Source organism: Allobosea sp. Leaf344, assembly GCF_001426225.1.
Classification (GTDB): domain Bacteria; phylum Pseudomonadota; class Alphaproteobacteria; order Rhizobiales; family Beijerinckiaceae; genus Allobosea.
The window spans coordinates 208,165-262,287 of the sequence record NZ_LMRT01000009.1 but is presented as its reverse complement, the minus strand read 5'-3'; the positions used below and the strand labels follow the sequence as shown (position 1 = coordinate 262,287).

55 protein-coding genes and 1 tRNA gene (1 of these 56 only partly in view) are annotated in these 54,123 nt (G+C 69.4%); 36 read left to right on the top strand and 20 right to left on the bottom strand.

All coding sequences use genetic code 11. The features are described from left to right. Together ASG72_RS07275 and ASG72_RS07270 are read right to left on the bottom strand one after the other, a co-directional pair. A protein-coding gene (locus ASG72_RS07275; RefSeq protein ID WP_156395845.1) for a CGNR zinc finger domain-containing protein crosses the window boundary here: on the bottom strand, positions 1-147 show its beginning. It extends 636 nt beyond the left edge of the window; the window shows 147 of its 783 coding nt (coding positions 1-147); it begins with the start codon at positions 145-147; its stop codon lies off the left edge, out of view. After that, positions 118-202 (bottom strand) — tRNA-Leu (locus ASG72_RS07270). Before ASG72_RS07270 ends, ASG72_RS07275 begins: the two co-directional genes overlap by 30 nt. 285 nt (positions 203-487) lie before the next feature. Here ASG72_RS07270 and rpmB point away from each other — a divergent pair. Then, entirely contained in the window at positions 488-775 is a 288-nt protein-coding gene (gene rpmB, locus ASG72_RS07265) for a 50S ribosomal protein L28 (protein WP_056710590.1), read from the top strand. A 118-nt stretch (positions 776-893) separates the two neighbouring features. Here the strand turns inward: rpmB and ASG72_RS07260 are convergent, their stop codons facing one another. After that, positions 894-2,186: a DUF3422 domain-containing protein gene (locus ASG72_RS07260; protein ID WP_056710588.1), complete on the bottom strand. Its 1,293-nt coding sequence runs from the start codon at positions 2,184-2,186 to the stop codon at positions 894-896. Positions 2,187-2,361: 175 nt separating this feature from the next. Between ASG72_RS07260 and ASG72_RS07255 the strand changes: the two genes are divergently transcribed. The 5 genes from ASG72_RS07255 (at position 2,362) to ASG72_RS07235 (ending at position 7,563) form a co-directional block, all read left to right on the top strand. Beyond that, on the top strand, positions 2,362-3,018 hold the full coding sequence (locus tag ASG72_RS07255) for a hypothetical protein (protein WP_056710586.1): 657 nt from the start codon (positions 2,362-2,364) through the stop codon (positions 3,016-3,018). 299 nt (positions 3,019-3,317) lie between these two features. Beyond that, positions 3,318-4,244, top strand: a complete 927-nt coding sequence (locus ASG72_RS07250; protein WP_056711029.1) for an ABC transporter ATP-binding protein — start codon at positions 3,318-3,320, stop codon at positions 4,242-4,244. An 11-nt stretch (positions 4,245-4,255) separates the two neighbouring features. After that, positions 4,256-5,017 (top strand): ABC transporter permease, encoded by a 762-nt coding sequence (locus ASG72_RS07245; protein WP_056711026.1) that lies wholly within the window; start codon positions 4,256-4,258, stop codon positions 5,015-5,017. A gap of 75 nt (positions 5,018-5,092) precedes the next feature. Next, positions 5,093-6,706, top strand: coding sequence for a peptide chain release factor 3 (locus tag ASG72_RS07240; protein WP_056710584.1), 1,614 nt, complete (start codon positions 5,093-5,095; stop codon positions 6,704-6,706). A gap of 167 nt (positions 6,707-6,873) precedes the next feature. Beyond that, positions 6,874-7,563: an OmpW family protein gene (locus tag ASG72_RS07235; protein ID WP_056710582.1), complete on the top strand. Its 690-nt coding sequence runs from the start codon at positions 6,874-6,876 to the stop codon at positions 7,561-7,563. Positions 7,564-7,618: 55 nt separating this feature from the next. Here the strand turns inward: ASG72_RS07235 and ASG72_RS07230 are convergent, their stop codons facing one another. After that, positions 7,619-8,773 (bottom strand): aminotransferase class V-fold PLP-dependent enzyme, encoded by a 1,155-nt coding sequence (locus ASG72_RS07230; protein ID WP_056710578.1) that lies wholly within the window; start codon positions 8,771-8,773, stop codon positions 7,619-7,621. 128 nt (positions 8,774-8,901) lie between these two features. Here ASG72_RS07230 and ASG72_RS07225 point away from each other — a divergent pair, with 128 nt between their 5' ends. Next, positions 8,902-9,423, top strand: coding sequence for a TspO/MBR family protein (locus ASG72_RS07225; RefSeq protein WP_082540162.1), 522 nt, complete (start codon positions 8,902-8,904; stop codon positions 9,421-9,423). On the opposite strand, the gene ASG72_RS07220 is transcribed toward ASG72_RS07225, so the two are convergent. The 3 genes from ASG72_RS07220 to ASG72_RS07210 all read right to left on the bottom strand — a co-directional run bounded on the left by ASG72_RS07220 (position 9,420) and on the right by ASG72_RS07210 (position 11,246). After that, positions 9,420-9,794 carry a response regulator gene (locus tag ASG72_RS07220; protein ID WP_056710577.1) on the bottom strand — a complete coding sequence of 125 codons (375 nt, stop codon included), beginning with the start codon at positions 9,792-9,794 and terminating at the stop codon, positions 9,420-9,422. The genes ASG72_RS07225 and ASG72_RS07220 overlap by 4 nt on opposite strands. A 3-nt stretch (positions 9,795-9,797) precedes the next feature. Continuing rightward, positions 9,798-10,358 carry a hypoxanthine phosphoribosyltransferase gene (hpt, locus tag ASG72_RS07215; protein WP_056710574.1) on the bottom strand — a complete coding sequence of 187 codons (561 nt, stop codon included), beginning with the start codon at positions 10,356-10,358 and terminating at the stop codon, positions 9,798-9,800. 81 nt (positions 10,359-10,439) lie between these two features. Then, entirely contained in the window at positions 10,440-11,246 is an 807-nt protein-coding gene (locus tag ASG72_RS07210; protein WP_056710572.1) for a zinc-ribbon domain-containing protein, read from the bottom strand. Between the two features lie 239 nt (positions 11,247-11,485). Here ASG72_RS07210 and ftsE point away from each other — a divergent pair, with 239 nt between their 5' ends. The 5 genes from ftsE (at position 11,486) to ASG72_RS07185 (ending at position 15,307) form a co-directional block, all read left to right on the top strand. Continuing rightward, the gene (ftsE, locus tag ASG72_RS07205; RefSeq protein WP_200939908.1) at positions 11,486-12,145 is read left to right on the top strand and encodes a cell division ATP-binding protein FtsE; all 660 of its coding nucleotides are present in this window, start codon (positions 11,486-11,488) and stop codon (positions 12,143-12,145) included. Next, positions 12,132-13,154 carry an ABC transporter permease gene (locus ASG72_RS07200; protein ID WP_162246203.1) on the top strand — a complete coding sequence of 341 codons (1,023 nt, stop codon included), beginning with the start codon at positions 12,132-12,134 and terminating at the stop codon, positions 13,152-13,154. Before ftsE ends, ASG72_RS07200 begins: the two co-directional genes overlap by 14 nt. 73 nt (positions 13,155-13,227) lie before the next feature. After that, positions 13,228-13,998 carry a YdcF family protein gene (locus tag ASG72_RS07195; RefSeq protein ID WP_082540200.1) on the top strand — a complete coding sequence of 257 codons (771 nt, stop codon included), beginning with the start codon at positions 13,228-13,230 and terminating at the stop codon, positions 13,996-13,998. A 31-nt stretch (positions 13,999-14,029) separates the two neighbouring features. Beyond that, positions 14,030-14,812: a lysophospholipid acyltransferase family protein gene (locus ASG72_RS07190; RefSeq protein WP_056710568.1), complete on the top strand. Its 783-nt coding sequence runs from the start codon at positions 14,030-14,032 to the stop codon at positions 14,810-14,812. A gap of 96 nt (positions 14,813-14,908) precedes the next feature. Further along, positions 14,909-15,307 carry a hypothetical protein gene (locus ASG72_RS07185; protein WP_056710565.1) on the top strand — a complete coding sequence of 133 codons (399 nt, stop codon included), beginning with the start codon at positions 14,909-14,911 and terminating at the stop codon, positions 15,305-15,307. A 6-nt stretch (positions 15,308-15,313) separates the two neighbouring features. Here ASG72_RS07185 and ASG72_RS07180 read toward each other — a convergent pair whose 3' ends face one another. Beyond that, on the bottom strand, positions 15,314-15,889 hold the full coding sequence (locus ASG72_RS07180) for a gamma-glutamylcyclotransferase (protein ID WP_056710564.1): 576 nt from the start codon (positions 15,887-15,889) through the stop codon (positions 15,314-15,316). A 112-nt stretch (positions 15,890-16,001) separates the two neighbouring features. Here ASG72_RS07180 and ASG72_RS07175 point away from each other — a divergent pair, with 112 nt between their 5' ends. Then, complete coding sequence (locus ASG72_RS07175) at positions 16,002-17,051, top strand: DUF2125 domain-containing protein (RefSeq protein WP_056710562.1); 1,050 nt, start codon at positions 16,002-16,004, stop codon at positions 17,049-17,051. A 57-nt stretch (positions 17,052-17,108) separates the two neighbouring features. Here the strand turns inward: ASG72_RS07175 and rpoH are convergent, their stop codons facing one another. The 5 genes from rpoH to hemC all read right to left on the bottom strand — a co-directional run bounded on the left by rpoH (position 17,109) and on the right by hemC (position 24,188). Beyond that, positions 17,109-18,005: an RNA polymerase sigma factor RpoH gene (gene rpoH, locus ASG72_RS07170; RefSeq protein WP_056710560.1), complete on the bottom strand. Its 897-nt coding sequence runs from the start codon at positions 18,003-18,005 to the stop codon at positions 17,109-17,111. 207 nt (positions 18,006-18,212) lie between these two features. After that, entirely contained in the window at positions 18,213-19,256 is a 1,044-nt protein-coding gene (locus tag ASG72_RS07165; RefSeq protein WP_056710542.1) for an RluA family pseudouridine synthase, read from the bottom strand. Between the two features lie 57 nt (positions 19,257-19,313). Beyond that, positions 19,314-21,143 carry a heme biosynthesis HemY N-terminal domain-containing protein gene (locus ASG72_RS07160; protein ID WP_082540159.1) on the bottom strand — a complete coding sequence of 610 codons (1,830 nt, stop codon included), beginning with the start codon at positions 21,141-21,143 and terminating at the stop codon, positions 19,314-19,316. A 16-nt stretch (positions 21,144-21,159) separates the two neighbouring features. Continuing rightward, positions 21,160-23,208, bottom strand: coding sequence for a uroporphyrinogen-III synthase (locus tag ASG72_RS07155; RefSeq protein ID WP_082540158.1), 2,049 nt, complete (start codon positions 23,206-23,208; stop codon positions 21,160-21,162). Positions 23,209-23,234: 26 nt separating this feature from the next. Then, positions 23,235-24,188: a hydroxymethylbilane synthase gene (gene hemC / locus ASG72_RS07150; protein ID WP_056710537.1), complete on the bottom strand. Its 954-nt coding sequence runs from the start codon at positions 24,186-24,188 to the stop codon at positions 23,235-23,237. A gap of 205 nt (positions 24,189-24,393) precedes the next feature. On the opposite strand from hemC, the gene tsaD reads away from it, so the two are divergent. The 5 genes from tsaD to acs all read left to right on the top strand — a co-directional run bounded on the left by tsaD (position 24,394) and on the right by acs (position 29,406). Next, the gene (tsaD, locus tag ASG72_RS07145; protein ID WP_056710536.1) at positions 24,394-25,437 is read left to right on the top strand and encodes a tRNA (adenosine(37)-N6)-threonylcarbamoyltransferase complex transferase subunit TsaD; all 1,044 of its coding nucleotides are present in this window, start codon (positions 24,394-24,396) and stop codon (positions 25,435-25,437) included. Then, positions 25,434-26,432, top strand: coding sequence for an NAD(P)H-dependent glycerol-3-phosphate dehydrogenase (locus ASG72_RS07140; RefSeq protein ID WP_056710534.1), 999 nt, complete (start codon positions 25,434-25,436; stop codon positions 26,430-26,432). Before tsaD ends, ASG72_RS07140 begins: the two co-directional genes overlap by 4 nt. Positions 26,433-26,443: 11 nt before the next feature. Continuing rightward, entirely contained in the window at positions 26,444-26,782 is a 339-nt protein-coding gene (locus ASG72_RS07135) for a hypothetical protein (protein ID WP_056710532.1), read from the top strand. Positions 26,783-26,871: 89 nt separating this feature from the next. Then, positions 26,872-27,288 carry an EVE domain-containing protein gene (locus ASG72_RS07130; protein ID WP_056710531.1) on the top strand — a complete coding sequence of 139 codons (417 nt, stop codon included), beginning with the start codon at positions 26,872-26,874 and terminating at the stop codon, positions 27,286-27,288. Positions 27,289-27,462: 174 nt separating this feature from the next. Then, positions 27,463-29,406: an acetate--CoA ligase gene (gene acs, locus ASG72_RS07125; protein WP_056710529.1), complete on the top strand. Its 1,944-nt coding sequence runs from the start codon at positions 27,463-27,465 to the stop codon at positions 29,404-29,406. A gap of 166 nt (positions 29,407-29,572) precedes the next feature. Here acs and ASG72_RS07120 read toward each other — a convergent pair whose 3' ends face one another. After that, complete coding sequence (locus ASG72_RS07120; RefSeq protein WP_056710527.1) at positions 29,573-30,025, bottom strand: Fur family transcriptional regulator; 453 nt, start codon at positions 30,023-30,025, stop codon at positions 29,573-29,575. Between the two features lie 128 nt (positions 30,026-30,153). Here ASG72_RS07120 and ASG72_RS07115 point away from each other — a divergent pair, with 128 nt between their 5' ends. Genes ASG72_RS07115 through ASG72_RS07100 form a run of 4 tightly spaced genes read left to right on the top strand, consistent with a single transcriptional unit; the run spans position 30,154 to position 33,764 of the window. After that, positions 30,154-31,071: a metal ABC transporter substrate-binding protein gene (locus ASG72_RS07115; RefSeq protein ID WP_056710526.1), complete on the top strand. Its 918-nt coding sequence runs from the start codon at positions 30,154-30,156 to the stop codon at positions 31,069-31,071. A 43-nt stretch (positions 31,072-31,114) separates the two neighbouring features. Further along, complete coding sequence (locus ASG72_RS07110) at positions 31,115-32,050, top strand: manganese/iron ABC transporter ATP-binding protein (RefSeq protein ID WP_082540157.1); 936 nt, start codon at positions 31,115-31,117, stop codon at positions 32,048-32,050. Then, entirely contained in the window at positions 32,047-32,907 is an 861-nt protein-coding gene (locus ASG72_RS07105) for a metal ABC transporter permease (protein WP_056710525.1), read from the top strand. Before ASG72_RS07110 ends, ASG72_RS07105 begins: the two co-directional genes overlap by 4 nt. Beyond that, complete coding sequence (locus ASG72_RS07100) at positions 32,904-33,764, top strand: metal ABC transporter permease (RefSeq protein WP_056710523.1); 861 nt, start codon at positions 32,904-32,906, stop codon at positions 33,762-33,764. Before ASG72_RS07105 ends, ASG72_RS07100 begins: the two co-directional genes overlap by 4 nt. On the opposite strand, the gene ASG72_RS07095 is transcribed toward ASG72_RS07100, so the two are convergent. Both ASG72_RS07095 and ASG72_RS07090 read right to left on the bottom strand, forming a co-directional pair. Next, on the bottom strand, positions 33,765-34,568 hold the full coding sequence (locus ASG72_RS07095; RefSeq protein WP_056710521.1) for a transglutaminase family protein: 804 nt from the start codon (positions 34,566-34,568) through the stop codon (positions 33,765-33,767). It lies immediately after the preceding gene. Between the two features lie 55 nt (positions 34,569-34,623). Then, positions 34,624-35,631 carry an LLM class flavin-dependent oxidoreductase gene (locus tag ASG72_RS07090; RefSeq protein WP_056711018.1) on the bottom strand — a complete coding sequence of 336 codons (1,008 nt, stop codon included), beginning with the start codon at positions 35,629-35,631 and terminating at the stop codon, positions 34,624-34,626. 180 nt (positions 35,632-35,811) lie between these two features. Between ASG72_RS07090 and ASG72_RS07085 the strand changes: the two genes are divergently transcribed. Further along, complete coding sequence (locus ASG72_RS07085; protein ID WP_056710519.1) at positions 35,812-36,003, top strand: hypothetical protein; 192 nt, start codon at positions 35,812-35,814, stop codon at positions 36,001-36,003. 33 nt (positions 36,004-36,036) lie between these two features. Here the strand turns inward: ASG72_RS07085 and ASG72_RS07080 are convergent, their stop codons facing one another. The 3 genes from ASG72_RS07080 to ASG72_RS07070 are packed head-to-tail and all read right to left on the bottom strand — an operon-like array spanning position 36,037 to position 37,729. Next, entirely contained in the window at positions 36,037-36,642 is a 606-nt protein-coding gene (locus tag ASG72_RS07080; protein ID WP_056710517.1) for a HutD family protein, read from the bottom strand. A gap of 14 nt (positions 36,643-36,656) precedes the next feature. Further along, the gene (locus tag ASG72_RS07075; protein ID WP_056710515.1) at positions 36,657-37,586 is read right to left on the bottom strand and encodes a site-specific tyrosine recombinase XerD; all 930 of its coding nucleotides are present in this window, start codon (positions 37,584-37,586) and stop codon (positions 36,657-36,659) included. Next, the gene (locus tag ASG72_RS07070) at positions 37,583-37,729 is read right to left on the bottom strand and encodes a hypothetical protein (protein ID WP_056710512.1); all 147 of its coding nucleotides are present in this window, start codon (positions 37,727-37,729) and stop codon (positions 37,583-37,585) included. Before ASG72_RS07070 ends, ASG72_RS07075 begins: the two co-directional genes overlap by 4 nt. Before the next feature lie 233 nt (positions 37,730-37,962). Here ASG72_RS07070 and ASG72_RS07065 point away from each other — a divergent pair, with 233 nt between their 5' ends. The 6 genes from ASG72_RS07065 (at position 37,963) to murB (ending at position 44,478) form a co-directional block, all read left to right on the top strand. After that, complete coding sequence (locus ASG72_RS07065) at positions 37,963-38,562, top strand: shikimate kinase (protein ID WP_056710510.1); 600 nt, start codon at positions 37,963-37,965, stop codon at positions 38,560-38,562. Further along, positions 38,562-39,740 (top strand): 3-dehydroquinate synthase, encoded by a 1,179-nt coding sequence (gene aroB, locus ASG72_RS07060; protein ID WP_082540156.1) that lies wholly within the window; start codon positions 38,562-38,564, stop codon positions 39,738-39,740. Before ASG72_RS07065 ends, aroB begins: the two co-directional genes overlap by 1 nt. A gap of 99 nt (positions 39,741-39,839) precedes the next feature. Next, on the top strand, positions 39,840-40,973 hold the full coding sequence (locus ASG72_RS07055; RefSeq protein ID WP_056710507.1) for a putative peptidoglycan glycosyltransferase FtsW: 1,134 nt from the start codon (positions 39,840-39,842) through the stop codon (positions 40,971-40,973). A gap of 13 nt (positions 40,974-40,986) precedes the next feature. Next, a complete protein-coding gene (gene murG, locus ASG72_RS07050) occupies positions 40,987-42,081 on the top strand; it encodes an undecaprenyldiphospho-muramoylpentapeptide beta-N-acetylglucosaminyltransferase (protein ID WP_056710505.1) in 1,095 nt (364 codons plus the stop codon). A 22-nt stretch (positions 42,082-42,103) separates the two neighbouring features. Further along, a complete protein-coding gene (gene murC / locus ASG72_RS07045; protein WP_056710503.1) occupies positions 42,104-43,513 on the top strand; it encodes a UDP-N-acetylmuramate--L-alanine ligase in 1,410 nt (469 codons plus the stop codon). Positions 43,514-43,551: 38 nt separating this feature from the next. Next, complete coding sequence (gene murB / locus ASG72_RS07040) at positions 43,552-44,478, top strand: UDP-N-acetylmuramate dehydrogenase (RefSeq protein WP_056710500.1); 927 nt, start codon at positions 43,552-43,554, stop codon at positions 44,476-44,478. Between the two features lie 3 nt (positions 44,479-44,481). On the opposite strand, the gene ASG72_RS07035 is transcribed toward murB, so the two are convergent. Further along, positions 44,482-44,787: a BrnA antitoxin family protein gene (locus ASG72_RS07035; RefSeq protein WP_056710499.1), complete on the bottom strand. Its 306-nt coding sequence runs from the start codon at positions 44,785-44,787 to the stop codon at positions 44,482-44,484. Between the two features lie 221 nt (positions 44,788-45,008). Here ASG72_RS07035 and ASG72_RS07030 point away from each other — a divergent pair, with 221 nt between their 5' ends. From ASG72_RS07030 to recN, 7 genes are all read left to right on the top strand, one after another. After that, positions 45,009-45,923 (top strand): D-alanine--D-alanine ligase, encoded by a 915-nt coding sequence (locus tag ASG72_RS07030; RefSeq protein WP_056710497.1) that lies wholly within the window; start codon positions 45,009-45,011, stop codon positions 45,921-45,923. A 5-nt stretch (positions 45,924-45,928) separates the two neighbouring features. Further along, on the top strand, positions 45,929-46,855 hold the full coding sequence (locus ASG72_RS07025) for a cell division protein FtsQ/DivIB (RefSeq protein ID WP_244488730.1): 927 nt from the start codon (positions 45,929-45,931) through the stop codon (positions 46,853-46,855). A 29-nt stretch (positions 46,856-46,884) separates the two neighbouring features. Beyond that, on the top strand, positions 46,885-48,177 hold the full coding sequence (gene ftsA / locus ASG72_RS07020; protein WP_244488729.1) for a cell division protein FtsA: 1,293 nt from the start codon (positions 46,885-46,887) through the stop codon (positions 48,175-48,177). A 106-nt stretch (positions 48,178-48,283) separates the two neighbouring features. After that, the gene (gene ftsZ / locus ASG72_RS07015; protein WP_056710492.1) at positions 48,284-49,984 is read left to right on the top strand and encodes a cell division protein FtsZ; all 1,701 of its coding nucleotides are present in this window, start codon (positions 48,284-48,286) and stop codon (positions 49,982-49,984) included. 308 nt (positions 49,985-50,292) lie between these two features. Next, entirely contained in the window at positions 50,293-51,243 is a 951-nt protein-coding gene (gene lpxC, locus ASG72_RS07010; RefSeq protein ID WP_056710490.1) for a UDP-3-O-acyl-N-acetylglucosamine deacetylase, read from the top strand. A gap of 227 nt (positions 51,244-51,470) precedes the next feature. Then, the gene (locus ASG72_RS07005) at positions 51,471-52,376 is read left to right on the top strand and encodes an outer membrane protein assembly factor BamD (RefSeq protein WP_056710486.1); all 906 of its coding nucleotides are present in this window, start codon (positions 51,471-51,473) and stop codon (positions 52,374-52,376) included. A gap of 60 nt (positions 52,377-52,436) precedes the next feature. Further along, a complete protein-coding gene (gene recN / locus ASG72_RS07000; RefSeq protein WP_056710485.1) occupies positions 52,437-54,122 on the top strand; it encodes a DNA repair protein RecN in 1,686 nt (561 codons plus the stop codon). The last annotated feature ends 1 nt before the right edge of the window (position 54,123 follow it).

Below are 54,123 nucleotides of genomic sequence, written 5' to 3'. Positions count from 1 at the left end.
CATGTAACCATCTATAGCCGGTTCGATGGTTCGTTCAAGCGGCGCGATGCCGCTGGCCGGGGCATGAGGGGCGAAGGGCCCATCTTGCCGGGAGATGCTGATATGGCTGAAATGTAGTGGTGCCCCTGGCCGGAATCGAACCAGCACTCCTTGCGGAACTCGATTTTGAGTCGAGCGCGTCTACCAATTCCGCCACAGGGGCCCCTTGCGGGCGCGGCGAACTATAGCGATCGGCCTTGCCCGGTCAACAGGATCGGCCCGGCGCGACGGCGGGGGGCCAGGCGGGGAGGGCGGCGGTCTCGGCCGGTGCCGGGGCCGGCGATCGCGAGCGGCGGGACAGGCGTCATCGGCGCGACATCTCCTTGACGCAGGCTTCCGCCTTGGCTATGGAACCGCGACTTCAATTTGACTTCCGGTGCTCATGTCCGGCACGTCGCGTGTCGGCATTTTTGTTTGAGCGAACCGGTTGGACGCAAGGAACGATACCATGGCCCGCCGTTGCGAACTGACTGGGAAAGCCACCCTGACCGGCCACCTCGTCAGCCACTCGAACCGCAAGACGAAGACCGTCTTCCGGCCGAACCTCGTCAATGTGACCCTGCAGTCCGATGCGCTCGGCCGCGCGGTGCGCCTGCGCATCTCGGCCAACGCCTTGCGCACGGTCGATCATCGCGGCGGCCTCGACGCCTTCCTGATCAAGGCTCCGGCCGCCGATCTGTCGACCGGCGCGCTGACGCTGAAGCGCGACATCGAGAAGAAGCTCGCCACCAACTGAGCGGCGACGCTGCCGCGGATGGCCTGCGCCATTCGCCTCCGAGAAGCGGCCCCAGGGCCGCTTTTTGTCGTTGGGCGGCCGGTCGCCGCCGGCCTTGATCTCCCGGCCCCGCGCGCGGCTAGCCCTCGCCATGGCCGCGGCGGATGCGCCTGACGGCCAGCCAGACCCCGAGCAGCGCGAGCGGCACGAACAGCGCCGTCGCCAGGCCGGGATCGATCGGCAACCATCCGGAATCCTTTGCGCCCTTGGCGAGATAGCCGAACAGGCTGACGACGTAATAGGCGATGGCGGCGACCGACAGCCCCTCCACCGTCTGCTGCAGCCGCAGCTGCAGCCGCGTGCGCTCGTTCATCGCGGCGAGCAGATCGCGGTTCTGCTGTTCCAGCGCGACGTCGACGCGCGTGCGCAGCAGATTGGCGGCGCGGGCCAGCTTGGTGGCGAGGTCGCCCTGGCGGTCCTGCAGCATCTGGCAGGTCCGCATCGCCGGCGCCATGCGTCGCGCCAGGAAGGCGGAGATCGTCGGCCAGCCATCATGCTGCTGTTCGCCGATCGCCAGCAGCCGCTGCTGGACGATGGTGTCATAGGCCCGGCTCGCCCCGAACCGGTAATTCGCCGAGGCCGCCTCCGATTCGAGCTTGGCCGCCAGCGCCGTCATCTCGTCGAGCAGAGCGTGATCGGCGGCGAGCCCGGCCTTGGTGGTCATCGTCCCGGCGATCTGCACCAGGGTCTCCTCGGTTTCGCGCACGGAGGGCGCGAGGCGCTGCGATTCCGGCAGGCCGAGAAGGGCCAGGAGACGATAGGTCTCGATCTCGAGCAGGCGTTGCGCCAGGGCCCCGGCGCGGGCCGGCGTCAGACCGCCATCCAGCACCAGGATGCGCACGAACCCATCGGCGCCGGCCCGGAAATCCGTGGCCGCGACGGCGCCGGCATTGTCGACCTGCGAGGCGGCGAGGCTCGCGGCATCGAACAGCGCCTCGAGATCGAGGCCGGGCTGCTGCGGCAGCAGATGCAGATCCGCGGAGACCAGATGCGGGCCGGGCTGGGGCAGGGCGCGCATGCCGTGCGGCAGCGCTCCGGTCGGCGGCAGGAAGGGCGTCGTGGTTCCGGGCAGCTCCCAGCTATAGGTGGTGAACTCGCTATGCTGCTCCCAGCGCAGGCTGGTCTCGCCGAAGCGGGCACGGTGATGCTTGGCGCCCTCCTGCGGGGGTGGCACGCCACGATCGGTGCAGAACCGGGCCAGAGCCGTGCGATCGGCCGCGGCCTGGCGCGAATCGGTGAGGAAGGCGAAGTGCAGGAGCCGCCGCGGCGTTTCCAGCGGCGCGAAGGGCCTGGCGTGGACCTCGCCGAGGACGGCGCCCCGTTCGGGATGCGCGACCAACCCGGCGCTCTCGCCCTGCCCAGTCAGATCCATGCCCGTCGCCCCCGCCGGCCGGGCCGCAAGCCGCCGGCCCCCGCGGCAGCTTGCTACAATCGCGGCGACGGGACCAGCGGCTGGATTGCCGCAATCGACGCATCGCGCAATGCTGTCGCCGCCTGGCGCGCGAGGGCGTAAGGCTGGTGGCCCGCACCGCGCGACGAGGCGCTCCATGCCGCTGCCCAACCGTGTCCGGCCCGACGCCACATTGATCGCCGATCCGGCGCGGGGACTGCTGTTCGGCAATCGCGGCGGGCGTTTCCATGATCCGGCCAGCCGCTCGCCGCCGACCCGCCTCTTCGCCAGCCGGCAATGGATCTGCTGCGTGCTGTCCTTCAAGGAGCGCAGACGGCAGGTCTGGGGCCGATTCTATACCGAGCTGTTCTTCTGCGACGAGGTGACGGCGCTGGCGGCCGGCCATCGCCCCTGCATGGAGTGCCGCCGCGGCGATGCGCTGGCCTATCGCGCGGCGCTGGTCCGCGGGCTCGGCCTGGCGGAGATGCCGCTGTTTCCCGAGATCGACCGCCTGCTGGACGGGCAGCGTCGCGAGGGGCGGCGCAAGCGGCTGCATCGGCTGGCGGCCGAGGCGCTGCCCGACGGCGCGATGATCGTCGAAGGCGAGATGAGCGAGGGGGCGCGCTTCCTGGCGCTGCGCGGCGAGCAGGCGTGGGTCTGGTCGCCCGCGGGCTACCGGGAGCGCGTGGCGCGGCCCGCCGGGACGGTGGCGGTGCTGACTCCGCCGGCCTCGCTGGCCGCGCTGGCGGAGGGCTACCGCCCGCTCTGGCATCCCAGCGCCGGCGGGCCCGTCGACGCGGTACCCGGTGCCTAGCCGCGGAGCCGGAACCTTTCGCGCCAGGCTTGCGTTTTCGCAGCATCAAACTGCTGAAACGGGGGTTGCACCATGCGTTCGATCGCTCTCTGGCTCCTTGGCGTGCCGATTCCGATCATCATTCTTCTCTGGTTCTTCATGCGCTGATCGCAGGATCCGCATGATGGCGGATGGCCGGGCTTCGTCCCGGCCATTTTGCGTTGCGGGCTCGCCGAGACTGCTGACAGAAGCCCGCGCGGCTCCATGCTTGTAACGGCGCGCGACTGGCGCCCCACGCGAATCTGCACCATATGGCCTCGATGCATCCGATCATCACCGTCTCCGACCTGTCGAAAACCTATGCCACCGGTTTCAGCGCGCTGAAGGGTGTCAACCTCACCATCCGGCGCGGCGAGATCTTCGCGCTGCTCGGCCCCAACGGGGCGGGCAAGACGACCTTGATCAGCATCATCTGCGGACTGGTGAATGCGAGCGCCGGCACCGTGCTGGCCGATGGCCATGACATCAGCCGCGACTATCGCGCCGCGCGCTCGAAGATCGGGCTGGTGCCGCAGGAGCTGACCACCGACGCCTTCGAGACGGTGTGGAGCACCGTCTCCTTCAGCCGCGGCCTGTTCGGCAAGCCCAGGAATCCGGCGCTGATCGAGCGGGTGCTGAAGGATCTCTCGCTTTGGGACAAGCGCGACACGCAGATCAGGCGGCTCTCGGGCGGGATGAAACGGCGCGTGCTGATCGCAAAGGCCCTGTCGCACGAGCCGGAGATCCTGTTCCTCGACGAGCCGACCGCCGGCGTCGATGTCGAGCTGCGCCAGGATATGTGGAAATTGGTGAGCCGGCTCAGGGACGACGGCGTTACCATCATCCTGACCACCCATTACATCGAGGAGGCCGAGGAGATGGCCGATCGCGTCGGGGTGATCAGCAAGGGCGAGATCATCCTGGTCGAGGACAAGGCGGAGCTGATGCGCAAGCTCGGCCGCAAGCAGCTGACCCTGTCGCTGCTGGCCCCGCTCGCCGCCGTGCCGCCGGAGCTCGCGGCCTACGACCTCGCGCTGGCGGGCGATGGGATGGAGCTCGTCTACAGCTACGACACCAAGGCCGAGCGGACCGGCATCACGCCGCTGCTGCAGGAACTCGCCGGCGCCGGCATCCGTTTCCGTGACCTCAGGACGAGCCAGAGTTCGCTCGAGGATATTTTCGTCAGCCTGGTGAGGACCGGTTCATGAGCGCGCTCGGCATCAACTGGCACGCCATCAGGGCGATCTATCTGTTCGAGATGGCGCGGACCTGGCGCACGCCGCTGCAGAGCATCGTCTCGCCGGTGCTCTCGACCTCGCTGTATTTCGTGGTGTTCGGCGCGGCGATCGGCCCGCGCATGCAGGCGATCGACGGCGTGCCCTATGGCGCCTTCATCGTGCCCGGGCTGATCATGCTGTCGCTGCTGACGCAGAGCATCGCCAACGCCTCCTTCGCGATCTATTTCCCGAAATTCACCGGCACGATCTACGAGCTGCTCTCGGCGCCCGTCGCCTGGTGGGAGGCGGTGATCGCCTATGTCGGGGCGGCGGCCTCGAAATCGATCCTGCTCGGGCTGATCATCCTGCTGACGGCGACGCTGTTCGTGCCGATGCAGATCGCGCATCCCGTCTGGATGGTGCTGTTCCTGGTGCTGACGGCGACGACCTTCAGCCTGTTCGGCTTCATCATCGGCATCTGGGCCGATGGGTTCGAGCGGCTGCAGGTGGTGCCCTTGCTGATCGTGACCCCGCTCGCCTTTCTCGGCGGCTCCTTCTACTCGATCGACATGCTCCCGCCCTTCTGGCGGACGGTGACCTTGTTCAACCCGGTCGTCTATCTCATCAGCGGCTTCCGCTGGAGCTTCTACGGCGTCGCCGATGTGTCGCTCGGCATCAGCCTGGGCATGACGCTGGTGTTCCTGGCCGCCTGCGTCGCGGCGATCGGCTGGATCTTCCGCACCGGCTACCGTCTGAAGAGCTGATCCGGATCAGGGGCGGGAGGGCCGGGGGCGAGGGTTCGATTGACTTCGGCGCCGCCATCCTGCTTCACACGCGCCATGACCGATCTCACCACCACCGACGCCATCGCGCAGCAGCATGCGCGCCGCCGCACCTTCGCGATCATCTCCCATCCGGACGCGGGCAAGACCACGCTGACCGAGAAGCTGCTGTATTTCGGCGGCGCGATCCAGCTCGCCGGCGAAGTCCGCGCCAAGGCCGGCCGGCGCCAGACCTCGTCCGATTGGATGAAGATCGAGCGCCAGCGCGGCATCTCGGTCGTCACCTCGGTGATGACCTTCGAATATGGCGGGCACGTCTTCAACCTGCTCGATACTCCGGGCCATGAGGACTTCTCGGAAGACACTTATCGGACGCTGACGGCGGTCGATTCGGCGGTGATGGTGATCGATGCCGCCAAGGGCATCGAGGCCCGGACCAAAAAGCTCTTCGAGGTCTGCCGGCTGCGCGACATCCCGATCGTCACCTTCATCAACAAGGTCGATCGCGAGACGCGCGACCCGTTCGACCTGATCAACGAAATCGAGACCACGCTGGCGCTCGATGTCGCGCCGATGACCTGGCCGGTCGGGCGCGGCCGCGAATTCGTCGGCACATACGATCTCAAGGCCAACACCTTCCGCCGCAACCAGAAGGGCGACGAGAGCGCGCAGGACGAGGCGGTGTCCGGCCCCGACGATCCGCTCTTCGACCAGCTGCTGCCGCATGGCGCCGCCGAGACCTGGCGCGAGGAGGTCTTCCTGGCGAGCGAGGGGCTGAAGCCCTTCGACCTCGAATCCTTCCGCGAGGGCCATCTGACGCCGCTCTATTTCGGCGCGGCGCTGCGCGATTATGGCGTGCGCGACCTGATCGACGCGCTCGGTGCGCTGGCGCCCAGCCCGCGGGCCCAGGTGGCCGACAAGCGCCCTGTCGCGGCCGACGAGCCGAAAATGACCGGCTTCGTCTTCAAGATCCAGGCGAATATGGACCCCAACCACCGGGACCGCATCGCCTTCATGCGGGTCTGTTCCGGCAAGCTGACCCGCGGCATGAAGGCGAAGCTGGTGCGGACCTCCAAGCCGATGCCGCTGAACGCGCCGCAATTTTTCTTCGCGCGCGACCGCTCGATCGCGGAGGAGGCCTTCGCCGGGGATATCGTCGGCCTGCCCAATCACGGCACGCTGCGCATCGGCGACACGCTGACCGAGGGCGAGGACATCGTCTTCAAGGGCGTGCCGAGCTTCGCGCCGGAAATCCTGCGCCGCGTCAAGCTGAAGGACGCGATGAAGGCGAAGAAGCTGCGCGAGGCGCTGCAGCAGATGGCCGAGGAGGGCGTCGTGCAGCTCTTCCTGCCGCATGATGGCGCGCCGGCGATCGTCGGCGTGGTCGGCGCGCTGCAGCTCGACGTGCTGAAGGAGCGGATGGAAGCGGAATATTCGCTGCCGGTGGATTTCGAGCCCTGCCAATTCGCGATCGCGCGCTGGGTCTCCTCGGATGACAAGGCCGCGCTTCAGAAATTCGTCGGGCTGAAGCCGTCGGCGATGGCGGATGATCTGGATGGTGATCCGGTCTTCATGGCGTCGTCGCAGTTCACGCTGAAATACGATGCGGAACGTGCGCCTGAAGTCGTTTTTTCAGATGTGAAGGATTACCAGAAGGTCGCGAAGGGCTGAGACCCTAGGTCATGTTGCGTTGCGGCAACAGTGGCTCGACTTCGATTTCCAGCGTCAGGAGAAATTGACCGAGATCAAATCCGGCCCGCGGCGAAAGGCGCTTTCTGTGCCCGGAGCGACGGCGCGCGCCGGAACAGGCGTCGCCGGCTCAGCAGCTGGGGACTTCCATGACACATCGTTTCGTTCGTGCGGGCTTGACCGCCGCCCTCCTGGCATCGACGGCGCTCGGGGCCGCCCAGGCCAGCGATCTTCCTGCCCGCAAGGGCGCGCCGCTGGCGCCCGTAATCACGCAGTTCAGCCCCTGGATGGTCCGCGGGCGCGCGCTCGTCGTGATGCCGCAGGAGAGCGCCAAGCTGAATATCGGCGGTGTGCGCGTGCCCGGCGCGGATGTCAGCATCTCGACCTCGGTCGTGCCGGAACTCGACATCAGCTATTTCTTCACGAAGAACATCGCCGTCGAGCTGATCCTCGGCGTCACCCCGCATAATGTGAAGGGTGCGGGCGCGCTGGCCGGGGCGCGCATCGGTTCGGCCTGGCTGCTGCCGCCGACACTGATGCTGCAATATCACTTCACCGAGCTCGGCGCCTTCAAGCCCTATGTCGGCGTCGGCGTGAACTACACCGTGTTCTTCAACGAGAAGGCCAAGGGCGGCTTCACCTCCTTCGATCTGAAGGACAGCTTCGGCTTCGCGCTGCAGGCCGGCTTCGATTACATGATCGACCAGCATTGGGGCATCAATTTCGACGTGAAGAAGATCTTCCTCGAGCCCAAGGTGAAGGTGAATGCCGGTCTGGTGACCGGCAAGGTCAAGATCGATCCCTGGCTGTTCGGCGCCGGCGTTACCTATAAATTCTGATCCTCTCCCGAGGCGAACTCGAAGGGCGGGGCCGCAGGTCCCGCCCCTTTTCGTCTCAGCGATGGCCGAAGGTCAGCGCCTGGTCGAGATCGGCGTAGAGATCCTCGACGTCCTCGATGCCGGTCGACAGGCGCAGCAGGTCGGTCGGGCAGGGCGAGCCCTCGCCCTCGATCGAGGCGCGATGCTCGATCAGGCTCTCGACGCCGCCGAGCGAGGTGGCGCGCTTGTAGAGCTCCACTTGGGCCGCGCTGGCGATGGCGGCCTTTTCGCCGCCGGTGACCTGGACCGAGAGCATGTAGCCGAAGCCGTTCTGCATCTGGCGGGCCGCGATGTCATGGCCCGGATGCTGCGGCAGGCCGGGATAGAGCACGCGGGCCACCAGCGGATGGGCCGAGAGCCGCTGCGCCAGCGCCATCGCCGAAGCCGCCTGGCGCTCCTGGCGCAGATGCAGCGTGCGCATGCCGCGCATCAGCAGATAGGCCTCGAAGGGGCCGAGAATGCCGCCCTGCATCTTGCGCACGGTCTTGATGCCGTTCCAGAAGGCGTCGTCCTCGCGGGCGCAGAGCGCGCCGGCGACGACATCGGAATGGCCGTTCAGGACCTTGGTGGCGGCATGCATGACGATGTCGGCACCCAGCGTCAGCGGGCGGGTATGCACCGGCGAGGCGCAGGTCGAATCGACAGCGAGCTTGGCCCCGGCCGCATGGGCGATCTCGGCTGCCGCGGCGATGTCGGTGATGGTCCAGAGCGGGTTGGAGGGCGTCTCGGCCCAGACCAGTCTGGTGACGCCGGGCTTCACCGCGGCGCGCAGCGCGTCGAGGTCGTCAGTCTCGACGAAATCGATCTTCAGCCCCCAGCGCGTGGCCTCGGTCAGCAGCCAGGCCCGCAGCGCCCAATACATCACCTTCGAGGCCACGACATGGTCTCCCGGCGACAGCGCCTGGAACACCGCGGTGGCGGCGGCCATGCCGGAGCCGAAGAGCAGAGCGCCGGCCGGGGCCTCCTCCAGCATGGCCAGCACGCTCTCGGCCTCGCGCACCGTCTCGTTGTCGGGGCGGCCATAGACGAAGCCCGAGGAATAGGCGTTGTCGGGATCGCGGATATAGGTGGTCGAGACATGGATCGGCGGCACGACGCCGCGGGTCAGCGGATCGATCTTGCCCATGGCCTGAGCGGCGAGCGAGCGGGGATGGAGCGGGCGCTGGGGCATCGGAGATCCAAATAAGTTCCAGTAGGGACGGATCGCGCCATGTGGCGCAGTCGGGCCGCTCGGCGCAAGGGGGGCGCCGCCGATGCCGCCACCTTGCCAGCCGGGCGGGACTGCCCCATCTGGCGGGGATGAGCGATCGAATCCCAGCTGCCGATGCCGCATCGAAGCGCCTGTCGCCCTGGCTCGCCGGGCTGATGGCGCTGGTCCCGGTGGTGGTGGTCTCGCTCCTCGGCAATGCCGCGACGATGCCGCAGATCCCGACCTGGTATCCGACGCTGGTCAAGCCGCCGTTCAACCCGCCCAACTGGGTGTTCGGCCCAGTCTGGACGACGCTCTTCCTGCTGATGGCGATCGGCGCCTACCGCATCCTGCGCCTGCCGGCGGCGACGCAAGGCCGCTTCCAGGCCCTGAGCGTCTATCATCTGCAGCTCGCGCTGAACCTCGCCTGGTCCTGCGTCTTCTTCGGCCTGCAGAGCCCGCTCGGCGGGCTCTTGGTGATCGTGCCCTTCCTGGCGACGATCCTGCTGACCATCGCGCTGTTCGCGCCGCTCGACCGGCTGGCGGCGCATCTGCAATGGCCCTATGTCGCCTGGGTCTCCTTCGCGACCGTGCTCAACGCCTCGATCTGGTGGCTGAACCGCGGCGCCTAGCCGATCGAGCGCTCGATCACGTCGAGCACCGTGCTGCGCAGCTCGGCGATGGTGAAGGGCTTGATCATCACCTCGGAGACGATCGCCTCGAGGCTCTTCGCCCTTTCGCGCTGCTCGGCGTAGCCGGTCATCAGCATGATGGTGAGATCGGGAAACTGCTGCTTGGCGGCGAGGGCCAGCGCGATCCCGTCCATCAGCGGCATACGGATATCGGTCAGCAGCAGATCGAAGCGGCCCTGTTCGGCGATCAGCACGTCCAGCGCCTCGGCGCCATCGGCCGCCGTCAGGCAATCATGCCCGTCCATGCCGAGGCCGCGCGCGACCAGCGAGCGCAGCGGTTCCTCGTCATCGACCACCAGGATGCGCGACATAAGTCAGATCCCCGGGAGATTGGCTTGATCGGCGGTCTCGATCACGCCGACGAAAGGCAATTGCCGATAGGCATGCGCGACATCCATGCCGTAGCCGACGACGAAGTAATCGGGGCAGGCGAAGCCGACATATTCCGCCGTGATGCTGACCGCGCGCTTGCCCGGCTTTTCCAGCAGGACGCAGCTCGAGACCTTGGCCGCGCCGCGCGCCGCCAGCAGATCCTTGGCGAAGGCCAGGGTGCGGCCGGATTCCAGGATGTCGTCGACCAGCAGCACCTCGCGGCCGCGGACATCGCTCTGGACATCGCGCAGGATCTCGACCTGGCCCGAGGAGACGGTGGCGTTGCGATAGCTCGACAGATGCACGAATTCCACCTGGGGGGCCATGCCGGCGCGGTGCATCGCGCGGATCAGATCCGCCACGAACATGAAGCTGCCCTTCAGCACCGCCACCACCAGCAGGTCGGCCGGCGCGTCGGCGGCGATGCTGCGCGCCATCTCCTCGTTGCGGCGGGCGATCTCGGCCTCGTCGTAAAGCACCCTGATGCGGGGTGTATCTGCCATCGTCTCATCGTCCCTTGTCGCGCCGAACCATGCGCGGCGGCGAGTCGTGCTATCGTATTGCAGTGCCGCGACGGGCGCGAGTCAGGGCTTGCTCCGGGCCGGTTTTGCATCGGCCTGCCGGATCGCCGCGGCGTCGCTGAAGCGGACGGCAACGACGCGGCCGGTCTCGGGCGGAGCGGCGAGGCGGGCGCGGAAGCGCATCTGCCCGGCCGGCTCCAGCGAGCCGCGCGGCGGCTCCGTCGTCCAGGTGTAGAGCGTCTGGCCATCGGCATCCTTGACCGAAACCTCGATCAGGGGGACCGGCTTCTCGCTGCGCGTGATGTTGGTGACGTCGCCCTCGACCACCAGGAAGCGGCCCTGCGCATCCTCGACCAGCCCGCCATCGACGGCGCTCAGCGCCAGGCCGCGAATATTCACGGGCTTCCCCAGAGCCTCGAACAGGCCGGCGAGCTGCGGCAGCAGCCGGACGCTCGCCTCGCGCTGCCAGACCATCAGCCCGAGCAGCGACAAGCCGCCGATCGCCAGCGCCGCCGGCAGGGCTATGGCTCGCGCGGGCAAGGTCCGCTTGCGCGGTTTGCGGCCCGCAGCCCGGTTGCGCCTTGGAGGGGGCGGTGCCGCGGCGACCGGCGCCGGCGGCTCCACGGTCTCGGGCGCGGGCGGCTCCTCCGGCTCGGCCGCGACGGGCTCGGGCACCTCCTCGGGAAGGCCGCGCTGCAATTCGGCGTCGAGCAGAGCCTGGGTCTCGTCCGGGCTCGGCGGCTCGGGGAAGACCGGGTCGACATGCCACAGCGTCTGGCATTTCGCGCAGCGCACCTTGCGCCCGGCCGGGCCGAGCTTGGCCGCGTCGAGTTCATAGGCGCTCGCGCAAGATGGACAGACGATCTGCATGGGCCGGTGTCGCGGTCTCCCTGCCGGATGAAAGGCGACATCACCACCTGGGGCGGTGCTTGCAAGGGCAGCGGGCGCTCTCGCGCCGTGCTGTCGTCCCATTGGCGCGGTTTATGGTTAACGCTTCGTGAAGAAACTCGCCCCATCATGCCGCAGCAGGGCGGCTTTCCGGCGGGCCCCGCTTGGGGTGTAGAGTCGCGGGGCCGGGATTCGGCGCAGACACGCAGGAGGAGCGAAGCTTGGTTCGGTTCGAGAATGTCGGTCTGCGATATGGAATGGGGCCGGAGGTGCTGAAGGACATCAGCTTCAGCATCGAACCACGCTCGTTCCAATATCTGACCGGCCCCTCCGGTGCCGGCAAGACCACGCTGATTCGCCTCGTGCTGATGGCGCTGAAGCCGACGCGCGGCCTCGTCAACCTGTTCGGGCAGGACGTCTCGCGGCTGGATGCGACGACGCTGACGGCGTTCCGTCGGCGGATGGGCGTGGTCTTCCAGGATTTCCGGCTGCTCGATCATCTGACCCTGTACGAGAACGTCGCGCTGCCCTTGCGCGTGCTCGGCAAGGAGGAAACCAGCTACCGGGCGGAGGTGGTCGAGCTGCTGCGCTGGGTGGGGCTCGGCGAGCGGATGCATGCCGTGCCACCGGTCCTGTCGGGCGGGGAGAAGCAGCGGGCCGCGATCGCGCGGGCGCTGATCAGCCGGCCGGAGCTGCTGCTCGCGGACGAGCCGACCGGCAATGTCGATCCCGGGCTCGGCCGCCGGCTGCTGCGCCTGTTCATGGAATTGCAGTCGTTGGGCACGGCGGTGGTGATCGCCACCCACGACCTCGCCTTGATGGAGCTTTACGACGCGCCACGGCTCGTCCTGGTCGATGGGCGGCTCCATGTCGACGCATGAGCCCGACGAGGACGACCTGCTGATGCAGGATGAAGGCGGCGCGCCGCCGCCTGCATCCCTGCCGGAGCGGCGCGAGCCCGAGCGCGAGGAGCCGGCGCTGCCGCTCAATCTCCGGCGCGACCGCCCGCTGGTCCCGGTCGATACGGTGGCCGGGCGGGCGCTGATGGCGGTGATCGCGATCCTGACCTTCCTGGCGGCGCTCAGCGCAGGTGCCGCGGTGCTGGCCGCGCGCGCCTCCGAGCAATGGCGCGGTGCCGTCGCCAACGAGATGACGATCCAGATGCGGCCCGATTCGCGCCGCGACATGGAGGCGGATCTGTCGCGCGCGCTGGCGCTGTCGGCGGGGGTGGCGAGCATCGAGAGCGTGCGCATCGTCCCCAAGGCGGAATCCGACCGGCTGCTCGAGCCCTGGCTGGGCGCCGGTCTCGACCTGGTGGAGCTGCCGGTGCCCCGGCTGATCGTGCTGAAGCTGAAGCCGAGCGTCGGCCCGGATCTCGCGGCCTTCTCGGAAACGCTGCGCCAGGATCTGCCGAACGCGATCCTGGACGATCACCGGCTCTGGGTGCGGCGGCTCTCGACCATGGCCAGCACGATCATCCTGTCCGGCGTGGCGATCGTCGTGCTGGTGCTCAGCGCGGCGGCGCTGGCGGTGGCCTTCGCGACGCGCGGGGCCATGGCCGGCAGCCGCGACAGCGTCGAGGTGCTGCATCTCGTCGGGGCGGACGACGCCTTCATCGCCCGCGAATTCCAGAGCCGCTTCATCCGCCTCGGGCTGAAGGGCGGGCTCGCGGGTGGCGGCGCCGCGATCCTGGTGATCGCCCTGCTGGGCTGGGTCGCCTCGCGCTGGCGGGCGGCGCCGGAGGGGGAGCAGTTGCAGGCGCTGTTCGGCGCCTTCGAGATCGGCTGGACCGGCTATGCGGCGGTGGTGCTGGTGGCGATGATCGTGGCGGCGATCGCCGGGCTGGTCTCGCGCTTCACGGTCCGGCACTACCTGCGCGTGCTGTCATGACGGGTCCTCATCGATTTGGACGCGGCTGCCGTCCTTATGCCAGATTGCGGCTCTATGCCCGTGGGCAATGGTGATGACCAGCACAGGAAGCCAGCCCTTCGACAAGGCCGGCCCGCGGGAGGCGCGGTCGCCGATGCGCCGCCTCGGCCAGCTTTGCCTGGTGCTGCTCGCGGCCGGGTTGGCGGCGCTGATCTTCGGCTATGTCGCCTTCGCCTCGCGGATCGCCCTGCGCGAGCCCGCCGCTGTGCCGCGCACCGATGCGATCGTGGTGGTCACGGGCGGATCGCAGCGTGTCGGGGATGCGATGGGCCTGCTCGGTGCGGCGCGCGGCGCGCGGCTCCTGATCAGCGGCGTCAACGAGAAGACCGGCCGGGAGGAGCTGGCGCGGCTCAACCCCGCGGCGCGCGATCTCCTGTCCTGCTGCATCGATCTCGACCACCGGGCCCGCAACACGATCGGCAACGCCATCGAGACCCGGCGCTGGGTCCGCCAGCACGGCTTCGCCTCGCTGCTCGTCGTCACCTCGAATTATCACATGCCGCGCACCCTGGCCGAATTCGGCCATGCGATGCCGGGCCTGCGGCTGGTGCCGCACCCGGTCGTCACCGAGAGCATCGACCTCTCGGACTGGCGCAACCATTGGCATGCGGCGCGGTTGCTCCTGCCGGAATACGCCAAATTCCTCGCCGCCAAGCTGCGCGCGCTGGTCGAGGACGATCCCGAGACGTCGCGGCTCTCGGTCATCATCGGCGGGCGCAAGCCGGTCTCGCCCAAGCCCGCCGGGGTGCTCGGTCCCGAGGCCGAGCGGCGTTCGCGGCTGCAGGGATCGGCGCAGGGCGCTTGACGGGGCGGGCGCGGCGCGCTCTTTGCGCGCCATGCTGATCCTGCGCTCCCTCCTGTTCAACATCCTGTTCTACGCCAACCTGATCCTCTGGCTGGTGTTTGCGGCGTTTCCGGCGCTGCTGCTGCCGAAGCGCTGGCTGCTGCGCATCGCCATCGCCTGGGCCCGGATGTCGATGTGGATGCTGCGCGTCGTCGCCGGCACGCGCTACGAGATCAGCGGGATCGAGAACATCCCGCCGGGCGGGTTGATGATCGCCTCGAAGCACCAATCCTTCTGGGAGACCTTCGCGCTCGTCACCGTCTTCCAGAACCCGGTCTTCATCCTGAAGCGGGAGCTGACCTGGATCCCCTTCTTCGGCTGGTGCCTGCTGAAGATGCGGATGATACCGGTGGATCGCGGCGCGAAGGCGCGGGCGCTCGCCCATGTCACGCGCCGCGCCAAGGTCGAGCTGGGGCAGAATGGCCGCCAGCTGCTGATCTTCCCGGAAGGTACGCGCACGGCTCCGGGGGCGCCGCCCGCCTATAAATTCGGCGTCGCCCATATCTATTCCGAACTCAACGTGCCCTGCCTGCCGGTGGCGCTGAATTCCGGCCTCTACTGGCCGAGGCGCAAATTCCTGCGCCGTCCCGGCACGATCCGCGTCGAGATCATGCCGGCGATTCCGCCCGGGCTCGGCAAGGCCGAATTCCACGTGCTGCTGCAGGAGCGAATCGAGACCGCCAGCGACCGCCTGCTGGCGCAGGGGCGCTCCGAACTGGCTGCGCTCGGGCTCGATCCCCTGCAGAACGGCAAGGCGAGCGCCGCTCACTCCTGACATATCCTGACAGCAGCCGGTCCCGGACGGACCGGCCCGCGCTTGACTTGGCGATGCCGCGTTCTCATTTTGTTTTCAGAACAAAGGAGGAACGACATGGCTGCTCTCGCGCATCGCTTCCCGGACGATCTCTTCGACCTCGATCACCGAGCCGAGCCCCACGCCTGCGAGGTGCCGATGCGCAGCACGGCGGGGCTGGGCGAGCGCCGCTTCACCGCCTGGCGCGGCCGCTCGGGGCGTCGCTACGTCGCCTCGGTCTTCGCCATCGGCGACGATCACGCTCTCGGCTTCACCGACGCCGTGCTGCTCGCCGTCAGCGAGGATCGGCGCGTGCTGGCGGCGCGCGATAGCGGGCCGTTCGGGGTCGAGGCGGCGCTGATGCGCTGGCGCCAGGCGGTGCTCTCGGCCGGGGCGCGGGAGATCCACGTCCATCTCCTGGCCGAGGACGGCAGCAGCCGCAGGGCGGCGCTGCTCGATCTGATGCCGGAAGCCTGACGGCGCTCAGCCGCCCATGCGCGGGGCGGTGATGCCCGGCGCCAGCTTCTCGGCGAGATCGGCGAGGACGGGATCGAGAACGCCCATGCGCCTGAGATGCTCATGGGTCTGCAGCACGTAATCCGGGTTCTGGCCGGAGACGCCGACGCCATGGCGCACCAGCTCCAGGATCCGCTCGGCCGGCAGCCGCCCGGCATATTGCAGGTGCTTGCGGTCGGCGACATAGACGAGCGCCGTGACGGCGCGACCATCCGCCAGCTTCACCGGCATGTAGCGTTCCACATAGACCGCCGTCGCCTGCTCCCGCGCCCGGAGATAGGCGATGGTCTCCGCCGCGTCCGCGGCCGCGACCCGGAAGGCGAGACCCCGGCAGACGCCGCCGCGATCCAGCCCGAGCACCAGCCCCGGCCGCTCCGGCGTGCCGCGATGGACATGGGACAGGACGCAGAGCGAGCGGTGATAGCCGTGCAGCCGTGCCATCACGCTCTCGACGAAGGTGAAGCCCGGGCGCCAGATCAGCGAGCCATAGCCGAAGACCCAGAGATCCTCTGCCGGTCCGGAGGCTGCATCGGCCTTGGCCATCGTCACCCACACCCATAATTCAGCCGCTTCGCCCTGCTTGAAACCGCAGGTGGCGCCGGCTCACGGCGGCAGCTAACAATCCGCCTGGCTTTTCGCAAGGAACCGCTTCCGCATGACCGCCTCCTCCGCGCGCCGGCGCAGCCGCCTCTGGCTCTATCTGCCCTTCATCCTGCTCGCCGTCGCGGCCGCCGCCTGGAGCGGCTTCTGGTTCATGGTGCAAAAGCGTGTCGTCGAGGCGGTCGACCAGGCGCTGTCGCGCGAGGCGCAGCAGGGGCGCGACTGGAACTGCGCCGAGCGCTCGGTCACCGGCTTTCCCTTCCGCATCGAGCTGCGCTGCAGCAGCCTCGTGCTGACCTCGTCGCGCTGGGGCGATGCGGTGCGGATCCAGACGGGGCCGGCCGTCGCCGTCGGACAGGTCTATACGCCCGGGCTGGTGATCCTGCAGGTGACGGGGCCGCTGCAGGCGAAGCTGCCGCAGGAGCGCGCGCTCGATCTGGCCTGGACGCGGCTGGAAGCCAGCCTCGCGCATGAGAACGGCCAGCCGCAGCGGCTGTCCCTGGCGCTGGCGGAGCCGAATGCGGTGCTGACCATTCCGGGCCAGCCGGCCGAGAGCTGGAAGGCCAGCGCCTTCGAGGCGCATCTGCGGCGCAACCCTTCGCGGCCGGCCGCGGAGCAGGCGGTCGATGTCGCGCTCAGCGCCAAGGGTTCGGTGCTGCCGGCGCTCGACGCGCTGCTCGGCACGAACCAGCCCGGCGACGTCGCCATCGAGGCGGTCGTCACCCAGACGGAAGCATTCCGCGGCGGGTTCAACCCCGAGACGCTCGAGGCCTGGCGGACGGCTTCCGGCCAGGTCGAGCTGACCCGGCTGAGCTCGAGCAAGGGGCCGGCCCGGGTCGAGGCCGCCGGCCGCTTCCTGATCGACGAGACCCGCCGGCCGGCCGGACAGATCCAGGCCTCGCTCGCCGGCATCAGCCAGATCGCCGGATTGCCGATCGGCGGGCTGATGGGGGGGCTGGGCGGCCTGCTCGGCGGGCGGCTGAGCGCCCAGCTGCCGGGAGCAGCACCCGGGCTGACGGCGCTGCCGCCGATCGTGCTGCGCGAGGGGCGGGTGTTCCTGGGACCGATCCGCCTGCCGGTGCAGCCGCTGGCGGCCTTGTACTGACGCAAGCAAAGGGGGCCTCGCGGCCCCCTCGTTTATTCATCCGGATGATGCGGCCGGTCAGGCCGCCGGCAAGGCGGCGCGCGGCGCCTCGATCTGCACCAGCGCCTTCTTCACCGCGTCCTGGACCTTCTCGAAGGCGCGGACCTCGATCTGCCGCACGCGCTCGCGGGAGACACCGAACTCCTCGGACAGCTGTTCGAGCGTGATCGGATCCTCGGCCAGGCGGCGCGCCTCGAAGATGCGGCGCTCGCGCGGGTTCAGCACATCCAGCGCCTTGCGGAGCGCGGAATGGCGGTTGTCGCTCTCCTGCGCCTCCACCAGCCGCCGCTCCTGGCTCTCGCTGTCGTCGACGAGCCAATCCTGCCATTCGCCCTCACCATCCTCGCGCAGCGGCGTGTTGAGCGACGAATCGCCGCCGAGACGGCGGTTCATGTCGATCACGTCCTGCTCGTTGACGCCGAGCTTGGTGGCGATGGTCTTGACCTGCTCGGGACGCAGATCGCCTTCGCCGAGTGCGGAGATCTTGCTCTTCGCCTTGCGCAGGTTGAAGAACAGCTTCTTCTGATTGGCGGTGGTGCCCATCTTCACCAGCGACCACGAGCGCAGGATGTATTCCTGGATCGAAGCCTTGATCCACCACATCGCATAGGTGGCGAGGCGGAAGCCCTTATCGGGCTCGAAGCGCTTGACCGCCTGCATCAGGCCGACATTGCCTTCCGAAACGACTTCGCCGATCGGCAGGCCATAGCCGCGATAGCCCATGGCGATCTTGGCCACGAGGCGCAGATGTGACGTCACGAGCTGATGCGCCGCGTCGCGGTCGCCATGCTCGCGCCAGCGCTTGGCCAGCATGAATTCCTCGTTCGGCTCCAGCATGGGGAACCGGCGGATTTCGTCTAGATAACGTGACAGCCCGCCCTCGGCGGACATCACGGGCAGCGAAGCAATCGCCATCATGGTCTCCTTCCTGGCCCCCGCTCCGCGGCAGGCCGACCGCGCGATGAACCTTCGCGCAGGCTTCGGATCGTCTGAAGCCAACGCCGCAACCCCGCCCGGGTTCGGCATCGTCTCAGCTGCGGCGCCCCTCTAGCCATCCGCATCCGATGAACAGGCTTATCGCAGGAGAGCTTGGCAGAAAATGGGCAAAGCAGCCAGAAACCCTCACAGGCTCGCGAGCGCATCTTGCAAACATGCAAAATCTTCAGGCGGTTCGGATTCGAACAGGAGCTCTTCCTTGGTGATCGGATGCTCGAAGCCGAGGATGGCGGCGTGCAGCGCCTGCCGCCCCATCGCCAGCAGGGCCTCGCGCGCCGCATCGGGCAGGCGGCTCGCCTTGGTGGCGAAGCCGGAGCCGTAGAGCTGGTCGCCGAGCAGCGGCTGGCCGAGATGGCTCATATGCACCCGGATCTGGTGCGTCCGGCCGGTCTCCAGCCGGCATTCGACCAGGCTCGCCAGTGCCTCCGCCTCCTCCCGGCCACGCAGCAGCGGCGGGTAGCGTTCGACCAGGCTGTAATGGGTGATCGCCTCGCGGCCCTGATCCTCGCCCACCACCTGCATCTTCTCGCGATTGCGGTTGGAGCGCTCGATCCGCGCCTCGATCGTTCCGTTCTGGCGGCGCGGCGAGCCCCAGACGATGGCGAGATAGGCGCGCTGCAGCGGCCCGGTGCGGCCATGATCGGCGAATTGCTTCGCCAGCCCCTGATGCGCCTTGTCGGTCTTGGCGACGACCAGCAGCCCGCTGGTATCCTTGTCGAGCCGGTGCACGATTCCGGGCCTTCGCACCCCGCCGATGCCGGACAGGCTCTCGCCGCAATGCGCGATCAAGGCGTTGACGAGGGTTCCGTCCTCATGGCCGCCGGCCGGATGAACGACGAGCCCCGCCGGCTTGTCGATGACGATGAGATGCGCGTCCTCATAGACCACGTCGAGCGGGATATCCTGCCCGAGCGGCGCCGGCGGCTTCGCCTCCGGCATCACCAGCGCGACCAGGTCCCCCAGTGCGACCTTGCGGCTGCCATCGCCGGCCTGGGCGCCGTTCACGGTGACGCCGCCCTCCTTGATCACCTGCTGCAGGCGGGCGCGCGAAATCTCGCCCGCGAGCATCGCCAGCGCCTTGTCGAGCCGCAGGCCCGCCTGCGCCTCCGTGACCTGCAGGGTGACGCCGGCTTCGGGAGCTGGCGCGGCGGGGTTTTGATCCGGGTTCATGGCGGAGCTATAGGGGCCGGCGGCGCGGCCCGCACCTGTTTTCCGCGCCGCGATGGATCAGCCGAAGATCTTGAACTTCGCCTTCTTGTCGACGGGCGGCTCGTCGCCCTCCGGGCCGGGATCGTCCGGCGCGTGCGAAACCGGGAAGATCACGGGCCGGAGGCCGCCATCGCGGGCAGCCGCCGCCCTGGCTTCGGCCGCGGCCGAGGCGGGCGGCTCCGCCGGAGGCGCGGGGGTTCTGGCCGGGGCGGGCTCCGCCGCAGCGGCGATGGCCGGCTGCTCCGCCGGTGCGACGGGGGACGCTTCCGCCGCTGCCGGAGCGGGCTCGGCGGCCGCGGGAGCGGCGGATTGATCGAGCGTGACCGGGGTCTTCGGCTCGGATTTTCTGGACGCCTCGCGCTTGGCAGGTTCCGGCTTGGGAGGCTCCGGCTTGGGCGGCTCCTGTTTCAGCGGTTCCTGTTGAGGCGGTTCTTGCCTAAGCGGTTCTTGCACCCGCTGCGCCGGCCCGGAGAGGTCCGGCACCGTCTCGGCCTTGCCCTCGATCAGTTTCGGGCCGTCGTCGAGATCGGCCAGGACGTCGTCGAGCCCCTGGGCCTGGCTGCTCAGCGTCGCCGGGGGGACGGTCCAGACGAAGGCATCGAGCCGGCCGCTGATCGGCGAGACCGGCAGCCAATGGTCGGAGACCACACCATCGGCGACCCAGGCGGCATCGCGCGGGGCGCGGGTGGCGCGGGAGAGCCATTCGCGGACGCGGCCGGCCGAACCATGCTCGGCCTCCTCCAGCTCGGCCATCAGCAGGCAGACGCGCATCGAGGCGCCGCCAGCCAAAAGCGGCTTCAGCGCCGAGCGCGCCTTGGCGAATTCGCGGGCATGGATCGCGGCACCGGCCAGAGCCAGCACGCCTTCCGGATCTGAGGGGCGCAGCCGGGTCAGGGTCTGGGCGCGCGCCAGCCGGTCGAGGGCGCTGTCGCCGGGGCGGGCGTCGAGATAGGCGGCGGCGACGTCGGGATGCGACACCTCCTTCCAGGCGGCTTCCAAGATCTTGGCCGCTTTGCGGATATCGCCGCGCTCGGACAGCATCCGCCCGGCGATCACCGCCGCCGGCGTCAGCCCCGGCGCCAGCTTGACGGCTTCGAGCGCCGCGGCCAGCGCCTTTTCCGGCTCGGAATTGCGGGCCTGCATCGCCTCGGCCGCCAGCAGCACGGCACGCTGGCGCTTGGCCTCGGCCTTTTCGGCGAGGCGCAAGGCGGCCCGGCGCTCGACGGCGGTGCGTGCCGCCTGCCAGTCGCCGGCGCTGGTGTGGAAATCGAGCAGGGCGTCATTGGCCCAGGCGAGCGATGGCGAGCGGCGGACGGCATCGTCGGCGAAGGCGCGGGCCGCCGCCATGTCGCCGCGGCGCTTGGCCTCGACGAACAGGCCGCGCAGCCCCAGGACGCGGGTCTCGGGCTTGTCCAGCATGGCCTTGAAGGCGGCCTCGGCCCTGCCGCGATCGCCCGATAATTGCGCGGACTGGGCTTCGAGCAGCAGGGTCAGCGGTTCATTGCCGGCGAAGCGGCGGGCATCGGCGGCGTGGCGGCCGGCCGCGACGGGATCGCCCGCGCCGATCGCGACCATGCCGCGCGAGACGGCCTCGAAGCCGCGGGCGCGACGGCGCGAGCGCGAGGCGAAGCTGAAGGCGCCGGGCAGGCCGAGGACGAAGCGCAGCACCGCCCAGGCGAGCATGGCCAGCATGGCGAGCAGCACGACGCCGATGGCGGCGATGGCGACGCTGGTCTCGATCCGGTAGCCCTGCCAGAGCACCGAGACCTCGCCGGGACGATCGGCGAGCCAGACCGCGCCGACCGCGAGACAGGCGAAGACGAAAAGGTAGAGCAGAACACGAACCATCAGACCCTATCCTCCGTCAGCCTGCTGCGCCGAGCGCGGCAACGGCATCCTGCGCGATTTTGGCGATGGCGGCATCGGCCGCCGCCCGCTGTTTCAATCTGTCGCCCAGCGTCGCGCTGCCGCGGCGCGCCGGCTCGGGCAGCTGCTCCCAAAGAGCGGAGGCCTCGGCAAAGTTCCCTGCCGTCACCGCGTTCTCCAGCCGGACGAGCAGCGTGCCGCGGTCATTGGCGCCGGTGTCGCCGACCGGGCGGATCGTCACGATACGGCTCGCCAGCCCCATCACCCTGTCCTGCCAGCCGGCCGAGGCGGGGGTGAGCTCGCGCGAGATCATCGCCCGATGCGTCGCCAGCTCCGCGAGCAGGGCGTCCCGCGTCGGCGCACCCGCTTCCGCAACGGCGCGCAGGGCGGCGATCTGCTCCTGGGCACCGCCGCCGGAGGCCAGAGCCGAGACATCGGCGGCGAAGGGACGCCCCGCCGCGATCGCGCTGCGGATCCGCTCGGCCAGCACGATCCGCGCGGCCGCCATGGCCTGCGGCGAGGGCGCGGCGGCCGCCTTGGCGAGGCTTTCGACGGAGCCGATGCGGGCCGAGGTCTGGTCCAGCCGCTGTTCGACTGCGGTCGCGGTGGCCTGCGCCCGCTTTGCCTGTTCGCTCAGGCCCTCGATCGCCTGAAGATCGGGCGCCTGGGCGCGCTGGGTATTGGCCAGTTCCGCCACACGCTGCGCATTAGCCTGGATCTGGTTGCCGGCCTGGGCGGCGGCGGCCGCGGCCGCATTGGCCTTCTGCTCGGCCGCGGCGGTGCTGGTGCGAAGCGCCTCGAGCCGGGTCTGCAGCTCCGCGAACTGCTCCTGCGAGGGGCCGGAGGCGAGCCGGCCGGCACCCAGCAGCATCAGCCCGGCGCCGATCACGCCACCGACAAGCCCGGCCACGGCGAGCGCCGCCCAGGGCGTGCGCCTGCGCGCATCGGCAGGCGTCCCGGCCCGAGCGGCGGACGTCTCCGCGCCTTCGGGCGGGGCGGGCGGCGGGGCGAACTCGGCCGGCAGCGCCTCCGTCGGCAGCACCGTCTCGGCGGCCGGAGCATCCGCGCCGTCTTGCGAAGCGGGGAGGGCGGCGTCGGACGGCTCGCCCGCCGCGGGCGCGTCGGACCCCGCGGCGGTCGCCCCGGCTTCGCTCGGCGCGGCGGAGGTCTCGCTCGCCGCAGCCTCGCCCTCGACGGGCAGGGCGGTGCCCTGCAGGGTCGGCGGGGTGCGGCGGGAGCGGCTGCGGGCTGTCGGCTTGTCCTTCATGGCGCCCTTGTCGGCTGCCGCGTCGCCCGGCGCAACCGTCTCCTGCGCCGCAGCCCTGCCGCTGCCATGCCGGTCGGAGACCTGGTCCAGCGCCGCGAACAGGCCCGCCTCTTCCGGATATTCGGCGACGAGGACCGTCTCGGCATCGCTCGCGATCAGCGGAGCGGCGACCTCCGCCGAGAGCGCGACATGGGTCAGGCTCGCCGCTTCCGCCGCCAGCCCGGCCTTGCGCGCCAACGCCATGAAGGTCTGCGCGCCGCGGGCCGAATAGTGCAGAGCCGCGTCGGCCGCGCCGGCGCGCAGGGCCGAGACGGCCTCCTCGGGGAGATCGCTCACCGCCTCGGCGGCATAGCTCGTCCAGATCGTGACCGCGTAGCCGGCCTCGCGCAGCCGGTCGGGGACATCCTCATGGCGGTCGCGCCCGAGGATCAGCAGCAGCCGCGCCGGCGGCGCGAGATTGGAGGAGATCAGCGCGATCAGGTCGTTGCGGTCACCATCGGCGCTGCGGGCATCGCCGAAACCGGCGTCGCGGGCGCGCTGGGCGGTTCGCGCCCCGACGCTGAAGATCGGCAGGTCGCGCCAGGGCTGGGGCGCGGCGGCGAGGGCGGGGACGCCGTTGCCGCTGGTCAGGACGACCGCGTCGAAGGGGCCCTCGGGCGCGGGCTCGTCCAGCGGCACGATGGTGAAGAGCGGCGCCACGATCGCCTCATGGCCGCGCGCCGTCACCGCCCGCGCGCTGCGCTCGGCGTCAGATTGAGGACGGAAGACGAAAATTCGCATAGGGTTCTTTCCTCGTTCCGGCCAGTCTAGCCATAGATGCCCTGCGGCGCGCGGGCCCGCAGATGCCGGCCCAGCTCGGCGCCCAAAGCGGCGGCCTCGCTGGCCGGTCCGCTGCGCTCATCCTCGGCGCAGGCCGTGCCGTCGGGCGCCAGCAGCAGGCCGCGCAGATGGACATGGTCGCCGGTCACGGTGGCATGGCCGGCGATCGGCGTGCGGCACGAGCCGTCGAGCTCGGTCAGGAAGGCCCGTTCGGCGGCGAGCGCGATGCCGGTGTCGCGGCACAGGATCGGCGCGACGGCCTCGGCCGCCGCCGCGTCGTCGGCACGGATCACGATGGCGATGGCGCCCTGCCCGACGGCGGGCAGGCTGTCCTGCGTGGACAGGACGCCGCTGATCCTGTCGAGCAGCCCCAGGCGCTTCAGCCCGGCATAGGCGAGCAGGGTGGCGTCGAGTTCGCCGCGGGCGACCTTGTCCAGCCTCGTGCCGACGCTGCCGCGCAGCAGCACGATGTCGAGATCCGGCCTGGCGCGCCGCAGCATCGCCTGCCGCCGCAGCGAGGCCGAGCCCACCACCGCGCCGTGGCGCAGCTCCGCGACCGAACGCGCCTCCCGCGCGATCAGCGCGTCGCGCACGTCCTCGCGCGGCAGATAGCCAGCGATCACCAGACCCTCGGGCAAAGCGGTCGGCAGGTCCTTGGCGGAGTGGATCGCGAAGTCGATCCGCCCCGCCAGCTGCGCGGCGTCGATCTCCTTGGTGAAGAGGCCCTTGCCGCCCGCCTCCGACAGAGCGCGGTCCTGGATCGAATCACCTGTGGTGCGGATCACCTCGAGCGGCAGCTCCGCGACCGGCCAGCCATGGGCGCTGCCGAGGCGGCCGGCGAATTCATGCGCCTGGGCCAGCGCCAGCGGGCTTCCGCGCGTGCCGACGACATAGCGCGCCTGTGCGGCCTGGCCCTGCGGGGCTTCGACGGTGTCGGTCATGGTTCGCGGCTTCCCCCGTTTCGGCCCGGTTCCGCCCTGACAACCCCATCGGCCGTCGGCGGTTCACCTGGCTCTTGGCCTTATGCTGTCTCGCGCACTATACGGTGGAAATCCCGGGGGGGAACCGCCGGGCGACAGGCGCCCGACGAAGCTGCCGTTTCCGCCTGACGTTTCCGCCGCATCCTGCGAGGCCAAGCCGAACGACATGCGTGTTCTGGGCATAGAGACGACTTGTGACGAGACCGCGGCCGCCGTGGTCGAACTCGCCCCCTCCGGCGAGGTCAAGATCCTCTCCAACGAGGTGCTGAGCCAGATCGCCGCCCATGCCGCCTATGGCGGCGTGGTGCCGGAGATCGCGGCGCGCGCCCATGTCGACGCGATCGACCGGATCGTCGCCCGGGCGCTGGAGGGGGCGGGCGTCAAGCCGGCGGAGCTCGACGGCATCGCGGCGGCGGCCGGGCCGGGGCTGGTCGGTGGCGTGATGGTCGGGCTGACCACGGCCAAGGCGATCGCCCTCGTCACCGGGCGGCCCTTCATCGCCGTGAATCACCTCGAGGCGCATGCGCTGACGGCGCGGCTGACCGACAGCCTGGCGTTCCCCTATCTGCTGCTGCTGGTCTCGGGCGGGCATACGCAATTGCTCGCCGTCCGCGGCGTCGGCGACTATCTCAAGCTCGGCGGCACGATCGACGATGCGGTCGGCGAGGCCTTCGACAAGATCGCGAAGATGCTGGGCCTGCCCTATCCCGGCGGGCCCTCCGTCGAGCGCGAGGCCGAGACGGGCGATCCGGAGCGCTTCGACTTCCCGCGCCCGATGAGCGGGCGGCCGACGCCGGATTTCTCGCTGTCGGGGCTGAAGACGGCGGTGCGGCTGGTGGCCGAGCGGATCGCGCCGCTCTCGGACCGCGACGTCGCCGATCTCTGCGCCTCCTTCCAGGCGGCGATCGTCGACGTGCTGGTCGACCGCACCCGGGCGGGGCTGCGCGTCTGCCGCTCCTTCGACGTGCGGCCGACGGCGCTGGTCGTGGCCGGCGGCGTCTCGGCCAACCAGGCGGTGCGACGCGGGCTGGCGCGGCTGGCGACGGAGGCCGGGCTGCAGATGGTGGCTCCGCCGCTGTCGCTCTGCGGCGACAATGGCGCGATGATCGCCTGGGCCGGGCTGGAGCGCCTGCGGCTCGGGCTGGTGGACGATATGAGCGCGGTGGCGCGGCCGCGCTGGCCGCTGGACGAGCTCAGGCCCGGAGCATGAGCGGAGCCAGCGTCTTCTCCAGCATCGGCGTGGTCGGCGCCGGCGCCTATGGCGCGGCGCTGGCGCTCGCCGCGGCGCGGGCCGGACGCAAGGTGACGCTGTGGGCGCGCGACCCGCAGACGGTCGAGGCGATCCAGCGCACCGGCCGGGCGCCGCGCCTGGCGGGGGCGGATCTGCCGGACAGCGTCACGGCGACGGCCTCGCTCGCCGATCTCGCCGGGGCGCGGGCGCTGGTGCTCGCCGTGCCGACCCAGGCACTGCGCCAGGTCTGCGAGGCGCTCGCTCTGGCGCTGGCGCCGGGGCGGCCGGTGATCTCGGCCGCCAAGGGCATCGAGCAGGCGAGCGGGCTGTTCACCACCGACGTCATCGCCGATGCCTGGCCCGGCGCCGTGCCCGCGATCCTGTCCGGTCCGAGCTTCGCCGCCGATATCGGGCTCGGCCTGCCCACCGCCGTCACCCTCGCCGCGCGCGATGCGGTGCTCGCCCGGGCGCTGGCGCAGGCGCTGAGCTCGGCCGCCTTCCGGATCTATCACAGCGCCGATCCGCGCGGGGTCGAGATCGGCGGGGCGGCCAAGAACGTCCTGGCTATCGCCGCGGGCGTCAGTGTCGGGCTGGGCCTCGGCGAGAGCGCGCGGGCGGCCCTGGTCGCTCGCGGTTTCGCCGAGCTGCGCCGCTTCGGCGAGGTCTATGGCGCGCAAGGCGAGACGCTGATGGGGCTGTCGGGGCTGGGCGATGTGGTGCTGAGCTGCGCCTCGCCGCAATCGCGCAATTTCGCCTTCGGCCAGGCGCTCGGCGAGGGGCGGAGCGTGGCGGAAGCCGGCGGCGGGCGGCTGGTCGAAGGCGCCTTCACCGCGCCGGCCCTGGTCGGGATGGCGCAGGCGCGCGGCGTGGACATGCCGATCGCCGCGGCGGTCGCGGAGATCGTCGCCGGGCGGATCGGCGTGGCGGAGGCGGTGGCCGGGCTGCTGGCGCGGCCGATCCGCTCGGAATCGTAAGGGAGACGGCGATGGCAGGCGACTGGTCGGATCTGACGAAACGCGTGGCCCGCGGCATCGCCGAGGTGCGCAAGACCACGGGCTCGGAGCTGGTGGCGGAAAGCCGACCGGTGGCGCTGGCGGGACGCGTGCCCGCCGGCCCGGTGATCCAGCTCAGGCGCAGGCGGTCCGAGGATACGCATCGCTTCGTGCTGATCCTGCCTTTCGGCGAGGGCGAGGTCAGGGTCGAGCTGCCGCCGCAGGATTATGCCGAGCTGACGCGCGAGATGGTCCGCTTCTGGAACGAGCAGGGCCCTGTCGCGATGCGCCCGCCCGCTCCGGCTGCCGACGTGCCCGGGGAAGAGCCCTAAGGCGCGGCCCGGGGCAGCGGGCCCGGCCCGGCCTCGGCCCCCGCCGCCCGATACCGACCGCCGACCGCCCGATTTCGACAGAGGTTGCCATGGCCCATTGGCTGTACAAATCCGAACCGTTCAAATGGTCCTGGGCCGATCAGCTCGCCGCCGGCGCCGCCGGCACGGTCTGGGACGGTGTCCGCAACCATTCCGCCAAGCTGAACCTGATGGCGATGAAGACGGGCGATCAGGGCTTCTTCTACCATTCCAACGAGGGGCTCGAGATCGTCGGCATCGTCGAGGTGATCCGCGAGCATTATCCGGCGCCCGATGCCGCGCCCGGCGAGCCCTGGGTCGTGGTCGATCTGAAGGCGGTCAAGCCGCTGCCGCGCCCGGTCACGCTGGCCGAGGTCAAGCGCACCCCCGAACTGGCGAAGATGAGCCTCGTCACCTCGATGCGGCTCTCGGTGCAGCCGGTGACCGACGCGGAATGGGCGATGATCTGCCGGATGGGCGGTCTCTGAGGGCGCCCGCCCAGTCCGGATCCTCGCCATCGTCTCCCCCGAAAGTGCGAGGCCCGCGCGCTTGCCGCGGGGTCGCCGGGGCTTATGATGGCGCAAGCCAAGAAGGCGAGGACGGCGTCGATCGAGACGCGCGTCGCAACGCCATGTGAGCCCAGGTCTGGGGAGACGCCTGCCATGTCCGAGACGATTTACGACGTGCCCGCCGCATGGGCCAAGAAGGCGTATCTGAACGACGCCAAGTACAAGAAGATGTATGCGGCCTCGATCAAGGACCCCGAGAAGTTCTGGGGCGAGCACGGCAAGCGGATCGACTGGTTCAAGCCCTATGGCAAGGTGCGCAACGCCAGCTACAAGCCCGGCAAGATCTCGATCAAATGGTTCGAGGACGGCACGACCAACGTCGCCTACAATTGCATCGACCGGCATCTCGCGACCCGGGCCAAGCAGACCGCGATCATCTGGGAGGGCGATGATCCCTCGGAATCCCGCAAGATCAGCTATGGCCAGCTCTATACGGAGGTCTGCACCTTCGCCAATGTGCTGAAGGCGAAGGGCGTCAAGAAGGGCGACCGCGTCACCATCTACATGCCGATGATCCCCGAGGCGGCCTATGCGATGCTGGCCTGCGCGCGGATCGGCGCGATCCATTCCATCGTCTTCGGCGGCTTCTCTCCCGATTCGCTCTCCGGCCGCATCGAGGGGGCGAGCTCGGAGGTGGTGATCACCGCCGATGAGGGCTTGCGCGGCGGGCGCAAGGTGCCGCTGAAGGTCAATGTCGATGCCGCCTGCGAAAAGGCGCCGGTCAAGACCGTGATCGTGGTCAGGCGCACCGGTGGCGACGTCGCCATGCAGGAAGGCCGCGACGTCTGGTATCACGAGGAGGCGGCGAAGGTCTCGGGTCACTGCCCGCCGGTCGAGATGAAGGCGGAAGACCCGCTCTTCATCCTCTACACCTCGGGCTCGACCGGAAAGCCCAAGGGCGTGCTGCACACCACCGGCGGCTATCTCGTCTATGCCTCGATGACGCATCAATACGTCTTCGACTATCATGACGGCGACATCTACTGGTGCACCGCCGATGTCGGCTGGGTGACCGGGCACAGCTACATCGTCTACGGGCCGCTCGCCAATGGCGCGACGACGCTGATGTTCGAGGGCATCCCGACCTATCCGACGATCTCGCGCTTCTGGGACGTGGTCGACAAGCACAAGGTCAACATCTTCTACACCGCGCCGACCGCGATCCGCTCCCTGATGGGGGCGGGCGAGGAGCCGGTGAAGAAGACCAAGCGCAAATCGCTGCGGCTGCTCGGCTCCGTCGGAGAGCCGATCAATCCGGAAGCCTGGGAATGGTATCACCGCGTCGTCGGCGACAGGCGCTGCCCGATCGTCGACACCTGGTGGCAGACCGAGACCGGCGGCATCCTGATCACGCCGCTGCCCGGGGCGACGAAGCTGAAGCCGGGCTCCGCGACGCGGCCCTTCTTCGGCGTCAAGCCCGAGATCGTCGATGCCGAGGGCAAGGTGCTGGAGGGCGCGACCGAGGGCAATCTCGTCATCGCCGAGAGCTGGCCCGGCCAGATGCGCACCGTCTACGGCGATCACAAGCGCTTCGAGGAGACCTATTTCGCCACCTATCCGAACAAGTACTTCACGGGCGACGGCTGCCGGCGCGATGCCGACGGCTATTACTGGATCACCGGCCGCGTCGACGACGTGATCAACGTCTCCGGCCACCGCATGGGCACGGCCGAGGTCGAATCGGCGCTGGTTGCGCATCCGAAGGTCTCGGAAGCGGCCGTGGTCGGCTATCCCCACGACATCAAGGGCCAGGGCATCTACGCCTATGTCACGCTGATGGCGGGGGAGAAGCCGAGCGAGGCGCTGCGCAAGGAGCTGGTGGCGCATGTGCGCAAGGAGATCGGGCCGATCGCCTCGCCCGACCTGATCCAGTTCTCGCCGGGCCTGCCCAAGACGCGCTCGGGCAAGATCATGCGCCGCATCCTGCGCAAGATCGCGGAGGACGAGTTCGGCGCGCTCGGCGACACCTCGACGCTGGCCGATCCGAGCGTGGTCGACGATCTCATCGAGAACCGCCAGAACAAGCGCGCCGGCTGAGGCCGCGCGCGGCACGAGGCGACCGGGGGCGTGCCGCCCGGTCGCTCCCCGCCGACGCCCGTAGCGAAAGCTTGCGTCGCAGGCTGAAGAGCGGGCAAAGCCGGTTTCCGGGGTGGCCCCGCGGCTTCGCGTATGAGGTGGCAGCCAGGCCGGAGGCGGCGGCTCTCTAGCGCTTGCGACGCGGCGGAGCGCCTTCCGGGCGCTTGCGGCCATAGAGCTCCAGACGGTGGCGGACGAGGTCATAACCGAGTTCGGCCGCGATCCGGCGCTGCAGCTCCTCGATGGCGTCGGACGCGAATTCGATGACCTGGCCGGTCTCGATGTCGATCAGATGGTCGTGATGCTCCTGATCGGCGTGCTCATAGCGCGAGACGCCATCCTCGAAGGCATGACGCTCGATCGCGCCCTTGGTCTCGAGCAGCTTCATCGTGCGGTAGACGGTGGACAGGGACAGGGTCGGATCATGCGCGAAGGCGCGGGTGAAGATCCCCTTCGCGTCGGGGTGATCATCGGCCTCCGCCAGCACGCGCAGGATCAGCCGGCGCTGCTGCGTCATGCGCAGGCCGGCGCCGCGAAGCTGGCCCTCGAAAACGGCCACGCGCTGCTCGACGCTCATCATCGCATCGCCATAACAAAATTGCGACGCAGTTGCAAAACGGGCGTTATCGCCAATCGTTCGCAACTGCATTGACAGATGCAACTGGTTTGCAATAGCGTGAGGCCGGTTCACGAGAAACGGGAGTCACCATGCCTTCGCGTCGGCAGATCATCGCTGCTTTGAGCGGGTTCGCCGCCAGTGCGGCCTTCCTCGGGTCCGGTCAGGCCTGGGCGCAGCCGGCCGCGGGCAAGCGGCTGAAGGTGGTCACCACCTTCACCATCATCCAGGACATGGCGCAGAACGTCGCGGGCAGCGCCGCCACGGTCGAATCGATCACCAAGCCCGGCGCCGAGATCCATGACTACCAGCCGACGCCGCTCGACGTGGTGAAGGCACAATCGGCGGATCTCGTCCTGTGGAACGGGCTGAACCTCGAGCGCTGGTTCGAGCGCTTCTTCGAGAATGTGAAGACGGTGCCGAGCGCGGTGCTGACCGAGGGGATCGAACCGATGGGGATCAGCGAGGGGCCCTATACCGGCAAGGCCAATCCCCATGCCTGGATGTCGACCGGCAATGCGCTGATCTATGTCGAGAACATCCGCAAGGCGCTGGCCAAGGCCGATCCCGCCAATGCCGAGATCTATGCGCGCAACGCCGCCGACTACGCCGCGAAGATCAAGGCCGTCGATGCGCCGCTGCGGGCGCGGCTCGCCCGCGTGCCGGAGGAGAAGCGCTGGCTGGTGACGAGCGAGGGCGCCTTCAGCTATCTCGCCCGCGATCTCGGCTGGCGCGAGGCCTATCTCTGGCCGATCAACGCCGATGAGCAGGGCACGCCGCAGCAGGTCCGGCGGCTGATCGATCTCGTCCGCAAGAACGGCATCCCCGCCGTCTTCAGCGAAAGCACGATATCGGACCGTTCGGCCAAGCAGGTCGCCCGCGAGACCGGGGCCCGCTATGGCGGCGTGCTCTATGTCGATTCGCTGTCGGCTGCCAACGGGCCGGTGCCGACCTATCTGAAGCTGCTGGAGGTTACGGTCGACACCGTGGCCAAAGGCTTCGGCCAATGAGGGGAGGGGCGCGCTCGTGACGGTTCCGCAGCACGGCAGAGCCATGACGCCGTCGATCGTCGTGGAGGGGCTGACGGTCCGCTACAATAACGGGGTGACCGCCGTCGACGAGGCGTCCTTCAGCCTGGGCGCCGGCACGATCTGCGCGCTCGTCGGCATCAACGGCTCGGGCAAGTCGACGCTGTTCAAGACGCTGATGGGGTTCCTGAAGCCGGCAAAGGGTAGCGTCTCGATCTGCGGCCTGCCGGTGCGTGCGGCGCTGAAGGCAGGGCTCGTCGCCTATGTGCCGCAGGCGGAAGAGGTCGATTGGAGCTTCCCCGTGCTCGTCAACGACGTCGTGATGATGGGGCGCTACGGCCATATGGGCCTGTTGCGGATCGCCGGAAAGGCGGATCGCGAGGCGGCCGAGCAGGCGCTGGCGCGGGTCGGCATGCTGGATTTCCGGCGCCGCCAGATCGGCGAATTGTCGGGCGGGCAGCGCAAGCGCGTCTTCCTGGCGCGGGCGCTGGCCCAGGGCGGGCAGGTGATCCTGCTCGACGAGCCCTTCACCGGCGTCGATGTGAAGACCGAGGACCAGATCGTCGATCTCATGCGCGAATTGCGGGCGGAAGGCCGGCTGATGCTGGTCTCCACCCATAATCTCGGCTCGATCCCGGAGTTCTGCGATCAGGTCGTGATCATCAACAAGCGCATCCTGGCGGCGGGACCGACCGAGACGACCTTCACCCAGGAAAATCTGCAATTGGCCTTCAGCGGTGCGCTGCGGCATTTCCGGCTGGAAGGGGCGGCTCTGCACGATGACGCCGACGACCGCCGCGTCACCGTGATCACCGATGACGAGCGCCCGCTGGTGCTCTATGGCCAGCGTGACCGCGAGCGGCTGGCGGCTGGCGAGCGCGGCGCCGGCCCCGCAGCCTCGCCCGGCGCCGATAGGGATCGCGAGCCCGCCCCGGATGCGGGGAGGGGCGAGACGCGATGATCGCCCTGCTGCTCGAGCCCTTCGGCTACCAATACATGGTCAAGGCGATCGTCGTCTCGGCGCTGGTCGGCGGCGTCTGCGCCTTTCTCTCCTGCTATCTCATGCTGAAGGGCTGGTCGCTGATGGGCGACGCGCTGGCGCATGCGATCGTGCCGGGCGTGGCGCTGGCCTATCTGCTGAAGGTGCCCTATGCGGCCGGCGCCTTCTTTTCGGGGCTGCTGGCGGCGCTGGCCATGGCGCTGGTCCGGATCCGCACGCAATTGCGGGAGGATGCGGTGATCGGCATCGTCTTCACCAGCTTCTTCGCGATCGGCCTGCTGATCGTCTCGATCAACCCGACATCGGTGAACGTGCAGTCGATCGTGCTCGGCAACATCCTGGGAATCTCCGACGAGGACGTGCTCCAGGTCACCATCATCGCCGGCGTCTCGTTGGCGCTGCTGCTGCTGCGCTGGCGCGATCTGCTGCTGGTCTTCTTCGACGAGAACCAGGCCCGGGCGGTGGGGCTCTCGCCGACGCGGATGAAGATCCTGTTCTTCGTGCTGCTCGCCGCCTGCACCGTCGCCGCGCTGCAGACCGTCGGCGCCTGCCTGGTGATCGCCATGGTGGTGACGCCCGGTGCCACCGCCTATCTGCTGACGGACCGTTTCGGCCGGCTGATCATCATCGCGGTCGCGCTCGGCGTCGCGACCAGCGCGGTCGGTGCCTATGCCAGCTATTTCCTGGACGGCGCCACCGGCGGATTGATCGTGGTGCTGCAGACGCTGCTCTTCCTGCTCGCCTATGTCTTCGCGCCCAAGCATGGCCGGCTGGCGGCGCGCCGGGCCGCGCGGGCGGTGTCGGAGCCGGCGTCATGAGCTTGATCGACAGCTGGCTCCTGGCGCCGCTCGCCCATGATTTCATGCTGCGCGCCCTGCTCGTGGCGGTTCTGGTCGGCACGGTCTGCGCCCTGCTCTCCTGTTTCCTCATCCTCAAGGGCTGGTCGCTGATGGGCGATGCGGTGTCGCATGCGGTGCTGCCCGGGATCGTCATCGCGGCGATGACCGGGCTGCCGCTGGCGGCCGGTGCCTTCGCCGCCGGGCTCGGCTGCGCGGTGGCGATCGGCTATCTCAAGGAGACCAGCCGGGTGAAGGAGGACACGGTGATGGGCATCGTCTTCTCCGGCATGTTCGCGCTCGGGCTGGTGCTCTTCGTCAAGGTCGAGACCGATCAGCACCTCAATCACATCCTGTTCGGCAACATGCTCGGCGTGCGCTGGGGCGACATCGCCGAGACCGCGCTGATCGCCGTGCCGGTCAGCGCGATCATGCTGGCGAAGCGCCGCGATTTCCTGCTGCAGGCGTTCGATCCGGCCCATGCCCGCGCCATCGGGCTGAACGGACGGGTCCTGCATTTCGGCCTACTGATCATGCTGGCGCTGACCATCGTCGCCTCGCTGAAGGCGGTCGGGATCATCCTGGTGGTGGCGATGCTGATCGCGCCAGGCGCCATCGGCTTCCTGCTGACGCGGCGCTTCGACGGGATGCTGCTGGTCGCGGTGACGGTTTCGGTCGTGTCGAGCGTGCTCGGCACGCTGCTCAGCTACCATCTCGACGCCGCCACCGGCCCCTGCATCGTCGTGGTGCAGGCCGTGATCTTCCTCGCGGCGCTGGCGGCGAATCTGCGCCGCTCCGCCCGGCGCGCCGCGCCGCAGCCGGAGCCGGCGAGCCGCTGATCACGCGGCCTGGCGATCGGGCTCGGAATCCGCCCGCGCGACAGTGATCGACTGGTTCAGGCACTGGCAGTTGTATTCGCTGGTCAGGAAGGCGATGTCGGCGGCGTCGCGGCCGGTGGCGATGCGCACCATGCCCTCGATCGGGGCGAGCCCGGTCGGGTCCAGGAGCCACCAGCGCCCGTCGAGATAGACTTCGAAGACCGCGTGGAAATCCGGCGGGTCGAGATCGAGCGCATAGGCGCTGACGGCGCGCGCGGGAATATTCATCGCCCGGGACAGGGTGATCGCCAGATGCGTGAAATCGCGGCAGACGCCGGCGCGGTCGATGAAGGTGTGCTGCGCCGTTGTCTGGGCGTTGCTGACGCCATGGACGTAGTCGACATGGTCCTTCAGCCAGTCCAGCACAGCGAGGATGCGGGCGCCGCCCTGTTCGATGGCGCAGAATTCACGATGGGCGAAGCGCATGAAGATGTCCGAGGGGCAGAAGCGGCTCGGCAGCAGGAAGGGCAGGACCTCCTGCGGCAGCTCCGACCATTCATGCTGGCGCGCCGTCGGCTGCAGGCGCTCGCGCTGATGGTTGTCGACCGTCGCGACATAGCGGATCTCCGCCTCGCCGAGCAGCACGGCCCGGAAGCGGCGCTCGCCATCATCGCCTTCTGCGATGACGAGATCGGCATCGGGGGCGAGAACGAGCTCCTCGGACAGGATGGTCTGGTCGGGCGAGCGCGCCGCCTCGATCGCGGCGATGACCTGGGTCGGGCTGCCGAAGCCATAGCGCAGCGCAGCCGTGATCGTCAGCTTCATGGAATCCCCCTCGGTCCGAATGCCAGCGCAACGCCGGGAGGGGAGGCGGGTTCCCTCAGGCGGCGGAGCGCCTCGCCTGCAGGCCCGCCGCGACCTCGGCCAGAAGAGCGTAGGAGGTCAGGCGCGCCTGATGGTCGAAGATCGGCGCGGTCACCATCACCTCATCGGCGCCGGTTGCGTCGAGGAAGCCGGAGAGCTCGCGCCTGATCGTCTCCGGTGAGCCGATAAAGGCATAGCGCAACATCTGCATGACATGCGCCTTCTCCTGCATCGACCAATATCCGTCGATATCCGCGATCGGGGGCTTCAGCTTGCCGCGCCGGCCGCGGACCATGTCGGTGAAGCGCTGCTGCAGCGAGGTCGCGAGATGGCGCGCCTCGGCGTCGGTCGCCGCCGCGATGACGTTGATGCAGGGCATGGCATAGGGGCGCGCGGCCTGGGCGGAAGGCTTGAAGCGCTCGCGATAGATAGCCAGCGCATCCATCAGATCGGCCGGGGCGAAATGCGAGGCGAAGGCATAGGGCAGGCCGAGCTCGGCCGCCAGCTGCGCGCCGAACAGGCTCGAGCCCAGGATCCAGAGCGGCACCCGCAGCCCTGCGCCAGGCACAGCCTGGACCGGCTGATCCTGCGCCGCCGGCTCGAAATAGGCCTGGATCTCCAGCACATCCTGCGGAAATTCGCTGGCCGCGCGGGGATCGCGCCGCATCGCCCGCATCGTCAGCTGGTCGGTGCCGGGGGCGCGGCCGAGGCCGAGATCGATGCGGCCGGGAAACAGCGCCTCGAGCGTTCCGAACTGCTCGGCGATGATCAGCGGGGCGTGGTTGGGCAGCATCACCCCGCCGGCCCCGACGCGGATCCTGCTGGTGGCGGCGGCGAGATGGCCGATCACCACGGAGGTGGCGGCGCTGGCGATGCCGACCATGTTGTGGTGTTCGGCCACCCAGTAGCGGCGGTAGCCGAGCGCTTCGGCATGGCGCACGAGCGCCACCGCATTGCGCAGCGCGTCGCCGGCCTCCTGGCCTTCCACCACCGGAACGAGATCGAGTACCGAGACAGCCACCATGATCCTCAGCCCTTCCATTGCGCTCCGGCCGATGCTGCCGCGCCGTGCGTGATCCTGCAGATGGGGATCGGTCGGCGCCAGTCCAAGCCGGCGGGCCCGATGGGAACGCCCCCTGCGCTGCCGCGTTGCTTGGAAGTAGCCGGTCCAGCGACCGGCGCGGCCAAGTGGGGAGACCGATCGATGTCGTCAGCAAGCAATCCGGCGAAGGAAAGCCTGCGCCAGGAGCAGGCGGAACAGCGCAAGAAGGCGAAGTCCGGCGACAAGGATGCCGAGCTCACCCAGGCCCTGAAGGATACGTTCCCGGCCAGCGACCCCGTCGCGGCGCAGACGCCGGTGACGCCGGGCGACGACAAGGTCCGCCGCAAGGGCTGATCCGCGCCCGGGTCCCGGACCTGACGCGTCCGCTCAGAGCAGATGCGTCCGCTGCAGGACCGTGGCCGCGATGATGGTGCCGGTCTCGACCATGACCGGCGCGGAGGCGCCGCCTTCCAGCTTCACCGCATGGCCCGTCGCCAAATGCAGGCGCTGCCCGTCGGCGCGTAATTCGCTCGGCGCGTCCGGCGCATAGAGCAGCGTCGTCGCGCCCGGGACGGTGTCGAGCCTGCCGCCCGGCTTCAGCACGGTCAGGTCGATGTCGCAATGCTCGCGGTCGGCGATCAGGTTGATGACCTCGACCGGCCCCTGTTCGAGCCGGGTGACGATCGGCGTGCCGCCATCATAGCGCACCGGCTGCAGCGGCTCGCGCAGATCGATCTCGCCCTCCGGCGTCTCCAGGACGAGCCCGGCGCCGTTGAGCACGAGCTGCAGCCGGTCATAGCCGGTCAGGTCCGAGAACGGCCCGGGCTGCAGGATCGAGGTCCGGCCGAAGCGCCAGAGCATCCCGTCATAGCCGCCATCGGAGGCGCCGCTCTCATGGGCTCCGGCGATGTCGAGCGACATCCCGCCGCCGTTCTTCCAGGGCGTGCGCTGGAACTGCTCGGGATCGAGATGGGTGAGGTGGGGGTGCGTCATGGTCCCTCTGCTCGTCAGAGATTGTCGGCCAGCGGGTGCAGATCGCGCACCATGCTCTTCAGCCGATCATCCAGCACATGCGTGTAGATCTGCGTGGTCGCGATGTCGGCATGGCCCAGCAACTCCTGGACCACGCGCAGATCGGCGCCGTTCTGCAGGAGATGGCTGGCGAAAGCATGGCGCAGCACATGGGGGCTGAGCGAATCCGGCGAGAGCCCGGCCGCCGCGGCAAGGACCTTCAGCTCGCGCGCGAAGGCCTGTCGGGTCAGGTGGCCGCTCTCGCCATCGCCGGGGAAGAGCCATCGGGCATTGTCGCCACCCGTCGCGCGCAGCGCCTCGAGATAGGCGAGGCCGGCCTGGCGCGCCGGCTCGTTCAGCGGGACGAGCCTGTCCCGCCCGCCCTTGCCGCGCACCACCAGGAAGCGCTCGCGCGTTGTGGCCGCTGCGACAGGCAGGGCGATCAGCTCGGAGACGCGCAGCCCCGTCGCATAGAGCAATTCGATCAGGCAGCGCATGCGCAGGGCCTTCAGCCGCGCCGCCGGTGTCGGGGCCTCGGCCTCCGCCGCCTGCCGCGCCGCCTGCATCAGCCGCTCGACCTCGGCGACGGACACGACCTTCGGCAGCGGCCGACCCTGGCGCGGCCCCTGGATCGCGGCCGCGGGATCGCCCGGCGCGAGGCCCTCCGTATACAGGAAGCGGTGGAACTGGCGCACGGCCGAGAGCCGCCGCGCCGCCGAGGAGGCCTTCAGACCGCGCTCGGCCAGCGTGCCGAGCCAGGCCCGGATATCGTCGGAACTCGCCTCGCCGGGCGAGCGGGGGCCGAGGAAGCCGAGATAATCCGCGATGTCGCGCTCATAGGCGTCGAGCGTGTTGCGGGCCGCGCCGCGCTCGGCCGCCAGCATGTCGAGGAAACCCTTCAGCCGCAGGCGCCCTTCCCGGCTCATTTCGGCTGCAACCTGGAGGGCGGGATGGTCTCGATCATCTCACGCGGCTCCGGCTTGACGAAGGTGACCAGGGCAATCATGCCGGCGAAGACGAGCCCACCCAGAATGGCCAGGATCGCGACGAATCGGAACAAGGTCGGCACGCGTGGCGATTCCTGAGATGGCGACCATGGCGATCATGGTTAGCGATCATTTATTCGCGAAACGATCGCGAAGATGCAAGCGCCGGTCCGCTCGGCCCGCCGCATCTCTTTGCCGCCGAAGGGTGGGGCATGACGCCGCGCAAGGCGTCATGCTACAGGGCAGGCAGAACAAGCCGCTTGACGTGCGGCCCGCCGTGACATCCGCGGCGCGCCGCTGCCGGGAATTTTCGCGAATGACCATTGCCGACCCTGCGCCCCGATCCGATCGCGATGCCGTGCGCATCGCGCTCGGGCCGCGCGCCGTCGTGCTCGTCGGCATGATGGGATCGGGCAAGAGCTCGGTCGGCCGCCGGCTCGCGGCCAGGCTCGGCCTGCCGTTCGTCGACGCCGATGCCGAGATCGAGACCGCGGCGGGGATGACCATCCCGGAGATCTTCGCGCAGCGGGGCGAGGCCGAGTTCCGCGACGGCGAGCGGCGGGTGATCGCGCGGGTGCTGACGACCCGTGCGCCGCTCGTGCTGGCGACCGGCGGCGGCGCCTTCATGAATGCGGAGACCCGCGCCAGAATCGGGGATCTCGGCGTCTCGGTCTGGCTCAAGGCCGAGCCCGACGTGCTGATGCGGCGCGTCCGCAAGCGGTCGAACCGGCCGCTGCTGCAGACGGCCGATCCGGAGGGGACGCTGCGGCGCATGCTGGCGGAGCGCGAGCCGGTCTATGCCCTGGCCGACCTCACCATCATTTCGCGGGACGATCCGCAGGATGTGGTGGTCGAAGACATCGTGGCTGCGCTGTCGCAGCATCTCTGCGCAACACCGGCCGAGACCGCACCCTGATGAGCACTCCCGCAGCCCCGACGGCGTCGACCTCCGCGCCTGGCGCACCGAGCCAGGCGATCGGCCGCGGCCAGATCGTCCCCGTCTCGCTGGAGGGCCGATCCTACGAGATCCATATCGGCCGCCACCTGCTCTGCGAGGCGGCGGGGCTGATCGCGGCGCTGTCGCCCGGCGCCAAGGCGGCGATCGTCACCGACGAGACCGTGGGCGCGCTGCATGCCCCGGCGCTGGAGGCGAGCCTGCAGCAGGCCGGCCTGGCCTCGTCGCGGATCACGGTCCCGCCCGGCGAATCATCGAAATCCTATGCGCGCCTGACCGCTCTCTGCGACGATCTTCTGGCGGCGCGGATCGAGCGCAACGACCTCGTCATCGCGCTGGGCGGCGGCGTGGTCGGCGATCTCACGGGCTTCGCCGCCGCCATCCTGCGGCGCGGCGTGCCCTTCGTGCAGATTCCGACGAGCCTCCTGGCCCAGGTCGATTCCTCCGTCGGCGGCAAGACCGGCATCAACACCAGCCATGGCAAGAACCTCGTCGGCGCCTTCCACCAGCCGGCGCTGGTCATCGCCGATACGGCGCTGCTCGACACGCTGAGCCCGCGCGAATTCAAGGCCGGCTATGCCGAGGTGGTGAAATACGGGCTGATCGGCGATCCCGGCTTCTTCGACTGGTGCGAGGCGAATTGGAGCCGGATCATCGCCGGCGGGCCGGAGCGGGACCATGCCGTCGCCGTCTCGTGCCGGGCCAAGGCGGCGGTCGTCGCGCGGGACGAGCGCGAGGAGGGCGACCGCGCCCTGCTCAATCTCGGCCATACCTTCGCCCATGCGCTGGAACGGCTGACCGATTACGATTCGCGCCGGCTGGTGCATGGCGAGGCGGTGGCGATCGGCCTGGCGCTGGCCTTCCGCTTCTCGCAGTCGCTGGGCCTGTGCCACGGCCAGGATGCGCTGCGCGTCGCCCGCCATCTCGACGCCGTCGGGCTGCCGAGCCGCCTGCAGCAAGTGCCCGGAGGCGTGGGCAGCGCCGATGCGATCGTCGCGGCCATGGCGCAGGACAAGAAGGTGAAGCGCGGGGTGCTGACCTTCATCCTGGCGCGCGGCATCGGCAGGAGCTTCATCGCGCCGGGCGTCGCGGCGGAGGATGTCAGGGCCTTCATCGCCGCCGAGCTGGCGCAGGGTTGAGCGGCCGGAACGCCGCCTCCTAATCAAACGATTAACCATTCATTGACAGAGTGATTCGCCGAAGGCGCATCCCCGCGCCGCTGCAATGGTGGAGCCACGATGGTTTCTCGCGCCGAACCCAGTCTCAGCGGCCGCTGGTGGTGGTCGATCGACCGCGTCATCCTGGGCGCGCTGGTCGCGCTGATGGTCTCGGGCGTGGTCCTGCTGATGGCGGGCGGCCCGCCGGTGGCGGAACGGCTCGGCCTGTCGACCTTCCATTTCGTCAATCGCCAGGCCTTCTTCCTGCTCGCCGCGCTGGCGATCTTCATCGGCGTCTCGTTCATGACACCGCGCCAGGTGCGGCGGGCGGCGCTGCTGATCTTCGTCTGCTCGCTGGCGATGGTCGTCGCCACGCTCTATCTCGGCATCGAGGTGAAGGGCGCCCGGCGCTGGCTGACGCTCGGGCCGATCGGCTCGGTCCAGCCTTCGGAATTCCTGAAGCCGGCCTTCGTCGTCCTCGCCGCCTGGGCCTTCGCCGAGGGCACCCGCCGGCCCGACCTGCCCGGCACGCTGATGGCGTTCCTGCTGCTGCCGGTGACGATCACGCCGCTCGTGCTGCAGCCGGATTTCGGCCAGACGATCCTGATCAGCCTGGTCTGGTGCGGGCTGTTCTTCGTCGCGGGGCTGCACTGGTTCTGGGTGATGGGGCTCGGCGGCATCGGCGCCTTCGGCCTGCTGGTCGCCTATCAGCTGGTGCCGCATGTCCGCGCCCGCATCGAGCGCTTCATGGACAAGGGCTCGGGCGATACCTTTCAGATCGATACGGCGCTGGAGAGCTTCGCCCAGGGCGGATGGCTCGGCAAGGGTCCGGGAGAGGGCACGGTCAAGCGCATCCTGCCCGACGCCCATACCGATTTCATCTTCGCCGTGACGGCCGAGGAGTTCGGCATCGTGATCTGCATCGCGCTGGTCGCGCTGTTCGCGGTGATCGTGCTGCGAGCGCTGATCGTCGCGCAGAAGACGGAGGACGCCTTCGTGCGGCTGGCTGTGACCGGGCTGTCGCTGCTGTTCGGCATCCAGGCGGCGATCAACATGATGGTCAACCTGCACATGATGCCGGCCAAGGGCATGACGCTGCCCTTCATCTCCTATGGCGGCTCGTCGCTGCTGTCGCTGGCGATCGGCACCGGTTTCCTGCTGGCCCTGACGCGCAAGCGGCCGAGAGCCGCCGATTTCGGCGCGTTCAGGCACTGAGGCGGCGGGCGGCATGGCACGGGAGAAGCTCGTCATTCTGGCGGCCGGCGGCACGGGCGGGCATCTCTTCCCGGCCGAGGCGCTGAGCCATGTCCTGCGGGCGCAGGGCATCCGCGTGATGCTGATGACCGATCCGCGCGGAGCGGAATTCGCGGGGGATTTCCCGGCCGATGCGGTGATCCCGATCCCCTCGGCGACGCCGTCGGGCCGGTCGCTGATCGGCAAGCTCCGCGGCGCGCTGGAGATCGGCAAGGGGGTGCTGGCGGCGCGCCGGACGGTGCGGGAGCTGAAGCCCGGCCTGCTGCTCGGTTTCGGCGGCTATCCCACGGTGCCGCCGGTGTTCGGGGCCTCGCTCGGTGGTGTCAGGACGATGATCCACGAGCAGAACGCCGTGGTCGGGCGGGCCAACCGCTTCCTCTCGGGACGGGTGGACGCGATCGCGACCGGCTTCGCCGAGGTCGGCGGGCTGCCGGCCGCGAGCCTGGCGAAGTGCCGGCATGTCGGCAATCCGGTGCGGCCCGCGGTGCTCGCCGCCGCCTCGCCCTATGGCCGGCCCGAGGAAGGGCCCTTCCATCTCCTGGTGTTCGGCGGCAGCCAGGGCGCGCGGATCATGGCCGACATCGTTCCCCCCGCCATCCAGGAGCTTTCGCCGACCGAGCGGGCGAGGCTGGTGGTCACCCAGCAGGCGCGCCCCGAGGATCGGGAGAGGGTCAGCGGCATCTATGCCGGGCTCGGCGTCCGCGCCGAAATTCAGCCCTTCTTCAAGGATCTGCCGGCGCGCCTGGCACAGGCACATCTGGTGGTCGCCCGCTCCGGCGCCTCGACCATCGCGGAGCTCACGGTGATCGGCCGTCCGGCGCTGCTCGTGCCGCTGCCCGGCGCGCTGGACCAGGACCAGGCGGCCAATGCGGCCTTTCTGGAAAAGCGCGGCGGCGCGATCCGCATCATGCAGTCCGACTTCACCCCGGCGCGGCTGGCGGCGGAGCTCTCGCGCCTGATCAATGAGCCGGCACACTTGACGGCCATGGCGGAGAGCGCCAAGAGCGCCGGCATTCCCGATGCGGCGGAGCGGCTGGCGCGGCTCGTCGTCGAAACCGCCTCATTCTGAACCAGACAGGATCGTCACCCCCATGAAGCTGCCGCCGAAGCTCGGCTCCATCCATTTCGTCGGCATCGGCGGCATCGGCATGTCCGGCATCGCCGAGGTGCTGCACAATCTCGGCTACCAGGTGCAGGGTTCGGACGCGGCCGACAACGCCAATGTCCGCCGCCTGAACGAGAAGGGGATCAAGACCTTCATCGGCCACGCCGCCCAGAACATCCAGGGCGCCGAGGTGGTAGTCGTCTCCACCGCGATCCGCCGCGACAATCCCGAGCTCGTGGCGGCGCGCGAGCAGCGCCTGCCTGTGGTGCGCCGGGCCGAGATGCTGGCGGAGCTGATGCGGCTGAAATCCTGCATCGCCATCGCCGGCACGCATGGCAAGACCACCACCACCTCGCTGGTGGCGACGCTGCTGGAGAAGGGCGGGCTCGATCCGACCGTGATCAATGGCGGCATCATCAACGCCTATGGCACCAATGCCCGGATGGGCGAGAGCGACTGGATGGTGGTCGAGGCCGACGAATCCGACGGCACCTTCCTGAAGCTGCCGGCCGACGTCGCGATCGTCACCAATATCGACCCCGAGCATCTCGACCATTTCGGGACCTTCGACGCGATCAAGGCGGCGTTCCGGAGCTTCGTCGAGAACCTGCCCTTCTATGGCTTCGCGGTGATGTGCATCGACCATCCCACGGTGCAGGGCCTGGTCGGGCAGATCGAGGACCGGCGCGTCATCACCTATGGCGAGAATCCGCAGGCCGATTTCCGGCTGATCGACATCGACCTCACCGGCGGCCAGGCGAAGTTCACGCTGCTGATCCGGGACCGCAAGCGCGGCCGCGACGAGGTGGTGCGCGATCTGGTGATGCCGATGCCCGGCCATCACAACGCGCTCAACGCCACCGCGGCGATCGCCGTGGCCTATGATCTCGGCATTCCGGTGGAGCGGATCCGCGAGGCGCTGGCCGGGTTCGGCGGGGTGAAGCGGCGCTTCACCAAGACAGGCGAGTGGAACGGCGCGCTGATCTTCGACGATTACGGGCATCACCCGGTCGAGATCGCGGCGGTGCTGAAGGCGGCGCGGGCCTCGACCAAGGGCAAGGTCATCGCCATCGTACAGCCGCATCGCTATACCCGCCTCTCCAGCCTGTTCGACGATTTCGCCGCCTGTTTCAACGATGCCGATACGGTGATCGTCGCCGACACCTATGCCGCCGGAGAGGCGCCGATCGCCGGGGCGGATCGTGATTCGCTGGTGTCCGGCATCAAGGCGCGCGGCCATCGCCACGCTCTGCCGCTGGAGGGGTCGGAGAAGCTCGCCGGCATGGTCGCTGAGGTGGCGGGGCCGGGGGATTACGTGGTCTGCCTCGGTGCCGGCAACATCACGCAATGGGCCTATGCGCTACCCGGCGAGCTGAAGGCGCTCGCCGCCGGGTGAGCCTTCTCTCCCCGGGGGAGACAGGCTAAGGAACCGCCATGAGCTATCCCGACATCACACCGGCCCTGCGCGCGGCCGTTCCCGGTCTCCGCGGCCGGCTGCTCGCCAATCACGACATGGCCGGGCTGACCTGGTTCCGCGTCGGCGGGCCGGCGCAGGCGCTGTTCACCCCGGCGGATGAGGAGGATCTGGCGGCGCTGCTCGCGGCGCTGCCCGCCGACATGCCGGTCACGGTCGTCGGGCTGGGCTCCAATCTGATCGTGCGCGACGGCGGCATTCCCGGCCTCGTCATCCGCCTCGGCGGCAAGGCCTTCGCCGAGATTTCGCTGGAGGAGGGGGACCGGTTGCGCGCCGGGACGGCGGTTCCCGACGTGAAGGTGGCGAGGGCGGCGGCCGATGCCTCGCTCGACGGGCTCGCCTTCTATCGCGGCATCCCCGGCTGCATCGGCGGGGCGCTGCGGATGAATGCCGGAGCGCATGGCGGCGAGACCACCGATGTGCTGGTCGAGGCGCGCGGCGTGACGCGCCAGGGCCAAATCGTGACGCTGTCGCATGCGCAGATGGGCTTCACCTACCGCAATAGCGCGGCCGCGACGCATGAGATCGTCTTCACCTCGGCGCTGTTCCAGGGCCGCAAGGGCGATCAGGCGGCGATCCTCGCCGAGATGGACCGGGTGACGGCGGCCCGCGAGGCGGCGCAGCCGATCAAGGAGCGGACCGGCGGCTCCACCTTCAAGAACCCGCCCGGCGGCAAGGCCTGGCAGCTGATCGACGCCGCCGGCTGCCGCGGCCTGCGTCGCGGCGGCGCGCAGGTCTCGGAAATGCATTGCAACTTCCTGATCAACACCGGCGGCGCCACGGCGGCCGATATCGAGGGGCTCGGCGAAGAGGTGCGGCGCCGCGTCAAGGATTCCTCGGGCTTCGAGCTGCAATGGGAGATCAAGCGGCTCGGCGTTGCGGCCTGAGGCTCACGCCGCCACCCTCTCCAGCCAGTCGCGCAGCGCCTGGTTGACGCGCGTCTGCCAGCCCGGGCCCGAGGCGCGCAGCGTTTCCAGGAGATCATGGTCGAGCCGGATCGAGATCGCCTCCTTGCACCGGCGCTGGCCCCGTCTGCCGGGCCGGTCCTGGGTGGCCGTCGCGCGCGCCTGCAGAATCTCGACATAGCGCCGCGCCACATAATCCTCGAGCGTGAGCTCGCTGCCGGCGGAGCTGTCCGTCCGATACCCCGGCGAGACGGCGGGGCGGGGCGCGCATGCCTCGAGCGGCTCGGCCATCGGGGCTCCTCCTCGTCGCGAGGCTGGATCGCCTCGTCGTCATGAGAGGGATCGCTTCGCATGCTGCCTTCGCGTCCCTCGATCCGTCCGTTCTTAACAATGACGTAACGTCATGACAAGCCACCGCCATGCCGCCGCCGGGCGGCTCGCAAGACCGGTCTTAACGCCCCGTTAACCCTGTCCGGCCAAGGGTCCGATGCTCAGGAGAGCCGAGGATCGCCATGACCAAACACGTCGCAGTTCTGATGGGCGGCTGGTCCGTCGAGCGCGAGGTCAGCCTCAGCTCCGGCACCAGCTGCGCGGCGGCGCTGGAGAGCGTCGGCTACCGCGTCACGCGGATCGACGTGCAGCCGGATATCTGCACCGTCCTCTCGGCGCTGCGGCCCGACGTCGCCTTCAACGCGCTGCATGGCCGCTTCGGCGAGGACGGCACGATCCAGGGCGTGCTGGAGATCCTGCGCATTCCCTATACGCATTCCGGCGTGCTGGCATCGGCGCTCGCCATCCGCAAGGACCGGGCGAAGCTGGTCGCCGCGGCCGCCGGCGTGCCCGTGGCGCGCGGGGTCACCCTGTCGCGATTCGAGGCGGCCAAGGCGCATGCGCTGCCGCCGCCCTATGTGCTGAAGCCGGTCGACGAGGGTTCCTCGGTCGGCGTCGTCATCGTCAAGCAGGATCGCCAGCATCCGCCGCAGGAAATCGCGCGGCCGGATTGGCCTTGCGGCGAGATGATGCTGGCCGAGAGCTTCATCGCGGGGCGCGAGCTGACCTGCGCGGTGATGGACGGCAAGTCGCTGGGCGTGACGGAGATTCGCGCGGCCTCGGGCGGCTTCTACGACTACGAGGCCAAATACGCGAAAGGTGGTTCGATCCACATTTGCCCGGCTCAAATTTTACCGAAAATTTACCAGCAGATCGAAGAGTGTGCGTTAACGGCGCATCAAGCAATCGGTTGCCGGGGCGTCAGCCGTTCTGACTTCCGCTATGACGACGAGACCGACACTCTCGTCTGGCTGGAGGTCAATACGCAGCCCGGGATGACCGAAACCAGCCTGGTGCCCGAACTGGCTGCCCAAGCGGGCCTGAACTTCGGTGAGCTCGTCAAATGGATGGTGGAGGACGCCTCCCTCGATCGGTGAATGCGATGATGGTGCAAGCCCCGTCGCGCCTGCCGGTCCCGCCCGCCGGTCCGCAACTCCTCGTCGGAGAGCGGTCCGGACGGTGGCTGCGCCGCTCGCGCCGCAGCGCGGTCTCGGTGCCGCTGGCCCAGCGCCTGCCGCGCCGGATCGGCACCTGCCTGGCGCTGGGCTTCCTGGCGGCCAGCCTGGTCTCGGGCAGCGTCATCGGCGGCCATGTCGAGGCGCTCCGGCGCAGCCAGGGCGAATTCCACCACATGCTGGCCCGGGCTTTCGGTTTCGGCATCGACCGCATCACGATCTCCGGCATCGCCGAACTCTCCGAGGCTGAAGTGCTCGTCGCAGCAGGCATCGACCCGAAGATATCGCTGGCCTTCTTCGACGCCGACGAGGCGCGCAAGCGGCTGGAGGCGACGCCGCTGATCCGCGAGGCGAGCGTCCGCAAGCTCTATCCGGGCGAGGTCTCGATCGCGCTCACCGAGCGCCGGCCCTTCGCGCTCTGGCAGGTCAAGGGCGAGCTCTTCGTCATCGCCGCCGACGGCACGGTCATCGACAAGATGGATGACGGGCGCTTCGCCCATCTGCCGCTGGTCGTCGGCACCAACGCCAACCACCGGGCCGCCGAATACATCGCGCTGCGCGATGAGGCCGGCGCGCTGGCGCCGCGGATTCGCGCCGCGACCCTGGTCGCCAACCGGCGCTGGACGCTGAAGCTCGACAACGGGCTCGATGTCCGCCTGCCCGAGACCCAGCCGGCCGCGGCGGTGAAGCGCCTGGCCGTGCTCGAGACCGAGAGCCGGATCCTGGACAAGGACGTGCTGGCGATCGATCTGCGCCAGCCGGACCGCGTGGTGATGCGCCTGACCGAGGAAGGCGCCGCCGCCCGGGCCGAAGCGCTCAAGGCCAAGGCCAAGAAGAAGGGCGGCGAAGTATGAGCCCGACTTCCCAGGGATTGACGCCGCGGATGCGGCCCTTGTCGTCGCGCAAGAGCGCGACCCTGTCGATTCTCGACATCGGCACCAGCAAGGTGGTCTGCCTGATCGCCGAGCTCAATCCGGCCGAGGCCAATGAGCGGCTGCGCGGGCGCACCCATGTCGCCCGCATCATCGGCATCGGCCATCAGCGCTCGATCGGGCTGAAGGGCGGCGCGATCATCGACCTCGAAGGGGCCGAGCGGGCGATCCGTGCGGCTGTCGACGCCGCCGAGCGCATGGCGAAGGTCGAGGTGCAGTCGGTGATCGTCAACCTCACCGGTGGCCGGCTCGGCTCGCAGCATTACGCCGCGGGGGTCGATCTCAGGGCCGGCGCCGTCGGCGACAGCGACGTCAAGCGCGTGCTCGCCGCCGCCGCCACCCATGCGATCCGGCCGGGCAAGGCCGTGCTCCACGCGCTGCCCACGGGCTACGCCCTGGACGGGCATCCCGGCGTGCTCGATCCCCGCGGGCTGATCGGCGGCAAGCTCTCCGTCGACATGCATGTCGTCGCGGCGGAAGCCGCCGCGGCCCGCAACGTCATGCTCGCGGTGGAGCGCTGCCATCTCGAGGTCGAGGCGGTGGTCGCGACACCCTATGCCTCCGGCCTGTCGGTGCTGGTTGACGACGAGGCCGAGATGGGCGTCGTGGTCGTCGATCTCGGCGGCGGAACCACCAGCCTCGGCGTCTTCTCCGGGGGGCATCTGATGCATGCCGACGCGATCGCGGTCGGCGGCAACCACATCACCATGGACGTGGCGCGCGGGCTCTCGACGCGGGTTTCGGCGGCCGAGCGGCTGAAGACGCTGCATGGCGCCTGCATCTCGAGCGCCTCCGACGAGCGCGACATGATCTCGGTGCCGCAGGTCGACGATGACGAGCGCGACACCCCCAACCATCTCGCGAAGTCGCATCTCGTGCGGATCATCAAGCCGCGCGTCGAGGAGATCCTCGAACTGGTGCGCGACCGGCTGAACGCAGCGGGTTTCTCGGCGCAGGCCGGGCGCCGCGTCGTGCTCACCGGCGGCGCCTGCCAGCTAACCGGGCTTCCGGAAGTGGCGCGGCGCGTGCTCGGCGGCCAGGTCCGCACCGGGCGCCCGCTCGGCATCCGCGGCCTGCCGGAAGCGGGCAAGGGACCGGCCTTCGCGGCCGCCGTCGGGCTGCTGGTCTATCCGCAGGTCGCGCATGTCGAACATTTCGAGCCGCGTGCCGGCTCGACCTATTTCGCCACGGGAACCGACGGGTATTTCTCCCGCGTCGGCCGGTGGCTGAAGGACAGTTTCTAGTGAGTAACCGGCTCCCCCGGTCAGGCGGGACGGGCCGATCAGAGTTGAAACTTAACAATCGGGACGGCTCCCGCCAGGCGCCGGACAGAGATCTGAAGAGGCAACCATGGCGATGAATCTGCAAGCCCCGGACATCCGGGAACTGAAGCCCCGGATCACGGTGTTCGGTGTCGGCGGAGCCGGTGGCAACGCGGTCAACAACATGATCGAAGCCGGTCTCGACGGCGTCGATTTCGTGGTCGCCAACACCGACGCCCAGGCGCTGGCGCTGAGCCGCGCCTCGCGCATCATCCAGATGGGCCTCCAGGTCACGGAAGGTCTCGGCGCCGGCTCGCAGCCGGAGGTCGGCCGTGCCGCCGCCGAGGAGGTGATCGACGAGATCCGCGATCATCTCGCCGGGGCGCATATGGTGTTCATCACCGCCGGCATGGGCGGCGGCACCGGCACCGGTGCCGCTCCGGCCATCGCCCGCGTCGCCCGCGACATGGGCATCCTGACCGTCGGCGTGGTGACCAAGCCCTTCCAGTTCGAAGGCCATCGCCGCATGCGCATGGCGGAAGCCGGCATCAGCGAGCTGAACGAGGCCGTCGACACGCTGATCGTCATCCCCAACCAGAACCTGTTCCGCGTCGCCAACGAGACCACCGGCTTCGCAGACGCCTTCGGCATGGCCGACCAGGTGCTGTATTCGGGCGTCGCCTGCATCACCGATCTGATGGTGCGTCCCGGCCTGATCAATCTCGACTTCGCCGACGTCCGCGCCGTGATGCGCGGCATGGGCAAGGCGATGATGGGCACCGGCGAGGCCCAGGGCGAGAAGCGCGCCCTGACCGCGGCGCAGGCCGCGATCAACAACCCGCTGCTCGACGACGTCTCGATGAAGGGCGCGCGCGGCCTGCTGATCTCGATCACCGGCGGGCGCGACATGAAGCTCTACGAGGTCGATGAAGCGGCCACCCGCATCCGCGAGGAGGTCGATTCCGAGGCCAACATCATCGTCGGCGCGACCTTCGACGAATCGCTCGAAGGCATCGTGCGCGTCTCGGTCGTGGCCACCGGCATCGACAAGCCGGTCACCACCCAGGCCGAGATGGACGAGACCGAAGCCCGCATCGCCCAGGTCGCCGAGCGGCTGAAGGCCGAGGCCCGCCTGCGCAGCACCGCCGCCCCGGCCCGCAGCTTCGCCCCCGTCGCGCCGCAGCCCGAGCCGGTGATGGAGCTGCGCCCCGTCGCCGAAGCGCCGCGGCCGCAGCCGGTGGCCCCCCCGGCCGCGCTGGCCGAGGACATCCAGATCGCCCCGGTGCAGCCGCGCCCGGTAATGGCCGCTCCGATGGTGGAGCCGGTGGTGCAGGAACAGCCCCTGCATCATCACGAGGACAGCTTCATCCCGCCGGCGCCCGAGCGCGCCGTCAGGCCGACGCGCATGCCGCGCATCGAGGAGCTGCCGATCCCGGCCCAGAACCAGCTGGCCCAGCGCGGCGCCCAGCCGCTGGCGGCGCCGCAGAACGCGGCCGAGCAGAAGCGCATGTCGCTGATGCAGCGCCTGGCCTCCGTCGGCTTCGGCCGCAAGGAGGACGAGGCGATGCAGGAGCCGCAGCCGCAGCCGCAGCAGGCGCCGATGCGCCAGGCGCCGGCGCCGGCCGCCCCGAGCGCCGCCCATGCCGAGTATATGCGCCGTCCCGCCGCGCCGGTCGCCGCACCGCGCCCGGCTGTCGGCCAGCTCGACCAGCACGGCCGCACCGCGCCGAATCGCAGCGAGGAGGAGCGGCTGGAAATTCCGGCCTTCCTGCGCCGCGAAGCCCGCTGAAGACGGGCGCTCCCGGCGCCTTTCCACGGACATGCCCGCCGCGGCTCTCGCGGCGGGCATTTTCATTTTTTAAAAACTATATTTATCAACGGCATAGTCAGTTAATCAGGTGTTTCTAGATCCTGTAACAGAGCGTAAGAAACCGTGATTTTGTCGCCTTGGCTGCCGGGACTATGTTGCGCTCGCACCAAGAGGGGTGGTGGTGGTGGTCCAGCTGGATCGCGCCAGACTTCCGAGGCATCGCGGTTGGGTTTGCCTGAGGCTTTCGTCGCTTCCGTCGGCTCTCGCGATCAGGATTGGATACCGGAATGAATTTCGATCGGCAGACGACACTGCGCGCCCCCGTGACCCTGACCGGGATCGGTGTTCACTCCGGAGCTCCGGCCAGCATCTGCCTCAAGCCTTCCAGTGCGAATTCCGGCATCGTCTTCCTGCGGCAGGGGCTCGCCGATCGTCCCGCCCAGCTGATCCACGCCAAGCACACCAAGGTCAGCGCCACCGAACTCTGCACCGTGATCGGCGATGGCGCCTCCGCCTCCGTCGCGACGATCGAGCATCTGATGTCGGCCTGCGCCGGCCTCGGCCTCGACAATGTGCTGATCGAGATCGACGGGCCCGAAATGCCGATCATGGACGGCAGCGCCCGTGAGTTCGTCGATGCGATCCAGGCGACCGGCCTCGCCACGCTGCAGGCCGGCCGGCGCTATCTCAAGATCCTGCGCCCCGTGCGTGTCGAGAACGGCCGCGCCTTCGCCGAGCTGCTGCCGGCGGAGAAGGGGTTCCGCCTCGATGTCGAGATCGATTTCGACACCGCGGTAATCGGCCGCCAGCGCAAGGTCTTCGATCTCGAGCCGGCGGCCTACGCCCATGAGATCTCGCGCGCCCGCACCTTCGGCTTCATGCGCGATGTCGAGCAGCTCTGGAAGGCCGGCTTCGCGCTCGGCGCCTCGCTCGACAACACCGTCGCCATCGGCGAGGACAAGGTGATCAACCCCGAGGGGCTGCGCTATCGCGACGAGTTCGTCCGTCACAAGGTGCTGGACGCGATCGGCGATCTCGCGCTCGGCGGCTATCCGATCCAGGGCGAGTTTCGTTCCTATTGCGGCGGCCACCGGCTGAATGTCCGGATCCTCGAAGCGCTCTTCGCCGACCGCGCCAATTACGGCATCGTGGAAGCGACCCCGGTCTATGCGGCCGCGCCGCGCGCCATGCAGATGGCCGCCGCCGCCCCGGCCGCCTTCGCGCCGGACGTCCACTGAGCCGGGACGAGCCGGCCGCGCCTTCCATTCGCCCGCTTTCTGTCGGAGACAGTGGCGCCGGCCCGCGAGCCGATCGCCGGTTGGGGCCGTAAGCCCGGCGGGCGCAGTGCACTCCGGCGAATCTGCTGGATTTCGCCGTTTTCGGTGGTGGCGCCGCGTCGGCGTCTGCGCTATGGCAGTCTCCCACGCTGTGGGATTGGACCAAGAGGACTGGCTACGTGAGCGTCATGCGGCTGAATTTCCTGAACACCGAACGCACCGCCTCGATGCGCAGGGGCGCGGCACTGGCCGCCATCGCCCTGATGCTCGGCGGCTGCGACACGCTGTCCTCGTTGAACCCTTTCGACCGGCCCGAGGTCTACAAGCCCGAGATCGTCGCCGATGTCCCGGCCGACAGGCTCTATAACGAGGGTCTGGCGCGCATCCAGAACGGCGACAGCGAAGGCGCGGCCAAGAAATTCGGCGAGATCGACAAGAACGCCCCCTTCTCGCCCTATGCGAAGAAGGGCCTGATCCTGACGGCCTATGCGAATTACGAGGCCAGCAAATGGGAGGAGGCGATCACCGCCTCCAAGCGCTTCATCGCGCAAAATCCCGGCAGCCCCGACGCGGCCTATGCGCAGTACATCATGGGCATGTCGTATTTCAACCAGATCCCGGATGCGACGCGTGACCAGGAGCGGACGGAGCTCGCCATCAAGGCGATGGAAGAGCTGATCGCGAAATATCCCCGGTCGGAATATGTCGTCGACGCCAAGGAGAAGATCCTGGTGGCGCGCGACCAGCTGGCCGGCAAGGAGATGAATGTCGGGCGCTATTACCTGCAGCAGCGCAACTATACCGGCGCCGTGAACCGGTTCCGCGACGTGATCACGAAGTACCAGACCACCCGTCATGTCGAGGAAGCGCTGATGCGGCTGACCGAGGCCTATATGGCGCTCGGCATCACCAACGAGGCGCAGACGGCGGCGGCGGTGCTGGGGCATAATTTCCCGGACAGCCGCTGGTACAAGGACGCCTATGTGCTGCTGGAGAGCGGCGGGCTCGCGCCGCGCGAGGATCGTGGCTCCTATATCAGCCGCGCCTTCCAGGGCTTCACGCGCGTGGTCGCCGGCGTCGTCAATCCGTTCTGATCGCGGAATCCGTGAGGGTCTGCTGCGCATGCCCTGCCTCCTGAGCCCGCGCTGAGCGTCATGCTGGCGCAGCTCTCGATCCGCGACATCGTCCTGATCGACAGGCTCGACCTGAGCTTCGGCGAGGGCTTGAGCGTGCTGACCGGCGAGACCGGTGCAGGCAAATCGATCGTGCTCGACGCGTTCGCGCTGGCCCTGGGCGGGCGCGGCGATGGCGGGCTCGTGCGCCATGGCGAGAGCCAGGGCCAGGTCGGGGCGGTGTTCGACCTGCCGGGCGATCATCCGGCCCGGCGCCTGGCGCAGGCGCAGGACATCGACACCGATGGCGACCTGATCCTGCGCCGCGTCCAGCATGCCGATGGCCGCACCCGCGCCTTCATCAACGACCAGCCGGTCAGCGTGCAGATCCTGCGCGCGATCGGCGCGGCGATCGTCGAGATTCATGGCCAGCATGACGACCGGGCGCTGACCGACCCGGCCCAGCACCGGATGATCCTCGACGGGTTCGGCGGGCTGGAGGCGCAGGCCGCTGCCGTGGCGCAGACCAGCGAGAGCCTGAAGCGCGCGCGCCAGGCGCTGCAGGCGCAGCGCATGCGCGTCGAGGCGGCGCGCAAGGAGGCGGATTTCCTGCGCCATGCCGTCGATGAGCTGCGCAAGCTCGCGCCGCAGGCCGGGGAGGAGGAGGCGCTGGCCGCGGCGCGCCAGGGCATGATGCAGGCGGAGAAGGTCGCGCGGGACCTGATCGAGGCCTATGAGGCGGTGGGCGGGCAGGCCTCGCCGGTGCCGGCTCTGGCCGGGGTGCTGCGCCGGCTCGAACGGCGCGCCAGCCAGGCGCCGCAGCTCGTCGACCCCTCGCTCGCCGCACTGACCACCGCGATCGTGGCGCTGGAAGAGGCCGGCGAGGCACTGGCGGCGGCGATGCGGGCCAGCGAGCATGATCCGCGCGAGCAGGAGCGGGTCGAGGAGCGGCTGTTCGCGCTGCGCGCCGCGGCCCGGAAATACGACGTGCCGGTCGAGGGGCTGCTGGTGCTGGCCGAGAGCATGGCGGGCGATCTCGCGGCGCTCGACGAGAGCGAGACCTCGCTGGCGCGGCTCGAGAGCGAGCTCGCGCAATGCGAGGCGGATTTCATCCGGCTGGCGCAGGCCCTGTCGCAGGAGAGGCGGGCGGCGGCCGCCAGGCTGGATGCGGCGGTGAAGGCGGAGCTGCCGCCGCTCAAGCTGGAGCGGGCGCGCTTCATCACCCAGATCGACAGCGACCCGGCCGCGCGCGGCCCTGAAGGCTTCGACCGGGTCGAGTTCTGGGTCGAGACCAATCCCGGGACGCGGCCGGGGCCGATGATGAAGGTCGCCTCCGGCGGTGAGCTCTCGCGCTTCATGCTGGCGCTCAAGGTCGTGCTGGCGGAGCGCGGCTCGGCCCCGACGCTCGTCTTCGACGAGATCGACACCGGCGTCGGCGGCGCGGTGGCGGATGCGATCGGCGAGCGGCTGGCGCGGCTCGCGCGCAAGGTCCAGGTGATCTCGGTGACGCATGCGCCGCAGGTCGCGGCCAAGGCCGGGCAGCATTTCCTGATCGCGAAATCCGCCCTCGCCGGCGATGCCGCGCAGCGCACGGTGACGCGCGTCACGGCGCTGGAGGATCAGGCGCGGCGCGAGGAGATCGCGCGGATGCTGGCGGGCGCCAGCATCACGGAAGAGGCCCGTGCCGCAGCCGGGCGCCTGCTCGAGGCGGCCGGCCTGCGCGGCTGAG

What these genes read in the sequence shown, in the direction of transcription:
- rpmB (WP_056710590.1), top strand. Translation starts at nt 488, where the DNA reads ATGGCCCGCCGTTGCGAACTGACTGGGAAAGCCACCCTGACCGGCCAC.
- ASG72_RS07260 (WP_056710588.1), bottom strand. Translation starts at nt 2,186, where the DNA reads ATGGATCTGACTGGGCAGGGCGAGAGCGCCGGGTTGGTCGCGCATCCC.
- ASG72_RS07255 (WP_056710586.1), top strand. Translation starts at nt 2,362, where the DNA reads ATGCCGCTGCCCAACCGTGTCCGGCCCGACGCCACATTGATCGCCGAT.
- ASG72_RS07250 (WP_056711029.1), top strand. Translation starts at nt 3,318, where the DNA reads ATGCATCCGATCATCACCGTCTCCGACCTGTCGAAAACCTATGCCACC.
- ASG72_RS07240 (WP_056710584.1), top strand. Translation starts at nt 5,093, where the DNA reads ATGACCGATCTCACCACCACCGACGCCATCGCGCAGCAGCATGCGCGC.
- ASG72_RS07235 (WP_056710582.1), top strand. Translation starts at nt 6,874, where the DNA reads ATGACACATCGTTTCGTTCGTGCGGGCTTGACCGCCGCCCTCCTGGCA.
- ASG72_RS07230 (WP_056710578.1), bottom strand. Translation starts at nt 8,773, where the DNA reads ATGCCCCAGCGCCCGCTCCATCCCCGCTCGCTCGCCGCTCAGGCCATG.
- ASG72_RS07225 (WP_082540162.1), top strand. Translation starts at nt 8,902, where the DNA reads ATGAGCGATCGAATCCCAGCTGCCGATGCCGCATCGAAGCGCCTGTCG.
- ASG72_RS07220 (WP_056710577.1), bottom strand. Translation starts at nt 9,794, where the DNA reads ATGTCGCGCATCCTGGTGGTCGATGACGAGGAACCGCTGCGCTCGCTG.
- hpt (WP_056710574.1), bottom strand. Translation starts at nt 10,358, where the DNA reads ATGGCAGATACACCCCGCATCAGGGTGCTTTACGACGAGGCCGAGATC.
- ASG72_RS07210 (WP_056710572.1), bottom strand. Translation starts at nt 11,246, where the DNA reads ATGCAGATCGTCTGTCCATCTTGCGCGAGCGCCTATGAACTCGACGCG.
- ASG72_RS07200 (WP_162246203.1), top strand. Translation starts at nt 12,132, where the DNA reads ATGTCGACGCATGAGCCCGACGAGGACGACCTGCTGATGCAGGATGAA.
- ASG72_RS07195 (WP_082540200.1), top strand. Translation starts at nt 13,228, where the DNA reads ATGACCAGCACAGGAAGCCAGCCCTTCGACAAGGCCGGCCCGCGGGAG.
- ASG72_RS07190 (WP_056710568.1), top strand. Translation starts at nt 14,030, where the DNA reads ATGCTGATCCTGCGCTCCCTCCTGTTCAACATCCTGTTCTACGCCAAC.
- ASG72_RS07185 (WP_056710565.1), top strand. Translation starts at nt 14,909, where the DNA reads ATGGCTGCTCTCGCGCATCGCTTCCCGGACGATCTCTTCGACCTCGAT.
- ASG72_RS07180 (WP_056710564.1), bottom strand. Translation starts at nt 15,889, where the DNA reads ATGGCCAAGGCCGATGCAGCCTCCGGACCGGCAGAGGATCTCTGGGTC.
- ASG72_RS07175 (WP_056710562.1), top strand. Translation starts at nt 16,002, where the DNA reads ATGACCGCCTCCTCCGCGCGCCGGCGCAGCCGCCTCTGGCTCTATCTG.
- rpoH (WP_056710560.1), bottom strand. Translation starts at nt 18,005, where the DNA reads ATGGCGATTGCTTCGCTGCCCGTGATGTCCGCCGAGGGCGGGCTGTCA.
- ASG72_RS07165 (WP_056710542.1), bottom strand. Translation starts at nt 19,256, where the DNA reads ATGAACCCGGATCAAAACCCCGCCGCGCCAGCTCCCGAAGCCGGCGTC.
- ASG72_RS07160 (WP_082540159.1), bottom strand. Translation starts at nt 21,143, where the DNA reads ATGGTTCGTGTTCTGCTCTACCTTTTCGTCTTCGCCTGTCTCGCGGTC.
- ASG72_RS07155 (WP_082540158.1), bottom strand. Translation starts at nt 23,208, where the DNA reads ATGCGAATTTTCGTCTTCCGTCCTCAATCTGACGCCGAGCGCAGCGCG.
- hemC (WP_056710537.1), bottom strand. Translation starts at nt 24,188, where the DNA reads ATGACCGACACCGTCGAAGCCCCGCAGGGCCAGGCCGCACAGGCGCGC.
- tsaD (WP_056710536.1), top strand. Translation starts at nt 24,394, where the DNA reads ATGCGTGTTCTGGGCATAGAGACGACTTGTGACGAGACCGCGGCCGCC.
- ASG72_RS07140 (WP_056710534.1), top strand. Translation starts at nt 25,434, where the DNA reads ATGAGCGGAGCCAGCGTCTTCTCCAGCATCGGCGTGGTCGGCGCCGGC.
- ASG72_RS07135 (WP_056710532.1), top strand. Translation starts at nt 26,444, where the DNA reads ATGGCAGGCGACTGGTCGGATCTGACGAAACGCGTGGCCCGCGGCATC.
- ASG72_RS07130 (WP_056710531.1), top strand. Translation starts at nt 26,872, where the DNA reads ATGGCCCATTGGCTGTACAAATCCGAACCGTTCAAATGGTCCTGGGCC.
- acs (WP_056710529.1), top strand. Translation starts at nt 27,463, where the DNA reads ATGTCCGAGACGATTTACGACGTGCCCGCCGCATGGGCCAAGAAGGCG.
- ASG72_RS07120 (WP_056710527.1), bottom strand. Translation starts at nt 30,025, where the DNA reads ATGATGAGCGTCGAGCAGCGCGTGGCCGTTTTCGAGGGCCAGCTTCGC.
- ASG72_RS07115 (WP_056710526.1), top strand. Translation starts at nt 30,154, where the DNA reads ATGCCTTCGCGTCGGCAGATCATCGCTGCTTTGAGCGGGTTCGCCGCC.
- ASG72_RS07110 (WP_082540157.1), top strand. Translation starts at nt 31,115, where the DNA reads ATGACGCCGTCGATCGTCGTGGAGGGGCTGACGGTCCGCTACAATAAC.
- ASG72_RS07105 (WP_056710525.1), top strand. Translation starts at nt 32,047, where the DNA reads ATGATCGCCCTGCTGCTCGAGCCCTTCGGCTACCAATACATGGTCAAG.
- ASG72_RS07100 (WP_056710523.1), top strand. Translation starts at nt 32,904, where the DNA reads ATGAGCTTGATCGACAGCTGGCTCCTGGCGCCGCTCGCCCATGATTTC.
- ASG72_RS07095 (WP_056710521.1), bottom strand. Translation starts at nt 34,568, where the DNA reads ATGAAGCTGACGATCACGGCTGCGCTGCGCTATGGCTTCGGCAGCCCG.
- ASG72_RS07090 (WP_056711018.1), bottom strand. Translation starts at nt 35,631, where the DNA reads ATGGTGGCTGTCTCGGTACTCGATCTCGTTCCGGTGGTGGAAGGCCAG.
- ASG72_RS07085 (WP_056710519.1), top strand. Translation starts at nt 35,812, where the DNA reads ATGTCGTCAGCAAGCAATCCGGCGAAGGAAAGCCTGCGCCAGGAGCAG.
- ASG72_RS07080 (WP_056710517.1), bottom strand. Translation starts at nt 36,642, where the DNA reads ATGACGCACCCCCACCTCACCCATCTCGATCCCGAGCAGTTCCAGCGC.
- ASG72_RS07075 (WP_056710515.1), bottom strand. Translation starts at nt 37,586, where the DNA reads ATGAGCCGGGAAGGGCGCCTGCGGCTGAAGGGTTTCCTCGACATGCTG.
- ASG72_RS07065 (WP_056710510.1), top strand. Translation starts at nt 37,963, where the DNA reads ATGACCATTGCCGACCCTGCGCCCCGATCCGATCGCGATGCCGTGCGC.
- aroB (WP_082540156.1), top strand. Translation starts at nt 38,562, where the DNA reads ATGAGCACTCCCGCAGCCCCGACGGCGTCGACCTCCGCGCCTGGCGCA.
- ASG72_RS07055 (WP_056710507.1), top strand. Translation starts at nt 39,840, where the DNA reads ATGGTTTCTCGCGCCGAACCCAGTCTCAGCGGCCGCTGGTGGTGGTCG.
- murG (WP_056710505.1), top strand. Translation starts at nt 40,987, where the DNA reads ATGGCACGGGAGAAGCTCGTCATTCTGGCGGCCGGCGGCACGGGCGGG.
- murC (WP_056710503.1), top strand. Translation starts at nt 42,104, where the DNA reads ATGAAGCTGCCGCCGAAGCTCGGCTCCATCCATTTCGTCGGCATCGGC.
- murB (WP_056710500.1), top strand. Translation starts at nt 43,552, where the DNA reads ATGAGCTATCCCGACATCACACCGGCCCTGCGCGCGGCCGTTCCCGGT.
- ASG72_RS07035 (WP_056710499.1), bottom strand. Translation starts at nt 44,787, where the DNA reads ATGGCCGAGCCGCTCGAGGCATGCGCGCCCCGCCCCGCCGTCTCGCCG.
- ASG72_RS07030 (WP_056710497.1), top strand. Translation starts at nt 45,009, where the DNA reads ATGACCAAACACGTCGCAGTTCTGATGGGCGGCTGGTCCGTCGAGCGC.
- ASG72_RS07025 (WP_244488730.1), top strand. Translation starts at nt 45,929, where the DNA reads ATGATGGTGCAAGCCCCGTCGCGCCTGCCGGTCCCGCCCGCCGGTCCG.
- ftsA (WP_244488729.1), top strand. Translation starts at nt 46,885, where the DNA reads ATGCGGCCCTTGTCGTCGCGCAAGAGCGCGACCCTGTCGATTCTCGAC.
- ftsZ (WP_056710492.1), top strand. Translation starts at nt 48,284, where the DNA reads ATGGCGATGAATCTGCAAGCCCCGGACATCCGGGAACTGAAGCCCCGG.
- lpxC (WP_056710490.1), top strand. Translation starts at nt 50,293, where the DNA reads ATGAATTTCGATCGGCAGACGACACTGCGCGCCCCCGTGACCCTGACC.
- ASG72_RS07005 (WP_056710486.1), top strand. Translation starts at nt 51,471, where the DNA reads ATGCGGCTGAATTTCCTGAACACCGAACGCACCGCCTCGATGCGCAGG.
- recN (WP_056710485.1), top strand. Translation starts at nt 52,437, where the DNA reads ATGCTGGCGCAGCTCTCGATCCGCGACATCGTCCTGATCGACAGGCTC.